Raw genomic sequence first — 56,816 nt, forward strand, 5'->3', positions numbered from 1 at the left:
AGGAGTTCCGCGAGCTGTTCATGAAGGTCGCCTCGGACTTCCTCAGCCGGGTGGACCCGCACACCCTGGACGCGCTGCCGTCGATCATGCGGCTCAAGTGGTACCTGATCCGCGAGGGCAAACTCGACGAACTCCTCGAAGTGCTGGCGTTCGAACGCAAGGGGACCGGCGGTTCGCTGCCGGTTCTCCGCCGCTTCCGCCGATATGCCCAGTACCCGTTCTTCAAGGACCCCTCGGTCGGCGTTCCCAAGCGGGTGTACCGGCTCAAGCAGGAACTGGCGCTGCGCTCCAAGGTGAAAAGCATCAGCTGGGAGGGCGACCGGCTCAAGATCACCGGCCATTCGTACGTCAGCAATCTCAATGTGCACAAGCGGCACATGTCGCTGAAGGTCATCGCGCTGCGCAACAGCAAGACCAAGCGCACCCTGGTGCTGCCCGCCCGCACCTCGCACCGGCCGGACGCCACCGCGGGCTCCGGCCAGGGCCGCTACTCCTACGACTGGTCCGGCTTCGAACTGAGCCTGGACACCAACCGGTTGAAGACCAAGGGCAAGTGGGCCGAGGGCACCTGGCGGTTCGCGATCGGCAACCTCAGCCGCGGGGTGCTCAGGCGCGGCGCGCTCAACCCGGGCGCGTTCGGCTCCGGCACCCACCCGCCGGTGCACTACGTGGACGCGCAGACCAGGATCGTGCCGATGTTCATCGGCAGCCGGCTGCGGCTGCGGGTCGAGCAGGTCAAGGCGCGGGTCACCGGCCACAAGCTGGTCGACGGCGAGATCGTGCTGCACGGCGTGCTCGGCGGCCGGTTCACCGAGGGCAGCACGCTGGGCATCCACCACCTCAAGACCCCCACCGAGCACAGCTATCCGCTGCTGCCGGGCCGGTTCGACGACGGCGGCACCCCGTTCACCGTGCGGGTGCCGGTGGCGGACATCGTGGGCGGTCGTACGGTGGTCAGCCCCGGCTCCTCGGTGAAGCCGCCGACCGCCGAGACCTGGCGCACCGACATCACCGTGCCCGGCGAGGACAAGCCCCGCCAGCTGATCGCCGACGACGGACTGGCCGCCGGCCACTACCCGCTGGCGACTGCCGCCGGCTCGGGGCTGCCCCGCGAGCTGGCGCTGCACCGCAACGCGCCGGGCTACCTGCTGTTCAGCGACCGGCTGCTGCGCCCCACGGTGGACACCCTGACCTGGGACGCGCGCGGCGAGCTGCTGCTCGAAGGCGACTGCCCGGCCGACACCGGCCAGGTGAACATACTGCTCAAGCACCGCGGCCACCACGAGGTGAAGACCTTCCCCGCGACCGTCGCCGGCGGCCGGTTCTCGGCCCGGGTCACCCCCGCCGCGGTCGACTCGCTGGCCGGCTCGCTGCCGCTGCGCCCCGGCCGGTGGAACGTGATGCTGCGCAGCGCCGCGGCCGGCGAGGAGCTGTCGCCGGTCGTGGTCGCCCCGGAGATGATCGACCGGCTACCGGAGAAGACCGAGGTACGCGGACGCGGCTACACCGCCGCCTGCTACAGCTACGACCGGCTGGCCCTGGAGGTGACCTCCGCCCTCAAGGACGACGAGCGCGGACCGTACCGGCAGCGCCAACTGCGCACCCACACCTACCCCGAGGCGATGCGGCAGCCGCTGCGCGACGCGGTACTCTACGACAGCTACACCGGCAAGCAGTTCTCCGACTCGCCGCGCGCGGTCTACGAGGAGTTCGTACGCCGCGGCGAGCCCCTGGAGCACCTGTGGGTGGTCAGGGACGAGCAGGTGGAGCTGCCCGAGGGCACCAGGGCGGTACGGATGTGGGGCCGCGAGTGGTTCGAGGCGATGGCCCGCTGCCGCTACATCGTCACCAACGCGCACCTGCCGCACTGGATCCAGCGGCGCGAGGGCCAGGTCATCGTGCAGGCGTGGCACGGCACCCCGCTGAAGAAGATCGGCCACGACATCGAGGACGTGCAGTTCGCCAACAGCAGGTACCTGGAGAACGTCGCCCAGGAGTCGCTGGCCTGGAACTTCCTGGTCTCGCCGAACCGCTTCAGCACCCCGATCCTCAAGCGGGCCTTCGCCTTCGAGGGCGAGCTGCTGGAAGCCGGCTACCCGCGCAACGACCTGCTGTACTCGCCGGACGCCGAGCGGATCGCCCGCGAGGTCAAGGAGCGGATCGGGATCGCGCCGGACAAGAAGGTCGTGCTCTACGCGCCGACCTGGCGCGACGACCAGTTCTACGGTCCCGGCCGGTACAAGCTGGACCTGCGGCTGGACCTGGCCAAGGCGCGCGAGGCGCTGGGTGACGACTGGGCGCTGATGGTCCGCCGCCACCCCAACGTGGTGGACACCGTGCCCGGCGCCGGCGAGGGCTTCGTCTGGGACGTCTCGGAGTACCCGGAGATCGCCGAACTCTTCCTGGCCGCCGACGCGTTGATCACCGACTACTCGTCACTGATGTTCGACTACGCCAACACCGGCCGGCCGATGCTCTTCTTCACCTACGACCTGGAGCACTACCGGGACCAACTGCGCGGCTTCTACTTCGACTTCGAGCAGGAGGCCCCCGGGCCGCTGATCGCGACGTCGGACGAGCTGATCGCGGCGCTCGGCGACCTGGACGCGGTCAGCAAGGGGTACCAGGACGCGTACAAGAACTTCCAGGGGCTGTTCTGCGACCTGGACGACGGGCACGCCTCGGCGCGGGTGATCGAGCGGATGCTCGAACTGGCGCGGGAGCACTGAGGGTTCGCCGGCGGGCGCTTCGAGTCTTCCGCGCTGAACGCTTCCGCCGGGTTTCGGCGGTCGTTGCGGCCGGCGGTCGTTGCGGCCGGGCTCAGCGGCCCAGCAGGCGGCGCAGCCGGCCGCCGGCGACCCGGCGGGCGCCCTGCATGCCGTCGGCGACCCGCAGGATCAGCGCGCGGCCCGCGGTGATGTGCGTCTGCACCAGCAGCACCTGGCCGGTGGGGCGTACCACCGCGCCGCGCCTGGCGTCCTGGCCGTCGGCGGCCCGCACCTCCACGGGGGTGCGCGCCTCGGTGGCCGCGTAGTGGATCTCGGCGCGGATGTGCCAGACGGCGAGCCGGCCGCCGCGGGCCAGCTCCCCGGTGTTCAGCCTGACCACGGCGGTCCAGCCGGCGCCCTCGCCGATCAGCGGGGTGCGTACGGTGATCGCCGGATCCGAGGAGCCGCGTTCGGTCAGGTTCACCCGGATCGCCACCGGGTGCAGGGTGGCCAGCCGCCCGTACAGGTCGTGCACGCGCAGGCTCAGCCGAGTGCTGGCCCCGGTCTGCACCCGGGCGTCCACGCACACCGGCAGCGCCTCGACGGCGAGTTCGTCCAGCTCCAGCGGGGCGGTCACGCCGTACGGCGGGATCAACCGCGGCGGGCGGGCGGCCAGTTCGACCAGCCGGCCGAGTCCCGCCGCGCCCGGCTCGGGGAGTTCGGCGCCCGGCGCCGTCAGCGCGCGGGCCATCCAGCGGGACGGCACGGCGGCCGAGGCGACGCCCTCGCGGTCGAAGCCGCCCACGTAGTCGCGGGTGATCCGCCACCAGTCGGTGACGTACTGGGCCGGGCGCTGCGGGAGTTCCCGGACGTACATCGGCAGGTCGTAGTCGAGGAACTTGGCCTGCGCGGCCTCCGCGAGGTCGTACTCGCCGGCGTCCCGGAGGGTGTCCACCACGCCGCGGTGCGCGGCGATCCGGTGCTTCCAGTTGGACAGGTCGGCGCGGCGCAGCGAGATCGACAGCCTGGCCGCCTGCCGGCGGACGTGCCAGACGTACACCGGCTCGTCGGTGTAGGCGATCCGGGGGGCGGCGGCGTAGACCCGGGCGGTGAAGACGAAGTCCTCGTAGTGGAACGCGCCGTCGGGGAAGGTGAGATGGCGCTCGCGCAGGAAGGCGGTGCGGTAGAGCTTGTTCACCGACAGGGTGTCCCAGAGGACCTCCGGGTGCTGCCTGATGCCGGTCAGCACGGTGCCGGGCAGCGTGGCGCCGGCGGCGGTGTCGTACAACTGCGGGGCCCAGACGGTCTCCCGGCCGCCCGGCAGTTCGCAGCGGACGGCGCGGCCGGCGGTGACGTCGGCGCGCTGCTTGGCGGCGAGCGGCAGCAGGGCGTCGACGGCGCCGGGCGGCAGGATGTCGTCGCTGTCGAGGAACATCAGGTACGGGAACGCGGCGGCGGCGAGGCCGTCGTTGCGGGGGGTGCCGCAGCCGCCGCTGTTGCCGGTGCGCCGCAGGACCCGGACGCGCGGGTCGGTGCCGGCCAGCCCGGCGAGAACCTGGGCGGTGCCGTCGGTGGAGCAGTCGTCGACGACCAGGACCTCGCCGACCTCGTCGCCCTGTTCGAGCGCGGACCGCACGGCGGCGGTCACCTGCTCGGCGTCGTTGTACGTGATCACGACGACGCTGACGCGAGCCATCGGGAACCCTCACTTCTGCTCGACCTGACATGGCGGCCAGCGACCGCCGTCCACCCCGGCAGCGCGTCACACTGATCGTCTTCGCGCTCCAGCGTAGTATTTGTCGCTTTCCCCTGCATACACGGGTGCCGCAGTTCCCCGCTCCCCTACGGGGCGCTCCCCCGCCGGGGGCGGGCGGCTAGGCGAAGGGGTCGAAGCCGCGGAACTCGTCGTCGGACTCGTCGCGTTCGGCTTGTTTGTCGCGGCGGCGGGTGACGGCCGGGCGGGGCTCGTCGAAGCGGTGGTCCTCGCCGCGTCGGCCGAGCATCTCCGCGCCCGCGGCCATCGTCGGCTCCCAGTCGAAGACGACCGCGTCGTCGTCCGCGCCGATCGCCACGCCGTCGCCGGGGTTCGCACCGGCCTTGAGGAGGGCGTCCTCGACGCCGAGGCGGTTGAGGCGGTCGGCGAGGTAGCCGACGGCCTCGTCGTTGTTGAAGTCGGTCTGGCGGACCCAGCGTTCGGGCTTCTCGCCGCGGACGCGGTAGAGGCCGTCCTCCTCCTGGGTGACGGTGAAGCCCGCGTCGTCGACCGCCTGCGGGCGGATCACCACGCGGGTGGACTCCTGCACCGGGGTCGCCGCGCGGGTCTCGGCGACGATCTTGGCCAGCGCGAAGGACAGTTCGCGCAGCCCCTCGTGCGAGACCGCGGACGCCGAGAAGACCTGGTAGCCGCGCGCCTCCAGGTCCGGCGTGATCATCTCGGCCAGCTCCCGGCCGTCGGGTACGTCGATCTTGTTGAGCACGACCAGCCGCGGCCGGTCCTCGAGGCCGCCGCCGTACGCCGCCAACTCCGCCTCGATGACGTCGAGATCGGACAGCGGGTCGCGGTCGGACTCCAGCGTCGCGGTGTCCAGTACGTGCACGAGCACCGAGCAGCGCTCCACGTGCCGCAGGAACTCAAGGCCCAGCCCGCGTCCTTCGCTGGCGCCGGGGATCAGCCCGGGCACGTCGGCGATCGTGTAGACGGTCGAACCGGCCGTCACCACACCGAGGTTGGGCACCAGCGTGGTGAACGGGTAGTCGGCGATCTTCGGCTTCGCCGCGGAGAGCACCGAGATCAGCGAGGACTTGCCCGCGCTCGGGTAGCCGACCAGCGCCACGTCGGCCACGGTCTTGAGTTCGAGCACCACGTCCCGGGCGATCCCCGGCTCGCCGAAGAGCGCGAAGCCGGGTGCCTTGCGGCGGGCCGACGCGAGCGCCGCGTTGCCGAGGCCGCCGCGGCCGCCCTGGCCGGCGACGAAGGTGGTGCCCTGGCCGACCAGGTCGGCCAGTACGTTGCCCTGCGCGTCCATCACGACCGTGCCGTCCGGCACCGGCAGCACCAGGTCGGTGCCGTCCTTGCCGGACCGGTTGCCGCCCTCGCCGGGCTTGCCGCTGGTGGCCTTGCGGTGCGGGCTGTGGTGGTAGTCGAGCAGCGTGGTGACGTCCTGGTCCACCACCAGGATGACGTCGCCGCCGCGGCCGCCGTTTCCGCCGTCGGGGCCGCCGAGCGGCTTGAACTTCTCCCGGTGCACGGAGGCGCAGCCGTGGCCCCCGTTACCCGCGGCGACATGCAGCTCGACGCGGTCCACGAAGGTGGTCATGGTTGCTTCCTCCAGATACATACGGTTGGTCCAGGTTGGCGCGTTTCACCACGTGGTGCAACACGCCGAGGGCGGGCCCGCTTCCCGTTGCCAGGAAGAGGGTCCGCCCTCGGAGATGGTGCTCTTCGTTCTACGGTCGTGCAGCGTGCCTGGGGTCAGGCGGCCGGAACGATGTTCACGACGCGGCGCCCGCGCTTCTTGCCGAACTCGACCGCGCCGGCGGACAGCGCGAACAGCGTGTCGTCCTTGCCGATGCCGACGCCGGAGCCCGGGTGGAAGTGCGTGCCGCGCTGGCGGACGATGATCTCACCGGCGTTGACGACCTGGCCGCCGAAACGCTTGACGCCCAGCATCTGGGCATTGGAGTCGCGACCGTTCCGAGTGGACGATGCGCCCTTCTTGTGTGCCATGTCTCCTCAGTCCCTTACTTCGCAGCCGCGGGAATGCCGGTGATCTTCAGCGCCGTGTACTGCTGGCGGTGACCCTGGCGGCGGCGGTAGCCGGTCTTGTTCTTGTAGCGCAGGATGTCGATCTTGACGCCCTTGTGGTGGTCCACAATCTCGGCCTCGACCTTGATCCCGGCCAGCACCCACGGGTCGCTGGTGACAGCGTCGCCGTCCACGACGAGCAGGGTCGAGAGCTCGACCGCGTCGCCCACCTTGCCGGTGGAAATCTTGTCTACCTCTACGATGTCGCCGACAGCCACCTTGTGCTGACGGCCACCGCTACGCACGATCGCGTACACGCGGAACTCACTCTCTCGCTCAGTCGGACCCCTGATGCCAGCCGTCCCGATGGAGCGCGGGGGGCCTCTCCCGGCGGACCGGGAGGAATTTGCTCAGAAGTGGGCGCAGAAACGCCGAAGGTCAAGGCTACGTGTCGGCCTCCGGCCCGGTCAAATCCACCGGGCGCTGCGCGCCCGGACCCCGAGCCCCCACCGGCCTGGGGGCATCCCCGACCGAAGGTTGGGGGCCGGGAAACAACAGCACCAGCCCCTCCTGGCCGGCGGCCACGCGCGCCACCGTCGTGGCTTGTGGCGCAGTTCCCCGCGCCCCTGGTGAAGCCCGGGCACATCGCGCCCGCGCGGCGGCAGCCGCAGGTTGGGAACGGGCCTGCGCCCCTGAAAAGACCCGTTCGGCCGGGGCGTCCGCGCGGGGGTGGATCTGCGGGCGGGGCGTTGCGGGAAAACGCCGGCGGGCGGCCCCGTCGTGGGGGCGCCCGCCGGGGTGGTGCCGGTTATTCGGCCGGGGTGGCCGTCTTCTTCGTGGCGGACTTCTTCGTGGTCGTCTTCTTGGCCGCGGCCTTCTTTGTCGCGGCCTTCTTCGCCGTCTTCTTCGCCGCTGCCTTGCGCGGGGCGCGCTTCTTCGGCTCGGGCTCGGACTCGGCGGGCTCCTCGGCGGTCGCCGGGGTCGGGACGACCACCACGGCCGCGTCGTCGCTCGCCGCGGTCGCCTTGCGGGTCGCGCGGCGGCGCGGGCGGGGTGCGGGCTCCGTCGTCACCGCGGGCTCGGCCGCGGGCGGTTCAGGCGCGGGCTCCGCCGGGGTGACCACCGTGACGGCCTCGGCCGCGGCCGGCGGGGAGCCGGCCGGGGCGCTGACCTTGCGGGTGGCCCGGCGCCGGGTGCGGGCCGGCGGCTCGGTGGAGACCTCGGGCTCGACCGGCACGGCCGGCTCGCTGACCGGGACGACCACCACGGCCGGCTCCGGCTCGTCGGCCGCCGGCGGGGCGCCCGCCGGAGCGGTCGCCTTCCGGGAGCCGCGGCGCCGGCCGCGGCCACGCGAGGAACCGGCCGCGGCCTCCGCCTCCGCGGCACTGCCGAACCACTCCTCCTCGGGATCGCCCACCGACGGCACCAGCTCGGCCTCGCCGACCTCGATCGGCTCCAGCTCCGGCAGCTCCTCCGCCGAGTCGACCTCGTGGTCGTGCTCGTGCTCGTGGCCGTCGGCGCCGTTGCCGTTCCCCGACTTGCCGCCGCGCCGCTTGCGCTTGCCGCCACCGCCGCCGGTGGTGGTCGCCTGGTCCATGTGGACGATGACGCCGCGCCCGTTGCAGTGCACGCAGGTCTCGGAGAACGACTCCAGCAGCCCCTGGCCGACCCGCTTGCGGGTCATCTGCACCAGGCCGAGCGAGGTGACCTCGGCCACCTGGTGCTTGGTGCGGTCCCGGCCCAGGCATTCGAGCAGCCGCCGCATCACCAGGTCGCGGTTGGACTCCAGCACCATGTCGATGAAGTCCACCACCACGATGCCGCCGAGGTCCCGCAGCCGCAGCTGCCGGACGATCTCCTCGGCCGCCTCCAGGTTGTTGCGGGTGACGGTCTCCTCCAGGTTGCCGCCGTGCCCGGTGAACTTGCCGGTGTTGACGTCGACCACGACCATCGCCTCGGTCTTGTCGATCACCAGTGAACCGCCGGACGGCAGCCAGACCTTGCGGTCCAGCGCCTTGAGCAGCTGCTCGTCGATCCGGTACGTCGCGAAGACGTCCGTCTCGGAGGTCCAGCGCGACAGCCGGTCGGCGAGGTCGGGAGCGACGTGCGTGACGTAGTCGTGGATGGTGCTCCACGCCTCGTCGCCGCTGACGATGACCTTCGAGAAGTCCTCGTTGAAGATGTCCCTGACCACCCGGACGGTCATGTCGGGCTCGCCGTAGAGCAGCGTCGGCGCGTTGCCGCCCTTGCTCTTGCGCTTGATGTCCTCCCACTGCGCCTGCAGCCGGTCCACGTCACGGCGCAGCTCGTCCTCGCTGGCGCCCTCCGCCGCGGTGCGCACGATCACGCCCGCGTCCTCGGGGACGATCTTCTTCAGGATCGTCTTGAGCCGGGACCGCTCGGTGTCGGGCAGCTTGCGGCTGATGCCGGTCATCGAGCCCTCGGGCACGTAGACCAGGTAGCGGCCGGGCAGCGACACCTGGCTGGTCAGCCGGGCGCCCTTGTGGCCGATCGGGTCCTTGGTGACCTGGACCAGCACCGGCTGGCCGGACTTCAGCGCCGACTCGATCCGGCGCGGGCCGCCGCCGAAGCCGAGCGCCTCGAAGTTGACCTCACCGGCGTACAGCACCGCGTTGCGGCCCTTGCCGATGTCGACGAACGCGGCCTCCATCGACGGCAGCACGTTCTGGACCTTGCCCAGGTAGACGTTGCCGACGTACGAGGTGGCCTGCTCCTTGTTGACGTAGTGCTCGACGAGGACGTCGTCCTCCAGCACGCCGATCTGGGTGCGGTCGCCGTTCTGCCTGACCACCATCACCCGCTCGACGGCCTCACGGCGGGCCAGGAACTCGGCCTCGGTGATGATCGGCACCCGGCGGCGGCCCTGCTCGCGGCCCTCGCGGCGGCGCTGCTTCTTGGCTTCAAGGCGGGTGGAGCCCTTGATGGACTGCACCTCGTCCATGCCGGTGCCCAGGTGCGAGGTGTCGGCCTTGGCGCGCGGCTCGCGCACCTTGACGACGGTGCGCTCCGGGTCGTCGGCGACCTGGCGGCCGTGCTGGCCGTCGTCACCGCCGGAGTCAGAACCGCGGCGGCGGCGACGGCGGCGCCGGCGACTGCTGCTCGAACCGCCTCCGGCGTGGTCGTCGTCGGACTGGTCCTGGTCGTGGTCCTGGTCGTGCTCGTCGTCCGAGGACTCGTCCTGCGTGTCGTCCTCGTCCTCGCCGGCCGCGGCTCCGTCGTGCTCGGCGGAGTCGCCCCGGCGACGGCGGCGGCCACCGCGGCGGCGGCGGCGCGAGGACGGGCGGTCCTCGCCGTCGCCGTCGGTGTCGGCGTAGCCCTCGTCGTCGGACTCGTCGTCCTGGCCGTGGTCGCCCTGGTCGGCGGCGGCCGCCTCGGGCTGCTCGGTGTCGTCGGCCACGGCGGCGGGCGCGTGGTCGGCGCTTCCGCCACGGCGGCGACGGCGGCGGCGCGGGCCGCCGCCCTCCTGCTCGTGGTCCTGCTCCTCGGCGACCGCCTCCTCCGCGGCGGCCGGCTCGGCCGGCGCGACGGCCGCGGCCTGGGCCGGCTCACCGGTGGCCGCCTGGAACACCGGCGGCTGGAAGACGGCCGTCGGCGGACGCGACGCGCGGCGCCGGCCGCGGGCCGGCGGTGTGGCGCTGCTGGTGCCGAGTTCGAGCGTGACCGACTGCGCCGGGATGTCGAACGCCTCGGCCAGCGCGGCGATCGCCTGGTTCGCGGCCTCTTCGAGCGTGGCGCCGTACCCGCGGATCTCGTACGCGTCGTCGACCTCGACGGCCCAGCCGTCGCCGTCCTGCACGGCCTGCCCGGTGTACGCGTTCACGGGGGCCTCGGTTTCGGTCTCCTGAGCGGCGGGTGCGGCGGGTGCGGCGGGTGCGGCCTGCTCCTGCGCCGCCTCGCCCGCAGGCGCGAGCGCGCCGGGCTTGAGCCGCCGCGAGCTGTCCCCGGCGGAGAAGGTGGCCGCGGGCGCGGCCTTCTTGCCCCGGCGGCGCGAGGTACGACCGCCGGTCTCGGCTTCGGAGGCGGGTGCGGCGGGTGCCGCTTGCGCGGCGGCGGCCGGGAAGGACGCTTCCCGGGGGTCGGCAGCCGGCGCCTCGGCCGGCGCGGCCACCTTGCGGGTGGCGCGTCGCCGCGCACGCGGCGGAGCAGCGGAGTCACTGGCGGAACCGTCCGCACCGGAGCCGGCCGCGGTGTCAGCGACGGCAGCCGGCGCGGCGGAAGCAGCCGCGTCGCCGGCGTCAGCGGAGCCGGAGGCCGCAGCCTCGTCGGGCGTGGCAGCCGGAGCCGCCACCTTGCGGGTGGCACGCCGCCGCGCACGCGGCGGAGCAGCGGAGTCGGACCCGGCAGCGTCAGCACCGGAAGCGCTGTCCGCCGAGGCGGACCCATCGGCGCCCGAACCCGACCCGGCCGCAGCGGCGGAGCCACCGGCCGACGCCGCGCTGGACGCGCTGCCTGCCGCGTCGGCCTGAGAGCCACCAGCGGCGGTGCCGGACGCGGCGCCCGAGGCCGCGGTCTCGGCAGGTGCCGCCACCTTGCGGGTGGCACGCCGCCGCGCACGCGGCGGAGCAGCGGAGTCGCCGGCGTCACCGGCGTCACCGGCGCCAGCCAGGCCGGACGCGCTGCTTACCGCGTCAGCGGAAGCCGACCCGGACGCGGCAGCGCCGGACGTGCGGCCCGCCGAGGCGGAACCGTCCGCGCCCGAGCCGGAGCCCGTGTCGGCGGCAGAGCCACCGGCGCCGGCCAGGCCGGACGCGCTGTTTACCGCGTCAGCGGCAGCCGACCCGGACGCGGCAGCGCCGGAGCCCGTGTCACCGGCAGCAGCCGGGCTGGACGTGTCAGCGGAGCCCGAGGCAGCAGCCGGAGCTGCCACCTTCCGGGTGGCGCGGCGCCGGGCGCGCGGCGGAGCGGCGGACTCGGCAGCGTCAGCCGTACCCGAGGCGGAACCGCCCGCGTCAGCGGAAGCCGACCCGGACGCGGCAGCGTCGGACGTCGAACCAGCACCGGTCCCGGACGTGCGGGCCGCCGAGGCGGACCCATCCGCACCGGAGCCAGACCCGGCGTCACCGGCAGCAGCCGGGCTGCTCGTGTCAGCGGAGCCCGAGGTAGCAGCCGGAGCCGCCACCTTGCGGGTGGCGCGCCGCCGCGCACGCGGCGGAGCAGCGGAGTCGCCGGCGTCACCGGCGCCAGCCAGGCCGGACGCGCTGTCTACCGCGTCAGCGGAAGCCGACCCGGAACGGGAGGCGCCAGCGCCGGACGTGCGGCCCGCCGAGGCGGAACCGTCCGCGGCCGAGCCGGCGTCGGGCGCCGACCCCGCGTCAGCGGCAGCCGTGACGTCGCCGGACGCGGCAGCGTCAGAAGTGGGTGTCGAGGCCGTCTCGTCGGGGGAAGCGGCAGCCGCCGCTGTCTTGCGGGTGGCACGGCGCCTGGGCCGCGCGGGGGCCGCCTCGTCAGGCGCGTCGGCGCCCGCGGGGGCGTCCGGGCTGGTCGCCGCAGGCGCTTCCGCCGACTTGCGGGTGGCGCGGCGGCGGGCCGGGGCGGCCGGGGTCTCGTCCGCGGGGGCCTCGCCGGTGGGCGGGCCTGCCGGGCGGGAGGCCGCGCGGCGGCGGCGCGGCGGGGTGGTGGCCGCTTCTGCGGGCGTGTCGCCGGCCGCGGACCTGGGCTCGTTCGGTTCTTCGGTCTGGTCGTGCATTCGGGCATTGCTCCCGTCATGCTCCCGGGCGCCGCGTCCGGTTCGGTGGCGGCGGGCCGCTTGGATCGCGGGCCGGCCTCCGGGGCGCGGGCGCCGCACGGGAGCTGTCGTGTCGCTCGGCGGCCCGCCCTTGGGGGGCCGCCGAAAGTCTCAAGTGGTCAGCGGCGCCGGACCCGGGTGGCTCCCTGGTGCGTCGGCGGACGCTTCGACGACGCGGCTACGCGGAACCGGCCGGTACCGCCGCGGCGTCGCGATCGGGCGCTAGCGGGTCCGTGACCGTGCCGGTCTCCTCGTCGAGCGGCCCCTGCGCCAGCCTGGTCACCGCTGCGGGGACCGGCGGCGCGAGGTCGGCCGTCGCATGGAGGCCGGACAGTACGTCGTCGGGCCGTACGGCAGGTGTCAGGTGCCGCACAACCAGCCGCAGTATCGCACAAGCGCGGTCCCGCGGCCTATCGACACCCTGTTCGGACGTGTCGTCGTTAGAGTGATCGTCATCTCCGGCACCCGGCGCCAGGACCTCGAACCGCGTCACCGCGGCCCGGCAGTCGAAGGTGCGGATGCCGTTCTTCGTCGAGCGCTGTACTTCCACGGACTCCGCGGCGAGGAACGCCGCGACTGCCCGCTGTGCTTCGGCCGGCTCGACACCGTCGAGCCTGAGCTGCCAGACGGACGCCTCAAGGCGCTCGACCAGCCCCGACGTGCGGGCCTCGACCGCCTCCGTGACGTCGAGCCCGGTGGGCAGCGACTCGTCGAGCAGCAGCCGCAGCTTCTCCGGGTCCCGCTGCTCGGCGAGCGCGATCTCCAGGTACTCCGCCTCGCTGCCTACGCCGGTGGGTGCGGCGTTGGCGTACGACACCTTCGGGTGCGGGGTGAACCCGGCGGAGTACGCCATCGGCACCCCGGCGCGGCGCAGCGCGCGTTCGAAGGCGCGCTGGAAGTCGCGGTGGCTGGTGAACCGAAGGCGTCCGCGCTTGGTGTACCGCAGGCGGATGCGCTGCACCGCCGGTGCGGGCGGCGGGCCTTCGGGCTGTCGCTTGCCCAGTGTCGTTCAGTCCCTAGTTGCGTGTCGTGCGTGTGGTGCGGGTCGGCTCAACGCGGGGAGTCAAGGGACTCGGCGAGTCCTTCACTCCCCCAGTACCCAAGGTTACGCCGCGTCGCGCATTGTCGGTGCCGGGGCGGCTCCGCCTGTGGATAACCCCGGCTGCCACCCTGCCGGCGTCAGCCCTCCTGCGGCGGGCGGGCGTACGGGTTCCGGACCGGCTCGGGCTTGCTCGGGCCAGGTGCGTACGGTCCTGTCGTGTACGGTCCGGGCGCCGGTGCCGCGGGTGCGTTCCCGCCGGGCGGCGCGGCGTACGGGTTCGGGACCTGCGGCTGCGCGTACGGGTTCTGGGCCGGCGGGACCTGGTGGCGGGACCAGGGGGCCTCGCCGGGCGGGTAGTCCTGCGGGGCGACGTACCCGCCGCCGGGCAGGTGGGAGGCGCGCTCGCGCGGGGCCGGGGCGCCGAAGAGCGCGGTGCGCACGCCCCGCCGGGCCTCGCGGACGGCCTGCGCGACCGGGTGCAGGATCTCCCGGCGGACCCAGCGGCCCGCCGCCCGCAGCCCGCGCAGCACCGGAGCGCCGGTCCAGCGCCACACCCAGGCGACCGGGATCGCGACCAGCACCCGGAACGTCCGGGCCACCCCGCGCCCGATCGCCCGCGACACGTACCCGGCGGCGTGCCACGCCCAGGCGACCGCCGCACCGATCGCCCGGGCGACCGGCATGACGACCCACTGCCACAGGAAGACCAGCGGCACCACGAGCAGGATCCGCAGCACCCAGCCGACGGCCCGGCCGACCGGCGCGAGCACGTACCGCCACAGCGCCACCGCCGGCCACACCAGCAGGTAGCGCACCAGGAAGACCACGGCCACGGCGACCGCGGCGAGCACCGGCGAGATCAGGTAGTGCCAGATCCACACCGCGGGCACGACGAAGAGCACCCGGCCGACCGGCGCGAGGACGTACCGCCACAACGCCGCGAGCCCCCGTCCGAGCAGGTTCAGCGGCGGCGCGAAAACGTTCCGCCAGATCCACTCCAAGGCGATGCCGATACCCCTGGCCACCGCGCACAGCGCGTCCCACAGCAGCCGCAGCGGCAGCACCACGACGAACGCGACCACCCTGACGGGCAGTCTGACGGCCGCCACCAGGCAGCCGTCCCCACCGGGAGCCCCCGCCCCCGTCCCCCGTTCATATGTCATGCCCAGAACCCTATGGCCTGATCTCGCCGTTGCGACGCCGGAGGGGTCGGACGAGCGCGCTGCACACCCGGTGTGCCAGGCCGCGGGCGACCAGGGCGAGCAGGTCGGTCCTGCGGGGCTCCAGGTAGATGACGAAGTTGTCGAACCGGTGCACTCCCGGCCGGCCCGCGACCGACGCCGCGGCGTCGCGGATCGCGACCACGTCGTCGGCGGTCATTTCGAGCGGCGCCTCGTCGGGCTGGCAGGTGGCGCCGAGGGGGTGGTCGCGGCGCGGCCGGCGGGTCATCTCGACGTGGCCGCCCAGCACATGGGTCACCCGCCGCTCGGCGGCGAAGGCGGCCAGCCGGTCGAGCGTGGCGAGGTAGGCGGCGGAGTCGAAGGCGTACAGCCGCCCGGGCAGCACGGTGTCGCCGGTGAGCAGGATCCCGGTCCGCGGGTCGTGGACGGTGATCGCCGCCTCGTGGTGGCCCGGCGAGCCGAGCACCTCGAGCACCCGGCCGCCCAGGTCGAAAGACACCGTCCCGGTCGGCCAGTCCGCGCCGAAGCCGAAGAACGACCGTACCGACTCGGCGTCCCGCGGCAGCACGGTGGTCGCGGGGCGGCCGGCGAACTGCGGGTCGGCGGCCAGGTGGTCCTGGTGCCCGTGGCTGTGCGCGACGACCAACTCGTAGTGCGCCCTGGGGTGTTCGGAGAGCCAGCCGGCGATCAGCCGGTCGACGGTGGCGCGCAGCGGGAACAGTGCCGGGTCGGCGGTGGCGCCGGTGTCGAGCAGCAGCGCCCGGTCGTCGCCGAACAGCAGGTACAGGAAAGGGGCTTCGTAGCTGAGCGACTTGCTCTGCCTCAGGATCACGGTGTGCTCGTCGTAGTGGTGCACCTGGATCGGCGGTTCTGCGGCGCGCCGCCGGCCGGGCGTTCCGTGCGCCCAGCGGGCCGGCAGCGAGCCGGGCACCGGGGCCGAGTCCGGCGCCGGTTCCGGCCGCGCCCGACCGCCGTGCCCGCTGTCAGGTGCCGGATTCTCCGTCAGCGTCATCTCTGTCCTCCGGTTCGGTGGTCGGCAGGGGCTCCGGCGCGGGTTCGGCGTCGCCGTCCGCGTCGAGGGCGGGCAGCGGCGTGGCCGCCATGAAGTACCGGACGTGGCGCTGCCCGGGCCGCAGCGGGCCGCCGGCCGTCTCGGACCTGGCGATGTACGGCTCAAGAAGGGCGCGCCACTTCTCCTCGAGTTCGGCCGCGTCCGCCGCCGACAGCGCGGCCACCGCGGAGACGACGCCGGTCTTGTGCCGCCACTCGGCCGGCTCCTCGTCCCGGCGGCCGATGTGGTCCAGGATCGCCCGGGTCTCCCGCTCGACCAGCACCCGTTCGAGCTGCCCGCCGACCAGCCGGTCGGCACCCTGGCCGGCCGACCTGATCCGCAGTGTCGGCCGCGGGTCCGGCAGCCGCCACTTCCGCTCGCGCTTGTCCCGGCCGGGGCCGGCGTCCTCGACGAACCCGTATCGGGCCAACTGGCGCAGGTGGAACGAGCAGTTTGCCTGCGGCACGCCGAGTGCCCGACCGCAGCGGGCGGCCGTCGCCGGGCCGGTGGCCACCAGCAGGTCGAGCAGGTCGAGGCGGAGCGGATGGGCCAGGGCCTTGATCGCCCCGGGGTCGCTGATCTCCATTCCCAAAGAATACTTTGGGTCTTCGAGATGTCAATGCTTTCTTTGGCTTCTGCCGGTGATGCCGATCCGGTCGGCCGGGCCCGCCCTCAGGCGGGGGCCGCCGTCAGGTGCGGCGGACGAAGGTCACGTCCGCCGGGCGAACGTCAGGTCGCGGGCGGTGTCCAGGGCTGTCGCCACCGCGCCGAGCAGGACCGCGTCCTCGCCGAGCGCGCTCGCCGCGATCTTCGGGCGCAGCGGGGTGAGGCGGCGCAGGGTGTCGCGGACGGTCTGGAGCAGCAGGTCGGCGCTGTGGCCGACGCCGCCGCCGAGTACGACGAGGTCGGGGTCCAGCACCGCGGCGACCGCCGCCACCGTGTGGGCCAGCCGCTCGCCCTCCTGGCGGACCGCGGCGACGGCCGCCGGGTCGCCCGCGCGGGCCGCCTCGAAGACGGCCTTGGCGGTCGGCGCCGGTGACACGCCCAGCGCGCGGGCGGCCCGCACCACCGCGTCGGCGGAGACGGCGTCCTCGATGGTGTCGGGCTCGGTGCGGCCGGCCCACGGCAGGAAGCCGATCTCGCCGGCCGCCCCGTTCGCGCCGGTGAACAGCCGCCCGTCGGCGACCACTCCCATGCCCAGGCCCGTGCCGATCATGACGTAGACGAACAGCCTGCTGCCCGCCCCGACGCCGAAGGAGTGCTCGCCGAGCGCGGCGAGGTTGGCGTCGTTGTGCACCGCGAGCGGTACGCCCAGTTCCTCGCGCATCCGGTCGAAGAGCCCGGCCCGGCCCCAGCCGGGCAGGTGGTGGGCGTAGCGGACCCGGCGGGCCCGCGGGTCGTAGACGCCCGGGGTGCCGACCACGGCGTGCGCGACCTCCGTGACGCCCGCGTCGGCGACCACGCCGTGCGCGGTGGAGACCACCAGGTCGGCCATCGCGGCCGAGCTGCGGGCCCGGTTGCGTACGTCGGCGCGGGCCACGATCGTGCCGTCCAGGTCGGCGAGCGCGATCCGCAGCCAGTCGCGGCCGATGTCCACACCGAGCGCGTACCCGGCGGCGGGGTCGGGGGCGTACAGGACGGCGACCCGGCCGCGTTCCGGCGCGTGCAGGCCCGCCTCCTTGACCAGTCCGGCCGCTTCGAGTGCGGCCAGCGCGCTGGAGACGGTGGGCTTGGACAGGCCGGTCTCGCGGGCGAGTTGGGCGCGGGAGGCGGGTGCGGCCCGCAGCCGTTCCAGCAGCAGCCGCTCGTTGGAGCTGCGCAGACGCTGCTGATTCCAGGGCTGCTGGGAGCCGTCGACGCTGCTGGTCATGCATGCATTCTCGCTCACGGGCAGAAGATCGGGGCAAGGTCTTGACGGCATTAGTAAGGGAACTTAACTTAAGCCCCCTGTCATGCACACCGGCGAGGGAGCCACCATGTCCGGAAGCCAGACCCCGACCGGCGGATTCGTCCGCCGGATCGGGCTGTTCCAGGCCACCGCCATCAACATGAGCCAGATGTGCGGCATCGGCCCGTTCGTCACCATCCCGCTGATGGTCGGCGCGTTCGGCGGCCCGCAGGCGATCATCGGCTTCGTCGCGGGCGCGCTGCTGGCCCTCGCCGACGGGCTGGTGTGGGCCGAACTGGGCGCCTCCATGCCGGGCTCAGGCGGCAGCTACGTCTACCTGCGGCAGGCGTTCCAGTACCGCAGCGGCCGGCTGATGCCGTTCCTGTTCGTCTGGACGGCGATGCTCTTCATCCCGCTGATCATGTCCACCGGAGTCGTCGGCTTCGTGCAGTACCTCGGCTATCTCGCGCCGCACATGGGCAAGACCACCGGCGACCTCATCGGGCTCGCGATGATCGCGCTGGTCATCGGGCTGCTGTGGCGCGGTATCGAGCACATCGCGAAGATCACCGCCGTGATGTGGGTGGTGATGATCCTGTCCGTGGTGCTGGTGATCGCCGCCGCCGCGAGCGACTTCTCCGCGCACCTGGCCTTCACCTACCCCGCGCACGCGTTCTCGCTGACCACCAGCCACTTCTGGGTCGGCTTCGCGGCCGGTCTGACCATCGGCATCTACGACTACCTCGGCTACAACACCACCGCGTACATGGGCGCCGAGATCAAGAACCCCGGGCGAGTGCTGCCCCGGTCGATCATCTACTCGATCTGCGGGATCCTGGTGATCTACCTGCTGCTGCAGATCGGCACGCTCGGCGTCATCGACTGGCACCGGATGACCGACCCGCACGACATCGCGTCCACCTCGGTGGCCTCCGCCGTGCTGGAGAAGAACTGGGGCAAGGGCGCGGCCGACACCGTCACCGTGCTGATCCTGATCACCGCGTTCGCCTCGGTCTTCACCGGGCTGCTCGGCGGGTCCAGGGTGCCGTACGACGCGGCCCGCGACCGGGTGTTCTTCCGGCCGTACGGGACGCTGCACGCCAAGCACCGCTTCCCGGTGTGGGGTCTTGCGACGATGGGCGTGGTCACCGCGATCGGCTTCCTGATCGGCCGGCACACCGACCTCCAGACGCTGATCCAGCTGCTCACCACCGTGATGGTGATCGTCCAGGCACTCGCGCAGATCCTCGCCGTGGGCGTGCTGCGCCGCCGGCAGCCCGGGCTGCGCCGCCCGTACCGGATGTGGCTCTACCCGGCGCCCGCGGTGCTCGCGCTGATCGGCTGGCTGGTGATCTACGGGTACGCCGACAAGAACTCGCCCGGACGGCACCCGATCGAATGGTCGCTGGCGTGGGTGGCGCTGGGATGCGTGGCCTTCGTGCTGTGGTCCCGGTACGAGAAGGTGTGGCCGTTCGGGCCGAGGGAGATCTCCGAGGAGTACCTGGAGGGGGCCGATCCGGACGCGGCGCCCGAGCCGGCCGCCACCGCGTAGCCGCCGGGCGGCCGCCGGGCCCGGGCCACGGGTATTGCGGTGGCACCGGGCGGCCGGGGAGCGGCAGACTGAGGTGATGCCGCAGCTCATCGCTCCAGACGTCCGCCTGCACGCCTCGTTCCTCGCCGCCATGGATGAGTTCCGGGCCGAGGGGCGGGGCGGCATGGCCGACAACTCCATGGTCGGCGAGGACATCCGACGCCATGGCGCCGACTGGGCCGAGCCGGATGTCTTCGCCGCGTATGTCGCCGCCCAGCGCGCCGACGCCGACGAGGACGCGCCCCGCAAGCCGGGCTTCGTCCCGTGCACCAACCTGTGGTGGGCGCAGGGCGACGAATACCTCGCCCGGATCGCCATCCGGCACCGGCTCACCGACTTCCTGCGCGACTACGGCGGCCACATCGGCTACGACGTCCGCGCGTCGGTCCGGCGCCGCGGCCACGCCACCGCGATGCTCCGCGCCGCGCTCCCGGTCGCCGCGCGGCTCGGCATCGCGCAGGCCCTGATCACCTGCGACACCACCAACACCGCCTCCCGCCGGGTGATCGAGAAGTGCGGCGGCGTCCACGAGGACCAGCGGGGCGGAAAGCTGCGCTTCTGGGTCCCGACCTCCCCGGCTGACGTGGCCGACCCGGCCGACCCGCCCGGCCGACCCCCCGGCTGACCCGGCCGACCCGCCCGGCCGGCCCGGGGAGACCGTTCCGCCGTGTCCTTCCCGCGCGGGCGCGGGGGCGGCCTGGGACAATCGGGCCGGCGGCCTGACCGCTGACGCCCCGACGTGGAGTCTTCGATGACCACAGCGCAAGACCTTCTGATCATTACCCTCGACATGCCGTCCGCGCGGCCGGTGGAGCGCGGTGACCTGTCGCTCGCGCTCGCGGGGGCCGAGCTGATCGATCTGCTGAACGCCGGGGTCGTCAGGCTGGCGGACGCGCGCGTGCTGCCCACCGGGCAACCGGCCGACGTGGAGGGGCTGTTGGCGCAGGCCGCGGCCTCGCTGCCGGCGGCCGCACGGCCCGGGAGCGAGCCGCACGAGTCGGTGGACGACTGGCTGTGGCGGCGCGGGCGCGGGCTGTCCGCGGTCTATCTGGACGCGCTGGAGGCCGAGGGCAAGCTCACCAGGGAGCGGCACCGGCGGCTGCTGGTCCTGCACAGCAGCCGGATGGTGCTGGTGGACTCCCCGGCGCGCAGCCGCGCGGCCAACCGCTGGGCGGCCGACGAGCCGGTGCTGATCGCCCTCGCCGCGGCCGTCGGCATGCGGATCCGGCGGATCGACGAGGTCGAGGGCATCTCGGACGACGCCGTGGCGTCCGTACTGGCCGCCGTCATCGACGCGTTGACGGAGCTGGCGGGCGAACGGCACCGGCGGGCGCGCAAGCTTGAGGATGCCGCGACGGACAACGTCCAGCGCGGGTACTGACAGGCGCGGGTACTGACAGGCGCGGCTACCGACAGCCCGGCGCCACGGACGCGGCGCCACGGCCCCAGCGTCACGGCCCCGCGCTACGCCCGCCCCGGCGCGGCCTGGCCGCCGTTGAGCAGGCTGACGCCCAGGCTGGTCGGGCTGTGCAGCACCGCGTTGCGGTTGCGGGTGGTGCTGACCAGGCCGGCCTCGCGCAGCGTCGTCGCGTGCTCGCTGGCGCTCGCCGGGGCGATGCCGACCAGCACGGCCAACTCCTTGGTGGAGCAGCCCGGATGCTCGGCGATGGTGTGCAGCACCCCGGCCCTGGTGTGGCCGACGAGCGAGGCCAGCGACCCGGCGGTGGGCGCCCGCCTCCCCTGGCCCTCGTCCCCGTCCGGCGCGGTGGCGAAGACCGGCAGCGAGCGGGCGTGGGGGTCGATTCCCGCCGGATAGGTCAGTACGGGCTGCGGCTCGGCGTCCGGGTCGATGACCGGGGCCTCCACGCCGAAGGCCGACGGGACGAGCAGCAGCCCCTGGCCGCGCAGATACAGGTCGTCGTCGTAGCCCGAGGCCATCGTGACCTCAAGTACCGGCGGGCGCCAGCGGATCCGCCCCGGGTTCACCGCGGCGAGCAGCACCTCCATGCCGCCGCCGAGCACCTGCCGCATTCGCGCGCTCCGGTCGGCCGCCGCCAGGCTCCGCACCTGCTCCCAGTGCGGTTCGAGCACCTGCCCGTACACGTGCTCAAGGCTGTCGAAGAGCGCCCGCAACAGGTCGCGGTCGTCGGGCAGTTGACGCGTCCAGGACGGCAGCGGCTGGTGCTCGGCGACGTGGGCGAGGTCCGCCCGGACCACGGACCTGGGCGTGGCACGCGCCCGGTCCAGCATCTCCCGCGGGCTGCCGATCCCGGGCGCGGCAAGGAAGCCCGGCACCACGCCGAGCGGCGGCACCAGGTCGAACATCATCCTGGCCTGCGGGCGCAGCCCCTGCCTGACCCGCCGCCGCCAGGCGTCGAACCGCACCGGGTGCTCCCGGTCGCGCAGCACCCGTACCGCGGTGCTCAACTCGAAGAGCGGCGGCGGCACTTCCGCGACCCGGGTGCGCGCCAGGTCCTGCACGGTGAAGTGAATCCGGTAGGCCATGCTCTCCCCGTCACCCGTCGCCCTCCTGCCGGGCTCCCCCGCCGATCCTCCCGGAATGCCGCTCTTCGGCCCAGATCGAATCAGGTCGAGTAATCCGCGTCAAAGGCGCAAGCTGAACGAGTGCTGACCCCCACGGGGGTGGGGTCAGCACCCCGGCCTCCGTCCTGCCGCCGCCCGGCAGCGGCTCAACCGGCCTGCGCGGGCGGGGTCCAGAGGGCGAGCCACTGCTCGGCGCCCCATTCCTCGAAGCGTTCGAGTTCGGTGAAGCCGAGCTTCGTCGCCAGGCGCATCGAGGCGTGGTTGGCGGTCTGGGTGCCGAGGAGCACCGGCTCGCCGGGGAGTTCGGCGGCGAACCAGGCCAGGGCCGCCGTGCACGCCTCGGTGCCGTAGCCGCGGCCCCACGCGTGCGGCAGGAACAGGTAGCCGAGTTCGGTGCCCGCGGCCTCCGGGTGGCGGTGGTAGCCGGGGCGCTCGGGGTCGCGGGCGTTGAGCTCGATCGTGCCGATCAGCGCCCCGTCCCGCTCGACCACGAAGAAGCCGGCCCGCCGCCCCGGCACCTCGGGCACCATGCGTTCGAGCTCCTCGCGCGAGCTGGGGCCACCGACGTAAGTACCCACCTCAGGCGAGGCGTTCAGCTCGATGACCCCCGAACGGTCCCGGGCCTCGGAAGGCCGCAGCACCAGCCGCTCGGTGGTGATCGGGGCGGGCGGCCAGGCTATGGGACGCGTATCTGTCATGCCGGGAGACCCTACCGAACCTCCCGGCAGCGGCCTCAGACCACCGTCAGCGGCAGCAGCTTCTTGCCCGTCGGGCCGATCTGGATGTCCAGGTCGAGCTGCGGGCACACCCCGCAGTCGAAGCACGGGGTCCAGCGGCAGTCGTCGACCTCGGTCTCGTCCAGGGCGTCCTGCCAGTCCTCCCACAGCCAGTCCTTGTCGAGGCCGGAGTCCAGGTGGTCCCAGGGCAGCACCTCCTCGACCGTGCGCTCGCGGGTGGTGTACCAGCCGAGGTCCAGGCCGACGGCCGGGAGGGCGGACTCGCAGGCGGTCATCCAGCGGTCGTACGAGAAGTGCTCGCGCCAGCCGTCGAACCGGCCGCCGGACTCGTACACCGCGCGGATCACCGCGCCGACCCGGCGGTCGCCGCGGGAGAGCAGGCCCTCGATGATGCCGGGCTTGCCGTCGTGGTAGCGGAAGCCGATGTTGCGGCCGTACTTCTTGTCGGCGCGGATCGCGTCCCGCAGCTTGCCGAGCCGGGCGTCGGTCTCCTCCACGCCGAGCTGCGGCGCCCACTGGAACGGGGTGTGCGGCTTGGGCACGAAGCCGCCGATGGACACCGTGCAGCGGATGTCGTTCTGGCCGGTGACCTCGCGGCCCTTGGCGATCACCTTGCGAGCCATGTCGGCGATCTGCAGGACGTCCTCGTCGGTCTCGGTCGGCAGCCCGCACATGAAGTAGAGCTTGACCTGCCGCCAGCCGTTTCCGTACGCGGTGGCGACGGTACGGATCAGGTCCTCCTCGGAGACCATCTTGTTGATGACCTTGCGGATCCGCTCCGAGCCGCCCTCGGGGGCGAAGGTCAGGCCGGACCTGCGGCCGTTGCGGGTCAGCTCGTTGGCCAGGTCGATGTTGAACGCGTCCACCCGGGTGGACGGCAGCGACAGGCCGATCTTGTCTTCCTCGTACCGGTCGGCGAGGCCCTTGGCGACGTCGGCGATCTCGCTGTGGTCGGCCGACGACAGCGACAGCAGCCCGACCTCCTCGAAGCCGGTGGCCTTCAGGCCCTTCTCGACCATCTCGCCGATGCCGGTGATCGAGCGCTCCCGCACCGGGCGGGTGATCATCCCGGCCTGGCAGAACCGGCAGCCGCGGGTGCAGCCGCGGAAGATCTCCACCGACATCCGCTCGTGCACGGTCTCGGCCAGCGGCACCAGCGGCTGCTTGGGGTAGGGCCACTCGTCCAGGTCCATCACGGTGTGCTTGGACACCCGCCACGGCACGCCGCTGCGGTTGGGCACCACCCGGGCGATCCGGCCGTCGGGCAGGTACTCCACGTCGTAGAAGCGCGGTACGTAGACCCCGCCGGTCCTGGCCAGCCGCAGCAGCACCTCGTCCCGGCCGCCGGGGCGGCCCTCGGCCTTCCAGGCGCGGATGACCTCGGTCATCTCCAGGACGGCCTGCTCGCCGTCGCCGATCACGGCCGCGTCGATGAACTCGGCGATCGGCTCGGGGTTGAAGGCGGCGTGGCCGCCGGCCAGCACGATCGGGTCGTCCAGGGTGCGGTCGGCCGCCGACAGCGGGATGCCGGCCAGGTCGAGCGCGGTCAGCATGTTGGTGTAGCCGAGCTCGGTGGAGAAGCTGAGGCCGAAGACGTCGAAGGCGCGGACCGGGCGGTGCGCGTCCACGGTGAACTGCGGCACGCCGTGCTCGCGCATCAGCGCTTCCAGGTCGGGCCAGACGCTGTAGGTGCGCTCGGCGAGCACGCCCTCGCGCTCGTTGAGCACCTCGTAGAGGATCATGACGCCCTGGTTGGGCAGCCCGACCTCGTACGCGTCCGGGTACATCAGCGCCCAGCGGACGTCGGTGCTGTCCCACTCCTTCACGGTGGAGTTCAGCTCGCCGCCCACATATTGGATGGGCTTCTGGACGTGCGGGAGAAGCGCTTCCAGACGCGGGAAGACGGACTCGACAGGCATCTCGACGACTCTCATGAGGCTGACGGGGGCGCCCCGCCCCGGTGGCCGGGGCAGGATGACCCTCAAGGGTACCCGAGCGGCCGCCGTCCACCGGCCGTCAGACCGGCTGGTCGGCCGCCGCCCACGCCTCCGGCAGCCGCGCCTCGACCCGCGCGGCCCGCTCCCGTTCGGCCCGCGCTATCGCGTCGTACGGCGCCGGGTCCTCGCCCGCGGCCACCGCCTCCGCGCGCAGCGCCGTGACGGCGGCCCGGCACATCACGCTGTCCTGGTGCTCGCCCAGCAGGTGCTGCACCGCCTTCATCCGCCCGGTCTGCGCCCGCGCCCGTACGCCCAGCACCGGTTCGGCGGCCTCGGCGGAGTAGCGGGCCCGCTTGGCGGCCTTGCGGGCCTCGTGCAGCCCGACGTCCCGGTCCTCCCCCGGCGGCAGGTCGAGCGCGGTGTCGATCCGCCGCCGCAGCCGCCGGTGGTCCCGGCCGACGACGACCGCCACGGCCGACTCGGCGTCCGCGCCGGCGCCCAGCAGGTACGGGGGCGCGGCGAGCAGCGCCTCCAGGTCGTCGAGCAGCGCGAAGTAGCGGGCGCCGTCCAGGACGGCGACGACGGCGTCGTGCGTGCCGCCGCCCTGCTCGGTGGCCTCCCGCAGCCGGGGCGGGGGCGCGGTGCCAGGGTCGAGTTCGGCCAGCCGCTGGGTGAGGCGTTCGGCCAGCACCTCGCGGTCGCGCTCGGCGCCGAGGACTTCGGCGAGCCACTTCAGCTCGGCCCCGAGCGGGTCGGTGTACGCCCGGCTCAGCTGGCGGTCGAAGCTGCGGAACGCGCTGCGGGCCCGCCGGGTGGCGACCCGCATGCGGTGGACGGCGTCCTCGTCGGCGCGGCGCACCGCGGGGTCGAGCGCCAGGATCGCGGCGAGCTGGGCGTGCAGGTAGCCGGCGGCGGTCTCGCCCGCGGTACGGGGGACGGCCGGCGGGGCCGGCGGCGGGGTGAGCCGGTCGCCCAGCGCGCGGGCCAGCTTGGACGCGGAGGCGCTGCGGTGCAGCCCGGCGGCCCCCAGCCGCTCCTCGACGGCGTCGAGCAGCGCGTCGCCGCCCGCGTGCAGCTCGACCTCGGTCTCGGTCCAGGTGGACCCGGCGGTCTCCCCCGGCGGCACCAGATCCGCCCGCACCTCGTCGTACGCGACCTCCGCCAGCGTCCGCCCCTCGGCGTCCAGCAGCAGCGTCAGCCGCCGGGTGGTGCGCAGCCGGACGACGGGGGCCAGCTCACGGCCCCGGGTGAGGGCGGCGACCTCGGCGCGGAGCGCCTTGGGCGGCCTGCCGGGGGCGCGGCCGAGGGAGGCGTGCAGCTCGGTGCGGGTGTCGGCCCGGTCGGTGGGCCGCTTGAGGTGCCAGCCGGCGTCGGTACCGCCGGTGCGGCGGCGCAGCGTGGTGCGGTGCGCGGCCAGCGCCAGTTCTGCGGTGTCGAAGTAGACCGCGTCGAGCAGCACCGGTTCGAGCCGGGTGACGGTTGCCACGGACGGCAGCCCCTCCAGGTCGAGCGGCGCGGCGGCGACGTCGGCAGCCGATTCATCGGCCTCGTACTTCCGTTCGGTCTCCGTCAGCGCACGCACCATGCTCGGACGTTAGCCGCGAGTCCACCGTGGGGCAATGCTCAGGCAACCCCGGCCGCCGTCGGAGGCCGGGGTCAGGGAGCCGGCTACGCCGACATGGGGCGCTGCATCTTCACCGACTGCAACAGCCCTATGGCCACGCAGTTCGCGAACATCGACGATCCGCCGTACGACACGAAGGGCAGTGGGATGCCCGCGACCGGCATGATGCCCAGCGTCATCCCGATGTTCTCGAAGGACTGGAACGCGAACCACGCCACGATGCCGGCCGCGACGATCGTGCCGTACAGGTCGGTCGCGTTGCGGGCGATCGAGCAGGCGCGCCACAGGATGACGCCGATCAGCACGATGATCAGCAGCGCGCCGACGAAGCCCAGCTCCTCACCGGCCACCGAGAAGACGAAGTCGGTCTGCTGCTCGGGCACGAACTGGCCGGTGGTCTGGCTGCCGTGGAACAGTCCCTTGCCGAGCAGTCCGCCGGAGCCGATCGCGATCCTGGCCTGGCTGGTGTTGTAGCCGACGCCCGCCGGGTCGAGCGCGGGGTTGGCGAAGGCCGCGAACCGGTCGATCTGGTACTTGTCGAGGATGCCGAGCTGCCAGACCAGTATCGCGCCGACGATGCCGGTGGCGATCAGGCCGAACACCCAGCGGCTGGCCGCGCCGGAGGCCAGCAGCACGCCGAGCACGATCGCGCCGAGCACCATCACCGAGCCGAGGTCCGGCATCATCATGATGATCAGCACGGGCAGTGCGGCGATGCCGAGCGACTTGAGCACCGTGCGGTGGTCGGGGTGCTCCTGGTCTCCGGCGTCCACCCGGGCGGACAGCACCAGCGCCATGCCGATGATGATCGAGACCTTCACGAACTCGGCGGGCTGGATCGAGAAGCCGCCGCCGATCACGATCCAGGCGTGCGCGCCGTTGATCGTCGAGCCGAGCGGGCTGAGCACCGCCAGGATGCCCAGGATCGACAGCACGTAGAAGAACGGCACGATGTTGCGCATCCGCCGGTGCCCTATGACGACCGCGCCGATGCCGAGGGCGGAGCCGATGCCGGCGTTCATCAGGTGCCGGATCAGGAAGTAGTACTGGTCGCCGTGGGTGAGGCTGGTGCGCCCGCGGGTCGCGGAGTACACCAGCAGCGTGCCGAGGCCGCACAGCGCGAGGGCGGCGAACAGCAGCACCCAGTCCATCCGGCGCACTATCGAGTCCCGGGCGAAGAGCTTGCCCAGGGCCGAGCGCTCGGGGGTGAAGCGCCGGATCGTATAGCCGTTGGCGGTCATGACCAGGACTTTCTGCCGTACAGCAGCTTCGATGTGTCGGTCGGGGTGAGCGCGGCCGGCGGCGGCCCCGCGGCCACGGTGGCGGCCGGCAGGCCGGGGGCGGCCGTCACGGTCTCGTACGAGGCGGACTTGACCACCGCGCCGTCGGAGGAGATCTTCGGCAGTGTGGTGACCGGCTGCGGCATCAGGCCCTTCTTCGGGTCGATCTCGCCGCTGTCCTTCTTGATGCCGTACATCGCCTCGTAGATCCGGCGGACGGCCTCACCGGAACCGCCGGAGCCGGTGCCGCCCTGGGAGATCGTCATGACGATCGTGTAGTCCTTGGTGTACGTGTCGAACCAGGACGTGGTCTGCTTGCCCGCGACCTCGGCGGTACCGGTCTTGGCGTGCAGCGGGATCTTGGTCTGCGGCCAGCCGCCGAACTTCCAGTCGGCGGTGCCCTGGGTGACGACGTTGGCCAGCGCGGTGTTCATGTAGTTCAGGTCGGCCTTGGTGTCGGGCAGCTTGCCGGTCACGACCGGCTTGATCGGCGTGACGGTCTTGCCGTCGGCGCTGACCACGGCCTTCCCTATGGCCGGCTGGTACAGGGTGCCGCCGTTGGCGATGGCCGCGTAGATCCGGGCCATCTGCACCGGGGTGACCAGCGTGTCGCCCTGGCCGATCGCGTAGTTGACGGAGTCACCGGCGCGCACGACGTAGCCGTCGGGGCAGTTCTCCTTGGCGATCTCGGTCCCCAGGTCGGTCTTCTTACTGGTCTTGGCGATCTTGCACCAGTAGTCCTTCATCTGGTCGTAGTAGTCCTGCTTCCACTTGCGGTCCGGCACCCGTCCGGTGACCTCGCCCGGCAGGTCCACCCCGGTCTTGGCGCCCAGGCCGAACTGGTGGGCGGTCTTGAAGAACCAGTCCTTGGGGTGCTTGGGGTTGGTGCCGCCGTCCTTGAGCCATTCCTTGTAGGCGATGCCGTAGAAGACGGTGTCGCAGGACACCTCGAGGGCCCGGCCGAGCGAGATCGGGCCGAAGCTCTCGTTCTCGAAGTTCTTGAACACCTGGTTGCCGATGGTCATCGACGAGGAGCAGTCGTAGCCGCCGTCCGGGGCGTAGCCGGCGTTGAGCGCCGCGGTGGTGGAGATCACCTTGAACGTGGAGCCGGGCGCGGACTGGCCCTGGGTGGCCCGGTTCAGCAGCGGGTAGTTGGACTTCTTGTCGTTCAGCTGCGCGTACGCCTTGACGGAGATGCCGCCGACCCACTCGTTCGGGTCGTAGGTGGGGGCGCTGGCCATCGCGATGATCTGGCCGGTGTGGTTGTCCATCACGACCGCGGCGCCGGAGTCCGCCTTGTAGTTCTCGTGGCTGACGGTGTCGTACGTCTTGCGGGCGGCCACCATCGCCGCGTTGAGCTCCTTCTCGGTGACCGCCTGCACCCGGGAGTCGATGCTGGTGACCAGGTTGCTGCCGGGCTCCTCCGGGGTGTCGCCGGCCTTGCCGATCACCCGGCCGAGGTTGTCCACCTCGTAGCGGGTCACGCCGGCCTTGCCGCGCAGCTCGGAGTCGTAGGTGTTCTCCAGGCCCGACCGGCCGATCTGGTCCGAGCGCAGCAGCGGGTTCTTGGTCTTCTCCGAGGCGGTCAGCTCGTCGTCGGTGACCGGCGACAGGTAGCCGAGCACCTGCGCGGTGTTGGCCTGGGACGGCGCCGGGTAGCGGCGTACGGCGGTGGGCTCGGCGGTGATGCCGGGGAAGTCCTCGCGGCGCTCCATGATCTGCAGCGCCTGCTGGGTGGTGGCGGAGTCGGAGACCGGGATCGGCTGGTAGGGAGAACCGTTCCAGCAGGGCTGCGGCGTCTTGGCGTCGCACAGCCGGACCTTGTCCTGCACGTCCTTGGGCTTCATCCCGAGCACGCCGGCCAGCCTGGCCAGTACGGCCTGCCCGTCGTCGGCCTGCTTCAGCAGATCGGTGCGGTTGGCGGAGACCACCAGCCGGGTCTCGTTGTCGGCCAGCGGCACCCCGCGGTCGTCGAGGATCGAGCCGCGCACGGCGGGGGTGACGACCTGCTGGATGTGGTTGTTGGCGGCCTTCTGGTCGTACTCCTGGCCGTTGCGGATCTGCAGGAACCACAGCCGGCCGCCCAGGGTGATCAGCAGCGACAGGACCAGGACCTGCAGGACCACCAGCCGGATGGTGACCCGAGGGGTCCTGCCGGTCTCCGGGATGTTGCTCACCGCTGCCCCCTGGGCATCGAGTTCAGCTTCGCCACCTTGCCGCCGCTACGGCCGAACATCCCGCCGCGCGCCGCGGTGCCGCGGCTGCGCATCCCGCCGCGGATGCCGAGCCGGCCGCCGAGGCCGCCGCGGCTGCCGCCGAGCCCGCCGCCCCGGCTGCCGCCGCTGCTGCGGGTGCCGCCGAAGCCGCCGGCCGGGTCCTCGGTCATCGGATCGCGGTCGAACCGTCTGGCCAGCGCCATCACCAGTGGCACCAGGAACGGGGCGAGCAGCAGGTCGTACAGGGTGGCGGTGAGGACCAGCTTGGCCAGGCCCACATGGGCGCCCGCGGTGTCGCCGACCAGCGAGCCGACGGCCGCGTAGAGCACGGTGGTGCCGACGGCCGCGCCGATCACGACCAGCATCGGCCCGGCCGCGGTGCGCAGTTGGCCGCTCTCCGGCTTGAACAGCCCGGCCACGTAGCCGATCACGCACAGCACCAGGGCGTACCGGCCCACCGCGTGGTCGGCCGGCGGCGCGAGGTCGGCGAGCAGGCCGGCGAAGAAGCCGATCAGGCAGCCGGACACATGGCCGTAGGTGAGGGCCAGGCCGAGCACGGTGAGCAGCAGCACGTCCGGCACCGCACCCGGCAGGTGCAGCCGGGCCAGCACGCTGACCTGGGCGACCATCGCGACGACGACGAGGACGGTGGGGAGCACAATCCGGTTCAGACGCATGGGTCAGCCCCTGCCGCTGGTGTTCTTGGCGTTCGGGTCGGTCGTGCCCGCCGGCAGGCCGGCGCCGGTGGTGTTCGGGTTCGGCGTGCCGCCTGGGTTGGGTGTGCCGCCTGGATTCGGTGTGCCGTTCGGGTTGGGCGTGCCGCCCGGGTTCGGCTTGCCGGTGGTGGCCGGTTTGGCCGGCGGCTTGGCGGCCGGCGGGGTCGGCCTGGCGGGCAGCACGCTGTCCCGCGGGTCGGTGCGGGGCGCGACCACGACGACGCCGACCACGTCGAGCCGGGTGAAGCCGACGTAGGGCTGCACCTGGATGGTCTTGGTCAGGTTGCCGCCCGACGGGTCGATGCCGACGATCTTGCCGACCGGGACGCCCGGTACGAACGGCTTGCCGGCCTGCGAGCCGAAGGTGACCAGCCGGTCGCCCTTGTGCACGTCGGCCTTGCCGTTGAGCAGCTGCACCCGCATCGGCCGGTCGCCCTGGCCGGTGGCGAAGCCCAGCTCCATGGAGCCCTCAAGCCGGGTGCCGACGGTGAAGTCCGGGTCGTTGGCGAGCAGCACGGTGGACGTGGAGGGGCCGACGGTGGTGACCCGGCCGACCAGCCCGTCACCGTTGAGCACCGTCATGTCGCGGGCGATGCCGTCATGGCTGCCGGCGTCGATGGTGACCGTCCAGGAGAAGCCCTGGGCCGCTCCTATGGCGATCACCTGGGCGCCCTTGATCGTGTACTGCCCGGCGCCGGCGGTCTTCAGCAGCTTGTCCAGCTCCTGCGCCTTGTTGCGGGTGATGTCCTTGCTGCCGAGCTGCTGCTTGAGCGCCTCGTTCTCGCGTTGCAGGCGGTCGATGGTGCTGCTGCGGCCGCCCGAGTCGCGGACGGCCTGTATGGCGTTGCCCACCGGATCGACGGCGCCGGACACGCCCCGCTCGATCGGGCCGAACACGGACTGGGCCGCCTGCCGTGGCCGGTCCAGCGGTGAGTCCTCACCGCCCCGGATGTCCACGGTGATCAGCGCGAACGCGATCACCACCAGCAGCACCAGCAGAAGCCGGCTCTCCTTTGTGTCCCTCACGGGCGCCAGTCCGTGCCTTCCTCATCGGACCCGCCGCCGCTACGGGCCGCGGCCGGGTCGAAGCTGGTGTGCCGGGTGCCCGCCGCTGTCCGGGCGGAGCCCCCACGCGCACGGACGGTACGGAACCGGAGTGTTACGGGTGCGTCATCTGCGGCCACGCGGGGTGGCGTCGAGCACCTGCTGCAGCGCCTCGAACTCCTCCACGCACTTGCCCGCGCCGAGCGCGACGCAGTCGAGCGGCGCCTCGGCGATGTGGATCGGCATGCCGGTCTCGTGCCGCAGCCGCTCGTCCAGGCCGCGCAGCAGCGCGCCGCCGCCGGCCAGCACGATGCCGCGGTCCATGATGTCGCCGGACAGCTCCGGCGGGCACTTGTCCAGCGTGGTCTTCACCGCGTCGACGATCGCGTTGACCGGCTCCTCGATGGCCCTGCGGACCTCGGCCGCGGAGATGACCACGGTCTTGGGGAGCCCGCTGACCAGGTCGCGGCCGCGGATCTCGGTGTGCTCGTCCTTCTCCGGCTTCGGGTCGAAGGCGGAGCCGATGGTGAGCTTGATCTGCTCCGAGGTGCGCTCACCGAGGAGCAGGCTGTACTCCTTCTTGATGTGCTGGATGATCGCGTTGTCCAGCTCGTCGCCGGCCACCCGGATGGACTGGGCGGTGACGATGCCGCCGAGGCTGATCACCGCGACCTCGGTGGTGCCGCCGCCGATGTCCACCACCATGTTGCCGGTGGCCTCGTGCACCGGCAGGCCGGCGCCGATCGCGGCCGCCATCGGCTCCTCGATGATGTGCACGGTCCGCGCGCCGGCCTGGGTGGCCGCCTCGATGACGGCACGGCGCTCCACTCCTGTGATGCCGGAGGGCACGCAGACCACGACCCGCGGGCGGACCATGTAGCGCCGCTTGTGGATCTTCAGGATGAAGTAGCGCAGCATGCGCTCGGTGATCTCGAAGTCGGCGATCACGCCGTCCTTCAGCGGCCGCACGGCGACGATGTTGCCGGGGGTGCGGCCGATCATCTTCTTGGCCTCGGAGCCGACGGCCAGGATGCCGCCGGTGTTGGTGTTGACGGCCACGACCGACGGCTCGTTCAGAACGATCCCGCGACCCCTGACGTACACCAGCGTGTTGGCGGTCCCGAGATCGACAGCCATGTCACGGCCGATGAACGACATGTTGTTCGCCATGTGGATACGTCAGGCCTTCCCGAGCTTGAGCGGAGATTCCATCGTAGTCGCGCCGGACGGGGCGCGTGGCCGGGGTTCCGACGTCATTGTCATCAGAACACACAGCAGACCTCAGTAATGGTGACGCCGTGTCGGGGTGATTGGTTCCCGATCGACGACGGCATATGCCGTGAAGTGCCGGGAATCCCCCGGCCGCCTTTCTGGCACGGCGTCAGCCGCCGGTGCCCGGCCGTGAAGCAGCAGGCCGGAGGCGTCGTACGAACTTCCGCCCGATTAGGCCAGACCGGGGAAGAAGATCTTGATCTCGCGTTCCGCGGATTCCTCGGAGTCCGACGCGTGAATGAGATTCTCCCGGACAATCGTCCCGAAGTCCCCCCGAATGGAGCCCGGTGCGGCGGCGATCGGATCGGTCGGTCCGGCGAGTGCCCGTACGCCCTCGATGACGCGTTCGCCGGACACCACCAGGGCCACCGCGGGGCCGGACGACATGAAGTCCATCAGCGGCGGGTAGAACGGCTTGCCGACGTGCTCGGCGTAGTGCTGCTCCAGGGTGCCGCGGTCCAGCGCGCGCAGTTCGAGCGCGGTGATCGACCAGCCCGCCTTGCGTTCGATCCGTCCGATGATCTCGCCGACCAGACCGCGGCCGACCGCGTCGGGCTTGAGAAGGACAAGGGTGCGCTGGGACACGGTTTCGGCTCCTGCTGTCTGCGGTACGGGGGTGCGGCTGCGAACGTTCGGCGGGTATGACGAGCGGATATGACGAGGAGCCTACAAGGCGACCGGCGGGCGGTTCAGGCCGCCTGCGCGCCGTCCTGCTGCGCGCGCTCGTGCTGGGCCCTGATCACGTCCACCTTCCGACCGTAGTGGATCGACGCCCACCACAGGGCGGCGAAGACCGCCCCGAGGAAGAACATCCCGCCGACCACAAGACCGCTGACGATCAGCCCGATCTGCAGCGCCCAGCCGACCGCCAGCGCGCCCGGCCTGGTCAGCACCCCGCACAGCAGCACGCACAGCAGCATCGCGCCGCCGCACACCGACCACACCGTGGCCTGGGACAGGCCCGGGTGCTTCATCGCGACGAGGCCGGCGAAGCCGATCACGAAGAACTCGCCGATCAGCGTGCTCGAACACAGCGTCCGCATGGCTGTCGCCCCTTCACTTCCCGCCCAGCAGCAGCCGGGCCTCTCCCACGGTGATGACCGAGCCGGTCACCAGCACCCCGGCGCCGGAGTAGGCGCCCTCGTCGTCGGCCAGCGCGATCGCCGCCTCCAGGGCGTCGTCCAGCCGCGGCTCGACCTGCACCCGGTCCTCGCCGAACACCTCGACGGCCAGCGCCGCCAGCTCGTCCACGTCCATCGCCCGGTGGGTGGAGTTGCGGGTGACCACCACCTCCGCGAGCACCGGCTCGAACGCCTCAAGCAGCCCGCGCACGTCCTTGTCGCCGCTCGGCCCGACCACGCCCACCAGATGGGTGAAGTCGAAGGCCTCGCCGACCGCCGCAGCGGCGGCCCGGGCGCCGGCCGGGTTGTGCGCCGCGTCCAGCACCACCGTCGGGCTGCGCCGGACGATCTCCAGCCGGCCAGGCGAGGTGACGGCGGCGAACGCCGTGCGCACGGTGTCGATGTCGAGCGTGCGCTCGTGGGTGCTGCCGATGCCGAAGAACGCCTCGACGGCGGCCAGCGCGAGCACCGCGTTGTGCGCCTGGTGCTCGCCGTGCAGCGGCAGGAAGACCTGGTCGTACTCGCCGCCGAGGCCGCGCAGCGTCAGCAGCTGGCCGCCGACGGCGACCTCCCGGCGCAGCACGCCGAACTCAAGGCCCTCGCGGGCCACCGTCGCGTCCACCTCGACGGACCGCGCGAGCAGCACCTGCGCCGCGTCGGCGGGCTGCGCGGCCAGCACGGCGGTGGCGTCCTTCTTGATGATGCCGGCCTTCTCGCCGGCGATCTCGCCGGTGGTGCCGCCGAGCCGGTCGGTGTGGTCGAGCGCGACCGGGGTGACCACGGCCACCTGCCCGTCCACCACGTTCGTCGCGTCCCAGCTGCCGCCCATGCCGACCTCGACCACGGCGACGTCGACCGGTGCGTCGGCGAAGGCCGCGTAGGCCATCGCGGTGATCACCTCGAAGAACGACATCCGGTGCGGCTGCGAGCCGTCGACCATCCCCACGTACGGCTGGAGGTCGTGGTAGGTCTCGATGAACCGCTCGGCGCTCACCGGGGCGCCGTCCAGGCTGATCCGCTCGGTGACGGACTGCACGTGCGGGCTGGTGTAGCGGCCGGTGCGCAGGTCGAAGGCGAGCAGCAGCCGCTCGATCATCCGGGCGGTGCTGGTCTTGCCGTTGGTGCCGGTGATGTGGATCGCGGGGTAGCTGCGCTGCGGTTCGCCGAGGATGTCCATCAGCGCCGTCATCCGGTCCAGGGACGGCTCCAGCCTGGTCTCCGGCCAGCGGCCGAGCAGCTCCTCCTCCACCGCGTGCAGCGCCCGGTCGAGCTCGGGGTCGGCGGGGCGGCGCGGCACGTCGTCCTCGCCGGCGACGCCGGGGACCGGGGTGCGCAGCGTGCGGCTGCCGGCCTCGATCAGCGCGTAGTCGGCCTCGCGCTGCGGGTCGGTGCCGAAGTCGTCGGAGTCGGCCAGCGGGTCGCCGGAATCGGCCGCCTGCTCGCGGTCGTCGCCGTCGTCGCCGTACGGGTCGAAGGCGTCGTCGCCGGTGCTGCCGCCGTGCTGGGGGTGGTCGCTCACGCGGCCCAGTCTACGGAGCCGGGGCGGCGGGTACGGCCACGGGCCCGGCCGCGGGGTGCGGTACGGGCCCGTGGGGGGCGTGCGGTGGTGCGCCGGCGGGCGTCGGGTGCTCCCGCTCAGGCCGCCGGGCCGGACGGGTCGGGCGGGTCGGACGGCAGCTGGCCGATCTGCGCGCCGATCCGGGCGATGTCGGCCTCGGCCGCCGCCAGCCGAGTGCGGATCTTGGCCACCACCGGTTCCGGTGCCTTGGCGAGGAACGCCTCGTTGCCGAGCTTGCCCTCCGCCTGCGCCTTCTCCTTCTCGGCGGCGCCCAGGTCCTTGGTGAGCCGCTTGCGCTCGGCCGCCACGTCGATCGTGCCCGACAGGTCGAGCGCGACCGTCGCGCCGGCCACCGGCAGCGTCGCCGTGGCGTGGAAGCCGTCACCCTCGGGCTGCAACCGCAGCAGCTGCCGGATCGCGGCCTCGTGCGGCGCGAGCCCGGTTCCGTCCAGCGCCAGCCGGGCGGGCACCTTCTGGCCGGGCTGCAGGCCCTGGTCGGAGCGGAACCTGCGGACCTCGGTGACCACCCGCTGGACGGCGGCGATCTCCGCCTCGGCCGCCGGGTCCCGGAAGCCTGAATCCTGCGGCCAGTCCGCGATCACCACGGACTCGGCGCCGGTGAGCGTGGTCCACAGGGTCTCGGTGACGAACGGGATCACCGGGTGCAGCAGCCGCAGCGTGACGTCAAGCACCTCGCCGAGCACCCTGCCCGAGACGGTGGCCGCCTCGCCGCCGGCCTGGAAGGTGGTCTTGGACAGCTCGACGTACCAGTCGAAGACCTCGTCCCACGCGAAGTGGAACAGCACGTCGGACAGCTTGGCGAACTGGTAGTCCTCGTAGAGCGCGTCCACCTCGGCGACGGTCGCGTTCAGCCGCGACAGAATCCACCGGTCGGCGGCCGACAGCCGGTCGGCGGCGGGCAGTTCACCGCGCACGGTGGCGCCGTTCATCAGCGCGAAGCGGGTGGCGTTCCACACCTTGTTGGCGAAGTTGCGCGAGCCCTGGACCCAGCCCTCGCCGATCGGCACGTCGGCCCCGGGGTTGGCGCCCCGGGCCAGGGTGAAGCGGACGGCGTCCGAGCCGTAGCGGTCCATCCAGTGGAGCGGATCGACGGAGTTGGGGTTGGACTTGGACATCTTCTTGCCGAACTCGTCCCGGACCAGGCCGGTGAGCACGATGGTGTGGAACGGCGGCACTCCGTCCATCGCGTACAGGCCGAACATCATCATCCGGGCGACCCAGAAGAAGATGATGTCGTGGCCGGTGAGCAGCACGTCGGTCGGATAGAACTTCGCCAGGTCCTGGGTCTGCTCCGGCCAGCCGAGGGTGGAGAACGGCCACAGGCCGGAGGAGAACCAGGTGTCGAGGACGTCGGAATCCTGCGTCCAGCCCTCGCCGGGCGGCTGCTCGTCAGGACCGAGGCAGACGGTCTCGCCGTTCGGCCCGTACCAGACCGGGATCCGGTGGCCCCACCACAACTGGCGTGAGATGCACCAGTCGTGCATGTTGTCGACCCAGTCGAAGTAGCGCTTCGACATCTCCTGCGGGTGGATGGCGACCCGGCCGTCGCGCACCGCGTCGCCGGCGGCCTGGGACAGCGGCTCGACCTTGACCCACCACTGGAGCGACAGCCGCGGCTCGACGGTGGTCCGGCAGCGCGAGCAGTGGCCCACCGAGTGGGTGTACGGGCGCTTCTCGGCCACGATCCGGCCCTGCTCGCGCAGGCTGCCGACGATCGCCGAGCGCGCCTCGAACCGGTCGAGACCCTGGAACGGGCCGGGCACCGTGATGATCGCCCGCTCGTCCATGATCGTCAGCGACTCCAGGCCGTGCCGCTGGCCGATCGCGAAGTCGTTCGGGTCGTGCGCGGGCGTCACCTTGACGGCGCCGGTGCCGAACTCCGGGTCGACGTGCTCGTCCGCGACGACCGGGATCGTCCGGTCGGTGAGCGGCAGCCTGATCCGCTTGCCGACCAGGTGCGCGTACCGCTCGTCGTCGGGGTGGACGGCCACGGCGGTGTCACCGAGCATCGTCTCGACCCGGGTGGTGGCGACGACCACGGTCTCGTCGCCCTCGCCGTACCGGATGGACACCAACTCGCCGTCGTCGTCCTGGTATTCCACCTCGATGTCGGAGATGGCGGTCAGGCAGCGCGGACACCAGTTGATGATCCGCTCGGCGCGGTAGATCAGCTCGTCGTCGTAGAGCTTCTTGAAGATGGTCTGGACGGCGCGGGACAGCCCGTCGTCCATGGTGAAGCGCTCCCGCGACCAGGCCACGCCGTCACCGAGCCGGCGCATCTGGCCGAGGATCCGGCCGCCGTACTCGTCCTTCCACTTCCAGACCCGCTCGACGAACGCCTCACGGCCGATGTCCTGCCGGGACTTGCCCTCGTTCGCGAGCTGGCTCTCGACCCGGTTCTGGGTGGCGATGCCGGCGTGGTCCATGCCGGGCAGCCACAGCGACTCGTGGCCCTGCATCCGCTTGCGGCGGGTCAGCGCGTCCATCAGCGTGTGCTGGAAGGCGTGCCCCAGGTGCAGGCTGCCGGTGACGTTCGGCGGCGGGATGACGATCGTGTACGGCGGCTTGTCGCTCTTCGCGTCCGCCTCGAAATACCCGCGCTCTACCCAGCGCTCGTACAGCGTCCCCTCTACGTCGGCCGGCACGTACTGGGTCGGCAGTTCGGGGGTGCTGTCCGGCCCGCGATCGGGGCTGCGCTGAGTGTTGTCGGTCACGGGGTGAATTCTACGGTCAGGGACCGTGCCGTTACGAATCAGTTGCTCCCCCGCTGTCGGAGGTGGGCATGCCATCGGCGAGGATGGCCTGACTCGTTCACGGAGGGGGACACACCCATGAGTTACAACCAGCCGCCGCCGAACCCCTACGGACAGGATCCGCAGCAGGGGGGCGGCGGCTACGGCCAGCCGCAGCAGCCCGGTTACCCGCAGCAGCCGCCGCAGCAGGGCGGGTACGGCCAGCCGCAGCCCGGGTACGGGCAGCAGCAGCCCCAGCAGGGTGGCTACGGGCAGCCGCAGGGGCAGCCCGGGTACGGCTACCCGCAGGGCCCTGGCCAGCAGCAGGCGCCGTACGGGCAGGTGCCGCAGCAGCCGGGCTACGGCTACGGCCAGCCGCCGATGCCGCCGCAGGGCGGCGGGAACGGCAAGCGGATCGCGATCATCGTCGGCGCGGTGGTCGTGGTGGCCGCTATCGTCGGCGGCGTCGTCGTCGCGACCAAGGGCGGCGGTGGGGACGACAAGCACTACAAGCTCACCACGCCGGCCGTCGTGGCCACCGACTACAAGAAGAGCAGCGACGACACCTCAGGTGACGGCTTCGACTCCGAGGACATGACCATCCTCTCCAAGGAGGGCGTCACCGCCCCCGTGAAGGTGGTCGGCGCGTACGTGGACGGCTCCGAGGAGACCGGCAAGGTCCTGGAGCTCAGCGGGGTGTGGGGCCGGGTGCCCGACCCGCAGAAGGTCGTGGACGCCATGTTCGCCGCGCTGCCCGGCCGGATGGCCAAGGACGACGACTCCAGCGGCAAGAACGAGCTGGTGGGCAAGCCGGAGAAGGTCACGCCGGCCGGGCTCGACGGCGACGGCGTCGTCATGGAGTGCCAGAACTCCAAGTACAGCGACACCGATTCCGGCAAGTCGTTCACCTCGCCGGTGTGCCTGTGGGCCGACCACAGCTCGGTGGCGTCGGTGACCGCGCTGGACCTGACCAAGGCGGCGATCGGCGGTCAGAACCTCACGATGGACGAGGCCGCCACGCTGGCCGCGCAGGTCCGCAAGGACTCGCTGGTGGAGATCCCGAAGGTGTCGAAGTGAGCGGAACCGCTGCGGCCCGCGACTGAGGCGACTGCCAGCGCACGTACGTCAAAGGGGGCGCCCGGGAAATCCCGGGCGCCCCCTCGGCAGTTCTGGCCGGGCTGTGCGGCGCTGCGCTACGCGCTCTTCTGCTCGCCCTTGCCGACGATCCGCGGTTCGCGCGGCACGAGCGTCGGATTGACGTTGGAGTGCACGACGTCGGCGGTGATCACGACCCGGGCCACGTCCTTGCGGGACGGCACCTCGTACATCACCGACTGGAGGACCTCCTCCATGATGGCCCGCAGGCCGCGCGCCCCGGTCTGCCGCAGGATCGCCTGGTCGGCGATGGCCTCAAGCGCCGCCCGCTCGAACTCCAGCTCCACGCCGTCGAGTTCGAAGAGCTTCTGGTACTGCTTCACCAGCGCGTTGCGCGGCTCGACCAGGATCTGGAGCAGCGCCTCGCGGTCGAGGTTGTGCACGTTGGTGATGACCGGCAGCCGGCCGATGAACTCGGGGATCATGCCGAACTTCACCAGATCCTCGGGCATGATCTCGGAGAACTGGTCGGCCATGTTCAGCTCCCGCTTGGAGCGGATCGTGGCGCCGAAGCCGATGCCCTTGGCGCCCGCCCTGGCCTCGATGATCTTCTCCAGGCCGGCGAACGCGCCACCGACGATGAACAGCACGTTGGTGGTGTCGATCTGGATGAACTCCTGGTGCGGGTGCTTTCGCCCGCCCTGCGGCGGCACCGAGGCGGTGGTGCCCTCCAGGATCTTCAGCAGCGCCTGCTGGACGCCCTCGCCCGACACGTCCCGGGTGATCGACGGGTTCTCGCTCTTGCGGGCGACCTTGTCGATCTCGTCGATGTAGATGATCCCGGTCTCGGCCTTCTTGACGTCGTAGTCGGCCGCCTGGATCAGCTTGAGCAGGATGTTCTCGACGTCCTCACCGACGTAGCCGGCCTCGGTCAGCGCGGTGGCGTCCGCGATGGCGAACGGCACGTTGAGCATCCGGGCCAGGGTCTGCGCCAGCAGCGTCTTGCCGGAGCCGGTCGGGCCGAGCAGCAGGATGTTGGACTTGGCGAGCTCGATCGCGTCGTCATGCCCGGGGCGGCCGCTCTCACCCGCCTGCACCCGCTTGTAGTGGTTGTACACCGCGACGGAGAGCGCCTTCTTGGCCGGGGTCTGCCCGACCACGTAGCTCTCCAGGAACTCGTAGATCTCCCGCGGCTTGGGGAGATCCTCCCAGCGCACCTCGGAGGACTCGGCGAGCTCCTCCTCGATGATCTCGTTGCAGAGGTCGATGCACTCGTCGCAGATGTACACACCAGGACCTGCGATGAGCTTCTTCACCTGCTTCTGGCTCTTCCCGCAGAAAGAGCACTTCAGCAGGTCTCCGCCGTCACCGATGCGTGCCACGAGGTGTTTCCCCTTCGCCTGGGATCCGCCGACTTCAACGGAGCCTGGTGCTTCTCTCATCGACGGTACCTTGCCGCGACCCCCGTGTGGGCCCCCCTTGGACGGACTGGATGGCCGAGTCCAAGGAGGGCCAGGTGGGAGACGGCGGGGCTGCGCCCGTCAGGACCCGTCGGTTCAGACGCTCACGGACGTCTTGCGGGTGGACACGATCTGGTCGACCAGGCCGTAGGCCAGCGACTCCTCGGCGGTCAGGATCTTGTCCCGCTCGATGTCGTCGCGGATCTGCTCGATCGGCGTGGTGGAGTGCTTGGCGAGCATCTCCTCCAGCTGCTGGCGCATCCGGATGATCTCGTTGGCCGCGATCTCCAGGTCGGAGACCTGGCCGCGGCCGGTCTCGCTGTACGGCTGGTGGATCAGCACCCGGGCGTTCGGCAGCGCCATCCGCTTGCCGGGGCTGCCGGCCGCCAGCAGCACCGCGGCGGCCGAGGCCGCCTGGCCCATGCAGACCGTCTGGATGTCGGGCTTCACGAACTGCATGGTGTCGTAGATCGCCGTCAGCGCGGTGAAGGAGCCGCCGGGGCTGTTGATGTACACCGAGATGTCCCGGTCGGGGTCCATCGACTCCAGGCACAGCAGCTGCGCCATGATGTCGTTGGCCGAGGTGTCGTCGATCTGCACGCCGAGGAAGATCACCCGCTCCTCGAACAGCTTCGAGTACGGGTTGTACGTACGAGTGCCCTGCGAGGTGCGCTCGATGAATTCCGGCACGTAGTAGCGGGCCTCCGCGCCGAACACGCCGGGCCGCCCGGCCGCGGTGCGCTCGGCCTCGGTGCGCTCGTACAGGCCGCTGCCGGGGAAGTTCATGGGGTTCACGTCCACCGTCCTGGTGAGGGAAGAGCTTCGCTTCGAGGAATCTGCAAGGAGGGGCGGTCGCGGCCGCTGGGCGCTCAGGAGGCGCCGGTGCCACCGCCACCGGGGACGTGCGCGGCGGACAGCATGACGTCGTCGATCAGCCCGTACTCCTGGGCTTCCTCGGCGGAGAACCAGCGGTCGCGGTCGGAGTCCTTGGTGATCTGCTCGAAGGACTGCCCGGAGTGCTGGGCGATCAGCTCCGCCATCCGGCGCTTGGTGTGCAGGAGCTGCTCGGCCTGGATCTTGATGTCGGTGGCGGAGCCGCCGAGGCCGGCGGAGGGCTGGTGCATGAGGATGCGGGTGTTCGGCAGCGCGAACCGCTTGCCGGGGGTGCCCGCGGTGAGCAGGAACTGACCCATCGACGCGGCCATGCCCATCGCGATCGTGACCACGTCGTTCTTGATGAACTGCATGGTGTCGTAGATCGCCATGCCCGCGGTCACCGAGCCGCCGGGGCTGTTGACGTAGAGGAAGATGTCCTTGTCGGGCTCCGCGGCGAGCAGCAGCAGCTGTGCGGTGATCTTGTTTGCGATGTCGTCGTCCACGGCCTGGCCGAGGAAGATGATCCGCTCGCCGAGCAGCCGGTTGTAGACCTGGTCGCCGAGGCCACCGAGGGTCGGCTCGCCGGCGGCGGAAGGCATCGGAGTAGTCACGTATTCCACCTGCTCGTTGTCGGACGGCAGCCTCGCCGTCACTGGGTCTTCGCCGGGCCGGGGGCGGCCCCTGCTGGCACCGCGCCCCCGCCCTCCTACTTACGGACCCTAACGCGCAGGTGGGGCCCGGCAATCCCGTACGGGGAACTGTTCGCTGTCGGCGCAGGGTCGCTCCCGCTGAGCGGTGCCGGGTCGCTCGCGCTCGACGGTGCCGGGTTGTACCCCGCGCCCCGGTTTCGGACCCTTCCTGGTGGTCCCTCGTGGCTGGCGAGCCACTTGCGCCCCGGCCAGGAAGCGCCCCGTCAGGGGCGCGGGGCTGCTGTCGATATGCGGCTGCCGCCGCGTGGGCGCGAGCACGGACCCCGCCAGGGGCGCGGGGCTGTTGTCGATATGCGGCTGCCGCCGCGTGGGCGCGAGCACGGGCCCCGTCAGGGGCGCGGGGCTGCTGTCGATATGCGGCTGCCGCCGCGTGGGCGCGAGCACGGGCCCCGTCAGGGGCGCGGGGCTGCTGTCGATATGCGGCTGCCGCCGCGTGGGCGCGAGCACGGGCCCCGTCAGGGGCGCGGGGCTGCTGTCGATATGCGGCTGCCGCCGCGTGGGCGCGAGCACGGGCCCCGTCAAGGGCGCGGAGAACTGCGCGGCCAGCCACGACGGAGGCGCGGGTGGCCACCGGCCCGAAGGGGCTGGTGCTGTTGTTTCCCGCCCTCCCCCAACCTTCGGCCGGGGGTGCCCCCAGGCCGTCGGTGGCTGAGCGCGCAGTTCCCCGCGCCCCTACGGGGGCGCATCCTCGCCGGGGCGAAGCCCGGGGAGCCCGGGCCGGGGCCCGGGGGGTCAGGCCTTGGCGTCGGCCTCGACGGCGGCGTCGGACTCCTCGGCCTCAGCCTCGTCCTCGGCACCCTCGCCGGAGGCGTCCTCGTCCTCCTCGTCCTCGAGGTCGACGACCTCACCGTTGGTGTCGGTGACCTTCGCCGCCTCGACCACGACGGCAAGTGCCTTGCCCCGCGCGACCTCGCCCACGAGCATCGGCACCTGGCCGCCCTCGACCACCGCCTGGGCGAACTGGTCCGGGGTCATCCCCGAGGTCGCCGCACGCCGCATGAGGTGCTCGGTGAGCTCCTCCTGGTTGACCGACAGCTTCTCCTTGTTGACGAGCTCGTCAAGGATGAACTGGGTCTTGATGCCCTTGACCGCCTGGGTCTCCAGCTCCGCGTCGTACTCCTCGCGGCTCTTGCCCTCGCGCTCCAGGTACGTGTCCCAGTCCAGGCCCATCTGCGGGAACTGGTGGTGCTCCAGGTTGTGCGTCCTGGTCTGGATCTCGTCCTTGAGCAGCTTCTCCGGGATCGGCACCTCGGTGAGCTCGATCAGCGCGTCGAGCACCTTCTCCTGGGCGTCGGTCGCCTGGTCGTACTGCCGCATCCGGGAGAGCCGGCCGCGGCTGTCCTCGCGCAGCTCGTCCAGCGTGTCGAACTCGCTGGCGAGGGTGGCGAAGTCGTCGTCCAGGGCGGGCAGTTCGCGGGCCTGGACGTCGGTGACGGTGACCTTGACGTCGGCGTCGCTGCCGGCCGCCGAGCCGCCCTTGAGGGAGGAGGTGAAGGTGGCGCTGCCGCCGGCCTCCAGGCCGATGACGGCCTCGTCGATGCCGTCGAGCAGCTGGCCGGAGCCGATGGTGTAGCTGACGGCCGACGCGACGCCGTCCTCCAGCACGTTGCCGTCGACCGAGGCCTCCAGGTCCACCACCACGACATCGCCCTCGGCCGCGGCGCGCTCGACCGTGGTGGTCGAGGCGAACCGCTCGCGCAGCTCCTCCAGCGACTTCTCGACGTCCTCGTCCGACACCTCGACGGCGTCCACGGTGACCTCGATGCCGGAGTAGTCCGGGATCTCGATGGTCGGGCGGATGTCCACCTCGGCGGTGAACTTCAGTTCGTCGCCGTCGTTGAACTCGGTGATGTCCACGTCGGGCTGCCCGAGCACATTGAGCTCACCCTCGCTGACCGCCTCCGTGTAGAACTTCGGCAGCGCGTCGTTGATGGCCTCTTCGAGGACCGCGCCACGGCCGAACCGCTGGTCGATGACGCGCGCAGGGATCTTGCCCTTGCGGAAGCCCGGCACCGAGACCTGCTGGTTGATCTTCTTGTACGCCGCGTCGAGGCTGGGCTTGAGCTCCTCGAAGGGCACCTCGACAGTGAGTCGAACCCGAGTGGGGTTCAGAGTCTCGACGGCGCTCTTCACGGTTGGGTCTCCTTGGGGGCTTTACGTTGATGGGGGCCACTCGCTGTACACGGCCTTGCCGTGTGCCTTGGGTCGCCGGCGGCCCATCCTACCGGTACCACAAACGTCCCGGACCGGGTCGTCCCGCGACCCGGTCCCTGGCTCCGCCCTCCGCCCCGGACGCCCGGGAACCGCTGGTCGGGGTGGCCGGATTCGAACCGACGGCCTTCCGCTCCCAAAGCGGACGCGCTACCAAGCTGCGCCACACCCCGCTGGTGCGACACGTAGAGTACATGCCCTGGTACGCGCGGGCAGCCGTTATTCCCCCGCGACCGCCACCGGTTCGACCGGCTACTATGCGATGTGCCAGAATCACAGGCGCTGCGGGCGTAGCTCAATGGTAGAGCCCTAGTCTTCCAAACTAGCTACGCGGGTTCGATTCCCGTCGCCCGCTCCAGACCGAAACGGCCCAGGTCGCGGACGAAATCCGCAGCCCGGGCCGTTGCCGTTCCCGATCTTGGTTCAGTCCTCCGTGCCCGCCACGTGCCCGTTTCGGCCGGGACCGCGCTTGAGCGCCTTCACGATCATGGCGTCGATGCCGTCGGCGATCTCCCGTTCACGCTCCTGGCTCCCGTGCTGGTAAATCAGCGCGGCCCGGCTCGAACCGTGGCCGAGCCGGATCATCAGCTCACGCGTGCTGGCGTCTGTACGGGAGGCGAGGGTGTTCCCGGTGTGCCGAAGATCATGGAAGTGCAGTCCCTTGATCCGAGCCCCGGCGCACGCCCGGTGCCACAACCGGTTGAAGTGGTTACGGCGCGGGGTCGCCCCCTTCGGGCCGACGAAGACCCGACCCTGAGCGCCCCGCTCGGCGTACAGCTCCAGGTGCGTCCCGAGCACCGGCACGAGGGAGGCCGGCACGGCCACCGTGCGCTTGCCCGCCTCGCTCTTGGGTGCCTTGACGACACGGCGCCCGTCGTTCAGCTCCGAGACGGCGCGGCGGACCCGGATCAGGCCCCCGTCAAGGTCGATGTCCTGCCGGTGCAGGCCCACCAGCTCACCCCAGCGCAGCCCGCAGAACGCCGCCAGGAGCACCAGGGCCCGGTATCGCGGCTGCACCGCGTCGGCCAGCGCGAACACCTCCGGGATGGTCGCCGTCGGCCGTTCGGGGGTGTGGACCGTGCCGCCGTTCTTGATCCGGCAGGGGTTCCGGCGGATCAGGTCGTCCTCTACCGCCGTCCCCATAATCGTCCGCATGAGTGCGTACGCCTTGGCCACGGTCGGCGCACCCGTACCAGCGTCCAGCCGGGCACTGCGCCAGGACCGGACGGCGGCCGGCGTGATGTCCGCGAGCATCAGCCGGCCGAAGGTCGGCACCAGGTGCACGCGGAGCAGGACCCCGTACAGCTCGGCCGTGCTCGGCGCGAGCGGCCGTTCCTTGACCCAGGCGGTTGCGTACGCCTCGAAGGCCACCCGCCCGGCGTCCGGGTCCCGCCAGTCCCCCTGCCGAAGCTCCGCTTGCCGCTCAGCGAGCCAGTCGTCAGCGTCTCGCTTGGTGGCGAAGGTCTCGGGCGCAGGTCGGTCGATGCCGTCCGGACCCAGGTAGCGCGCCTGGAAGCGGCCCGAGGGCAGCTTGCGGACGCGCCCGAACGTACGACGCTTCGCCATCACGCCACCCGCCTGAGGAGCTGAGCGCGACGAGGCTGCACTGTGTTGGCCAGCACGTAGGCGTCAAGCACGCTCTCCGGGATGCGCACGTGCCGTCCGACCTTGACGTACGTGATGCGCCGTTCCTCGATCAGCCGCCGGGGGAAGCGCACTCCGGTGCCGAGCTGTTCGGCGGCTTGTTCGACGGTCAGTAGTCGGTCCATGGTCACCACTCCCCCTCGTCTTCGGTGATCTCGTGGCGTGCTTGGCGTGCGGTGTCGCGGTTTTGGGTGATGTCGCGGTGGATCTGGGCGGCGAGCCAGGACTCGCCGGGGGTGTGGCCATGGCCGGCGTAGGTCCAGTGCGCGATGACGAGGGTGGACGCGTCCGGGTCGGCGTCGAGGTCGAGCAGGCCGAGGTCCCGGCGTTCCTGGTCGGCGCGGTAGTCGGCGCGTGCCTGGCGGAGCGCTCCGAGGGTCGTGGAGTAGCGGCGGGCTTTGGTGGAGAAGTGGCCCCGGAAGCCGAGCATGTGTGCCCAGGCCCACAGCCGCCGGTCGGGGTACAGGGCGTCGAGGTCCCAGCAGGCTTGGATGAGCCGGCGGGTGTGGGCGGGCAGGTCGGGCCACTTGTCCAGTTCGGCGAGTTCGCCGATGCGGCGGTCTACGGTGCCGGTGGTCTCGGCGGCTTTGGTGGCGTACTTGGCGACGTAGGAGGCGACGGCCTGTTCGGTGAGGTCTTCGCCGTGTCCGAAGGCTCCGATGGGCTGGACGTCGAGTTGTGTGCCCCAGCGCAGGGCGCGGGCGGGTTGGTCGCCGGCGGCGGGCACGTGGACCACGGCGCGGGCAGCGGCAGCACGTAGCGCGTCGGCGAGGAGGCCGGCGGTCGCCCAGGACGGGGGCGTCGTGTCGGGCCCGTCGGGTCCGTCGAAGCGGATCACGGCGTGGAAGTGGATCGCGCCTCGCTTCTGGTACTCGGCGACCTTCCCGTAGGAGACGCGGAGGTGTTCGCGCAGTTCGCGTTGGGTGATGCCGACCCGGGCGGCCAGCTCACGGGGCAGGTAGATGGTGACGTAGCGCCACAGGTGGGAGGCGTGGTTGTTCCACAGCACCGCGCCGGCGTAGTCGTACGTGTCCGGGTCGAGCGGCGTGCCCAACTCGGCGGCCCCGTCGGGGTGGGCGACTCCGCAGCGGCAGCGGCCGGCGGCGGGGCGGTTGTGGACGGGGCCGAAGCTCGGGGCGGTGAGGGTGGCGAAGACCCGGGGGTGGTCGGTGACCGTGGCGGGGACGCCTTTGCCGCCGGCGAGACCGGACAGGATGAGCTGGTAGGTGTCACCGGCGTAGGTCCAGGCGCAGGCCGGGCAGCGCGAGGCACGGCGGTTGCCGCAGGCGAGCCGGAGCCGTCCGCCCGGCTCGCCGGTGGTGGCGTAGGAGTACAGGACCTGGCCCGTAGTCCGGTCGAGGGTGGTGGTCGAGCCGACCAGGTGGATCGGGTCGGAGCAGCCGCCGGTGCGGCGTACCTGGTCGTTCCAGCGGTCGAAGCCCGGTTGCCCGGCCACCCGCAGGAAGTCCTGCCAGGCGACCGGGTCCAGACCCGCCGGAAGGGTGGCGGTTGCTACCACGTGATCACCTCCTGTCGGGCGGTGAGGAACGCGCGGCCGAGCCAGTGCGTGAAGGCTGGCGGGATGGCTTCGGTGAGTTCGTGGCGCACGTCGGTCCAGGTGATGCCCATGGCGTGCTGCATCTCGGCAACGGTTGCCTTGCCTCCGCCGGAGCCGTACGCGGCGACGTACGGGCCGTCGTTGTAGACGCCGTGCCGGTAGCCGCGCACGTAGCCGCGATGGCGGGGGTGCGCGGGTTGGGTGGTGGACCAACCGCCGAGTTCGAGGCCGCGATGGCGCAGCACGCCGAGGCCGAACATCTCGCCGCACAGGGTCAGGTCGCGGCGTACCGGGGCGCGGCCGTTGGGCTGTTCGATCACGTACGGCAGCCCCGTGGCGTCCAGCAGAACCCGCAGTTCGGGGATGAGCTGCGGGTGATCCCGGCCCCAGTCGCGGGAGGCGTTGGTGCCGACCGTCAGGGTGCAGCCGGCCTGACAGGGCGGAGAGGTGTGGATCAGGGTGTAGCGGCCGATCTCGCCGGTGGCGGTCAGGCGCGCGAGGTGTTCCAGCGCGTCGGCCTGGACGAACCGGAAGGGGTAGCGGGGACGAGGGGCGATGTCCACGCCGTCCACGGCGAAGCCGGCGCGGTGGTATCCCGTAGCGGCCCCGCCGGCGCAGCAGAACAGATCCAGCACCCGGAGGACACCGGAAGCCACGGCGGTCACCGGCCGGTGGTGGTCAGGGTGCGGCGGGTGGGGGCGGTGCCGGTGCCACGGCAGGCCGGGCAGTTGGCGTTGATCGTGGTGCGGGTGCCGTCAGGGTTGCGGGTGCCGGTGGTGATCGCGGCGGTGGCGAAGCCGTCGCAGTGGCCGCAGATGTGTCCCGGGGCGTGGTGGTGCTGGGGCATGATGGGTGTCCCTTTCGGGTCCGTTGGATCAGGAAGTGGTGAGGCGCCCGGGGCGGAGGAAACTTGGCGGTTGATACCGCCCCGGGAGCCGGTCAGCGCTTGCGCGCGAGGTTGAGCGAGACGCCGACGCCGCCCACGGTGGGGACCGCTGCGGCGGCAGCGGCGGCCATGGTCTGGAAGGCGTAGGCCAGGACGACGATCACCAGGGCCGTGCCGGCGGTGATCGTGAGCGTGAGCAGGATGCGGCCGGCGACCGAGGGCTGCGGGGCCTGGATCACGACGACGTCGCCGGGGTGGATGCCGGGCGGGATGAGGTTGGCCGGGCGGTGGTTCGCCCGCAGTTGTTCGTCGGGGTAGCGCACGAGGTCACCTCCGTCGGGTGGTGCAGGTGTGGGTACGGGCGGCGAGTTCGGCGGCTGAGCGGCTGGTGTAGTCGTTGGACCAGCCGCACCGGGTGGCGGTGCAGGTGGCGACGCTGGCGTTGCGTCCGTGGCGGTCGCGGTGGTCGCCGACCTGGACGGGGCCGATGCGGGCCACGTTGGTGAAGCGCTCGAAGCGGGCCATGGCGGTGTCTCCTTTCGGGTCAGGTGAGTTGGGCGGCGATGGCGTCGGCCACGGCCGGCGGTACGCCCAGGCGGGTACGGAGGGTGCCGGTGTCGATCCGGTGGCCGGTCGCGGCCTGGTGGGCATCGGCGACCTTCCGGGCGTGCACGACGAGCGCGGCGGGCACCGCGGGCGCGGCGGCCGGGGCGGGAGGCAACTCCGGAGCACCAGCAGGAGCCGGGGCCGGGGCGGCGGGTGTGCGGTCGAGGGTGACCGGGGATGCCGGATCGGCCGGCGTGGCGGGCAGCGGCTCGGTGGTCGCCGGGGCGGGCACTGCGGTGGGTGGGGTGTGGGCGAGGAGGGTGCCGCCGAGGAAGGCCAGGGCGGGCCAGCCGGCGACCAGGACGCGCAGGGTTGCGGGTACGTGGTGCAGGTCGAGGAGTCCGGCGGTGGCCACGTTCGCGCCGACGGACGCGGTCAGGGCGATGACGAACCAGGTCCAGGCGGCGCGGGCCGGGCGGTCGGTGGCGCGAAGGGTGCGCATGCGGCGCCAGGCGGCGACCAGGAGCAGGTCAACGCTGATCGGGTAGGCCCAGGCTTTCCAGCCGGCTTGCCCGGCAGCGTCGGCGATGTCGTGCAGGTGCGCGAAGGACAGCGAACCGGCGATCACCGCCTGAATCAGGATCGGGTCCAGTCGCAGGGTGCGGGCCATCGGGGTTCACCTCCTTTCGGGGATCGGGAGCCCGGGGCCGGGCGGTCACGGGCGGGACGTTCGGGTCAGGCTTCGCCGGTGCCGAAGCAGGCCAGGCACATGCCGTCCTGCTGGCCGACGGGGCGGTGTCGGCGGCCGACGCGGACGGTTACCGCGACGGTTCCGGTGCCCTTGCACGCCGAGCACGGCGCATCGGCCGGCGGTGCCGTAGCCGAGGCGTTGGCCAGGGACAAGAGCACGTCGGCGTGGCAGGGAGCATTCGGCGGGCACCAGCAGGCCAGGTCACGGCCAGCCAGCTCACGGCGGGCTTCGTCAGCGAGCTGGGTGTTCTGGTCGAGATGCGAGCGGTACAGCGACACGGCCGTCTCAGCGCCGTGTTCGGCCACGGTGAAGGGGTTGCCCCACTTCGAAGGCCGGGCGACCACCACGGCACCCTCAGGCTTGCGCCACCCCTTCGCGCGGGAGAGCCGGATACGAGCGGCCATCACGAGCCTCCTTCCAGGACGGTCGGGCATGGGGCGGGTAGGGACGTGGCGCGGGGGGTGGTCGCGCCGACCGGTGAAACGGGGAGGGAATCAGGCGGTGGCGGGCACCGGCTTGCCCGGGGTGCCGGGGGTGGGGATCGCGGGCAGTACGGGCCGGAAGTCGGCGAGCGCGGCCACATCCGGGGTCAGGTCGGCGTACCGGTTGCAGGCGGCGACCGCGTCGCGCAGCGAGGTGTGCGGGGTACGGACGCGGGCCCAGCCGCCGGAGGTGTCGGCCGCCACGGCGGTGCCCGGCTGGTCAGGGGCGATCGTCAGCACCGAGCCCAGTGCCTCAGGGGCGATGTCGCCGAAGGCCATCTTCGCGGAGGCTTCATCGTTGACCCGGTGGCAGACCCGGCCGGTCAACTGTGCGCGGAGCATGGTCGCGCCGTCGCCCAGCTCGGAGCCGAAGCGCTGGCCGCACACTTCGAGGTAGATGCCGGCCGACCGGGCGAGCTGCCCGAGCCGGATCAGTGCGGTGATGATGCGCTCGCGGCGCTTCTTCGCCGATGAGCCCGCCACGAGCAGCAGCTCGGCGACCTCGTCGACCAGGACCACGATCGGCACCGGCCGATCCGCTTCGGGCAGGCCCCAGATGTCGGAGGTGATCTCCGCGTCCGGGGTGTCGGAGCTGATGCGCTGCGCGGTCCGGATGAGCTGGAACCGTTCGATCATCTCCGCCCCCAGGGCATCCAGGAGATCGGCGGCAGCGTCGGGGTTGTCGGCCAGCGCGGTCAACCGGCGGGCCAGCGGGGACAGTTCCACGCCCTGCTTGCAGTCGATCCCCACCAGCGCGACCCGCTGACGCGCCAACTCCTTGACCAGCCCGCGCTGATACACCGACTTCCCCGAGTCCGTCGCGCCCAGCACCAGACTGTGCGGGACCTTGCGGAAGTCCCGGTAGTGCACCGTGCCGTCCTCGCGCATCGCGACGGGAACCCGCAGCGTGGTGCGCTCGGTCCGGGCCGGCAGGCGCACCCGGTCCAGCACGTCGTAGCCGGTCATCGACAGCTCCAACAGGCCCGAGCGGATCTCCTTGACCGACACCTGATGCAGGCGCCAGGAGTGCCGCAGCCGGTCAGCGGCGGTGATCACGTCGAACGCGTCCTGCCCCGGCCGGAGCCGGATACGGGCCACCAGGCCCGTGCGGGTCACCCGCAGGCGCAGCAGCTTGGGCGGACGGTTGGCCGGCATCTCCCGCCGCAACGCACGGGCGACCGCGATACGGGCCCGCGACGGGGGAACGCTCAGCCCGCACGCGTCCATCACCGAGGCGTAGGACCAGGTGACCCGGATCCGGGCCAGCGTGCCACCGACGACCATCCAGTACAGCGACGGACGCACCCGGCGCAGGATCAGCACCGCGGCGATCCCCCCGCCGGTGAGCACCAGAACCGTCACCACGACGATCAGCCCCGGCCGTTGGACGCGGCGACCGGCACCAGCGACATCACCGCGACCGCACGGAAGCTGATCCCGTGCCGCTTCTGGCCGTTGAACTCGTTCTCCCAGTCCCGCGCCCGCAGCCCCGTCACCGCCACCGGCGTTCCCGGCGTCAGCGTCGCGTCGATACCGGTGTCCGGGATCGTCACCTGGAACAGGTCGCCCTGCCCCTCGTCCGAGACCAGCAGACCCACCGTCATCAACGGCGCCTTCGTCTCCCGGTCGATCGCGATCTCACCGGTCTGCTTGCTGACCAGCTTCTGGACGGGCGGAGTGGCCACGAACACCGTGGCCGTCGAAAGGTCGATCTTGAACGATGCCATGCGTAACTCCCATGCAGGGCGGGGAAGGCAGGATCCCCGCGTGCGATCAGCTTGTATATCCAAGCTGCACTCTCAAGGTAGAGCCGACAACTTGGATATGCAAGTGTGGAGTTGAAAAAAGAGGACCCGAAGGCCCTCTCTGGCAACGCAGTTGATCAGGGAACGTCGATCACGTACCGGAAGACGTGACGATCGCACGGCACCCGCGAATCGAGCACTTCCACCGTCTGACCAGCGGAAGTGTGCGCGGTCCGGAAGACTCGGGCCAGCGGTACGCCCGGCGGGATCTTGAGCGAGTCGATCTCCACGGGACTCGGCATGCGAATCTCAAGATCTTCTACGAACTGAGTGATCCGCTGGCGGATTGGCCCCTCAGGATCCTCGATCAGCCGGCTGACACCGCCGCGGATCCGACGGGGTTCGGCGACCGCCGTGCCGTCGAAGAGCGCTGCCGGGTAGTAGCCGTCAACGAGCTGCATCGGCTCGCCGTTCACGAAGAACGCCCGGCGACGGACGATGACTTGGGTCCCCTCGGCAACGTCGAGCCGACTCGCCACCTCAGCCGGCGCGGGCACGGTTTCCACAGAGAGGATCCGCTGTTCCGGGCGCAGGCCCTGAGCGGCGGCTTCCGCGTTGAAGTTGCTCACGCCGGTGGCCCGACGTTCCCGGAAGTTCGCACCGGTGGTGAGCATCTGCACATTGGGGCGCGGTCGGACGAAAACCCCTCGGCCTTGCTCGCTGATGAGCAGACCTTCGGCCTTGAGCAGCGCGAGCGCCTTGCGGACGGTCACACGGGTCGTGTCGTACTGATCTTTGAGTTCGTTCTCCGACTTGAGCTTTTCGCCGGCGTGGAGGGTGCCGGACAGGATGCGCACACGCAGTTCGTCGGCAATCTTCCTGTACGGAGGAAGATCTTTGTCGGTCATCAGGGTCACCTCAGCTTGGCTATGCAAGCTAGCTTACGCAGTCCCACCGACAACCGTCACCCGTCGAACGCCCACCCACTCCAGCTATCGGCGTGGATCGCGACCACCGGCCCGCTCGGTGGCGTCTCGTCGTACTGGTGGTACTTGGACTGGAGCAGTTCCAGGGCCTTGAGCCGGCCGTCGCCGTCCTCCCAGATCTCCGCATGGCCGTCAACGCGAACCCACCAGAGCGCTGCCCAGTCGTCGGCGTAGTGATCCGTGATGATGGTGACTTTGGGATTCTCGGCGATGTTCCGCAACCGCCGCAGGTTGGTCGAGCGCTTCGGCTTGTGATCGATCGCGAAGTAGATCGTGTCCCCGTCTACGGCGAAGGTGACGGGAACGATGTGCGGAACCCCGGCGGCATCAGCCGTCGCCAATCGCGCGATCGGGGAGCCGGCGAAGCGCTGGCGGGCATCAGTCGCGGGAAGGTCCATGCAGGGAACGTACCCAGCCGACCGAGACCATGCGGTGTTAGGCGCGGACCCAGTTGCGCCGATCGCGGGCCACCGCGTACACGGCGTCAACCTGGTCGGGCCGCAGCACGCCAGCCAGCGGGGCGAAGGAAGCGAGATCGCGTTCACCCAGAGCGCGTACGTCGTGGAGCGTCGGCGCCACCTTGATACTGGCCGGCTTGACGAAGACGAGAAGCGGCTCCACCTCGACCGGAAAGCCGCAACCACGTTCCAGGACGCTGGCGGCACGGACCGCCTCGGCGCGGCTCTTACGAACGTAGGGTCGTCCAGGACCATGGTTGATCGTCACGGAGTCGTCACCCACCCAGATGGCCATGTTCGGGTGGTTCTTCGTGTTGATCGTGAAGACCCCGCCGGGGCCGATGAGTAAGTGGTCGATGTCGTTCGTGGGCGAGAGCGGTATGGAGTGCAGCGTGCGCCACCCGCGGCGGTTCAGCCGTGCGAGCTCCCGGGCCACAACACGTTCACCGACCAGGCCGGCGCGCCAGGAGTCAGCCTCAGTGCGTCGCCGGAAGAGCCAGGCGAGCGAGCGGGCGAAAGGCCCGAGCGAGACTTCCTCCAACTTGCGGCGCAGCCCGGCACCGGGCTCATTGAGGGCCAGGTCGTACGAAGGGGGAGGGGAGGTCTGCGAGACGTTCGGCACCTGAGCAGAGGGTATTTGGGACGGGACAGCGGGGCGGGTGAGGTAGGGAGTCAGGGCCTCTAAGATTGCGTCGCGCAGGCCGTCCGCCAGGACCTCAAGGTGGCCCGTCTTCCGGTCGAACCATGCCACGGCGGTGCCGTCCGGCTGGTTCACGTAGAGCCGATCCTTGCCGTTGCGCTTCCACGCCGACACCCGCAGTTCGCCCATGCTCCGCCCCCAGCAGCCGCGTTCCGTCCCACCATCGGAGCAGCCGCCCGACACGCGCACAAGGTCGCCTTCCCGGCCATGGCCCCGGGCTTGTTACAAGATTCCCTACCTCATCAAGGCTCCCGGCTCCGCTACCGCTCCGCCGGGCGCGCGTCCGGCGTCCGGCCGCGCCGCCGCTCCTGTCTCCGCCCCGCTCCGGCTCGGCCGCGCCGCGCGCGCCCGCGATGGGCTGGCCGGCGGCATGAGGTGATACCGCACAGCCGAGGTCACGACGATGCCTCCGGCGGGGGCGCTCCGGCTCCGAGATGGACCAGGACCGGCCGGCGACCGCGCGAGCATCGTGGGAGAGGTGCGGGAGCTCCCATCCCGCCAGCCATCGACCCGGGCGAGCCGAGCAGTCGCGGCCCAGGGCGTCAAGGTCGTTCGTACAGTGGCGCGCTCCACCTTGACGCCCTGAACCACGCCCGCTCCACAGGAGTGCGGGCCGACGGCAGACGGGATGGGAGAGGAGGAGCGCGAAGTGGCTGCCCCGCATGACATGGGTCCATCACCCCATTTCGGACGCTCAAGTGGCAGAAGATCGCTCGCTGTCCCAACCTGGGTTTATGGCGACACCACACACGGGCAGCTCAGATCCCTCACTTACGGTGATCACACAGCCTGTGATTGATCTTCGCCGATCTGATCCGGGCATAGCAAGGGACGAGCTGATCCTACGATTCCGTATGCAACGCGATCAGGTCGTCCTGAACGCGCTGGGCTTCTGGCACGAGTACAGCGCCATCTTGAACCTCATGGGTCGATACGAAGCTGGCGCGCTGGTTCTCAGTGCCTTCGCTCTGCGTGATGGATGGACCCCCGAGGACATCACAAGCTACGACCGTTCACCTCGTCCTTATTCGCAGGCGCAGGGTGCAATGCTGCTTGATCGCGGACTGGAGCTGTGGCCCACATCGACGACAACCCCGGACGGTGAACCGGACCCCAGAAACGAGGTCCACTATGACGTGGTGGTCACTACAGACTCGACTCTTGTGCCGGATGAGGTTCTAACCGGGACCAAGGAGGAGAAGAAAAGAGGGCGCGCACGGCTACGTTCTGTTTTCGATCCGATACTCGATCTGTGGGAAACATGACCCCCTTCACCGCAGTCGATGCTGTGAAGTAGCTCTACCATCGGAGTAGAAGCGAGGGAGTGAGACATGTCAGACGCCACCATCCCGGTACTGGTCGCCAACCTTGATGGTTACGTGTCCAGCCAGGGTGTCACTTTCGTTCATGACCATGCCCTCGATGGCGATGAGGATCTTGCAGTCGGCAAGCTGGTTCTGATCAGCGACGGATGCGGCCACAACGCCGAGGCACATGTCATCCAGCGCGATGAGAAACTTGGTTACTGGTACCTGCAGTTCGTAGAGCGCTGACACCAGCGGAGGTCCGTGCCCGCCACGTGCCCGTCTGAGGGGCACGCCAGGGGGAACCACGGTAAACAGCGGGCCCGACGCCCCGGAAGCGCCGTACGGGGCCGTACGAGGTCAGCAGGGGGCCGCCGCACTCGTCTTCCAAACTAGCTACGCGGGTTCGATTCCCGTCGCCCGCTCCACTTCTCTCGTCCCCCTTTGCCGGGCTCCTCAGTCCACCGGGATGCCCTGGGGGGACTTGATTCGCTTCATGATCATTTGGGAGTTGACGTCGCTCACTCCTGGTAGGGCGATCAGTTTGTCGGTCCAGAAGCGTTCGTAGGCGTCGGAGTCTGTCACCGCGATGCGGAGCAGGCAGCCGGGGGCGCCGTAGAGGCGGTAGGCCTCTACCACGTCGGGGGTGGACTGGACCTCGGCCTCGAAAGCCGCCACCGAGGCGCGGTCGCGGTGGACCTCTACCGAGGCGAAGACCTCGAAGCCGCGGCCGACCGCGGCCGGGTCGACCACTGCACGGTAGGTCTGGATCACGCCGTCGTCCTCCAGCTGGCGCACCCGGCGCAGGCAGGGCGAGGGGGTCAGGCCGACGCGCTGGGCGAGCTCCTGGTTGGTCAGCCGGCCGTCGTTCTGCAACTCGCGCAAGATTCGTCTGTCGATGGCGTCCATGGCAGCAGTATGTAGCAGGTTCTGGCGGGATACCGGTTGGTATTCGCAATCCTATAGCGGGTCTACGCGCGTATTATTCTACTGGCGGCGCACGCGCGCTCGCGTCACTGCTTCAACGCTCGGACTCCTGGAGGCGAAGGCATCGTGCGTCACGTCGTGGTCATCAGCACCGGAGGCACCATCGCCAGTCGCTGGCAGGGCGACGGCTACGCGGCGGAGGCCGCCGGCCAGGAGGTGCTGGCCGCCGGGGCCGTGCCGCAGGGCGTCCAGGTGCGGGTCGTGGACCTGTTCACCGTCAACAGCTCGCGGGTGACCACCGACCACCAGCTGCGGCTGCTGTTCGCCGTCCAGGACGCGCTGGCCGACCCCGCGGTGGACGGCGTCGTGGTCACCCACGGCACCGACACCCTGGAGGAGTCGGCGTACTTCATCGACCTCTTCCACAGCGACCGCCGCCCGGTGGTCTTCACCGGCGCGCAGAAGCCGCTCGACTCCGACGACGGCGACGCCGCCGGCAACCTCTACGACGCGCTGCTGACCGCCGTCACCGGCCGGGACATCGGCGCCGTGATCGTCTTCGCCGGCCAGGTCTTCGCCGCCCGCGGCACCGTCAAGAAGCACACCGTCGACGCGCACGCCTTCGGCGACCCGGACGGACTGCCGCTCGGCCGGGTCGAGTTCGGCCGGGTCACCTGGGGCCGGCGGCGGCCCCGTCCGGCCGCGCTGCCGCTGCCTCCGCGC

The 56,816-nt window shown here is 71.5% G+C and carries 49 protein-coding genes, 2 tRNA genes and 1 pseudogene (2 of these 52 running past the window's edge); 9 read left to right on the forward strand and 43 right to left on the reverse strand.

The genetic code is table 11. From position 1 onward, the window contains the following. Positions 1-2,729: the 3' portion of a bifunctional glycosyltransferase/CDP-glycerol:glycerophosphate glycerophosphotransferase gene (locus ACQPW6_RS10545; protein WP_433889311.1), read on the forward strand. The gene continues 838 nt to the left of window position 1, outside the view; the window shows 2,729 of its 3,567 coding nt (coding positions 839-3,567); its start codon lies off the left edge, out of view; the stop codon is at positions 2,727-2,729. A gap of 91 nt (positions 2,730-2,820) precedes the next feature. Here the strand turns inward: ACQPW6_RS10545 and ACQPW6_RS10550 are convergent, their stop codons facing one another. The 10 genes from ACQPW6_RS10550 to ACQPW6_RS10595 form a co-directional block, all read right to left on the reverse strand. Continuing rightward, positions 2,821-4,404, reverse strand: a complete 1,584-nt coding sequence (locus tag ACQPW6_RS10550) for a glycosyltransferase family 2 protein (protein ID WP_433889312.1) — start codon at positions 4,402-4,404, stop codon at positions 2,821-2,823. Between the two features lie 178 nt (positions 4,405-4,582). Then, a complete protein-coding gene (gene obgE, locus ACQPW6_RS10555; protein WP_433889313.1) occupies positions 4,583-6,025 on the reverse strand; it encodes a GTPase ObgE in 1,443 nt (480 codons plus the stop codon). A gap of 155 nt (positions 6,026-6,180) precedes the next feature. Continuing rightward, a complete protein-coding gene (rpmA, locus tag ACQPW6_RS10560; RefSeq protein WP_433889314.1) occupies positions 6,181-6,435 on the reverse strand; it encodes a 50S ribosomal protein L27 in 255 nt (84 codons plus the stop codon). Between the two features lie 14 nt (positions 6,436-6,449). Further along, a complete protein-coding gene (gene rplU / locus ACQPW6_RS10565) occupies positions 6,450-6,770 on the reverse strand; it encodes a 50S ribosomal protein L21 (protein ID WP_433889315.1) in 321 nt (106 codons plus the stop codon). A gap of 491 nt (positions 6,771-7,261) precedes the next feature. Beyond that, the gene (locus ACQPW6_RS10570; protein WP_433894489.1) at positions 7,262-11,215 is read right to left on the reverse strand and encodes an Rne/Rng family ribonuclease; all 3,954 of its coding nucleotides are present in this window, start codon (positions 11,213-11,215) and stop codon (positions 7,262-7,264) included. Between the two features lie 1,162 nt (positions 11,216-12,377). Continuing rightward, positions 12,378-13,160: a TIGR03936 family radical SAM-associated protein gene (locus ACQPW6_RS10575; protein ID WP_433889316.1), complete on the reverse strand. Its 783-nt coding sequence runs from the start codon at positions 13,158-13,160 to the stop codon at positions 12,378-12,380. 218 nt (positions 13,161-13,378) lie between these two features. Further along, entirely contained in the window at positions 13,379-14,404 is a 1,026-nt protein-coding gene (locus ACQPW6_RS10580) for a hypothetical protein (RefSeq protein ID WP_433889317.1), read from the reverse strand. Between the two features lie 10 nt (positions 14,405-14,414). After that, positions 14,415-15,434, reverse strand: coding sequence for an MBL fold metallo-hydrolase (locus tag ACQPW6_RS10585; protein ID WP_433889318.1), 1,020 nt, complete (start codon positions 15,432-15,434; stop codon positions 14,415-14,417). Beyond that, the gene (locus tag ACQPW6_RS10590) at positions 15,406-16,059 is read right to left on the reverse strand and encodes an ArsR/SmtB family transcription factor (protein ID WP_433889319.1); all 654 of its coding nucleotides are present in this window, start codon (positions 16,057-16,059) and stop codon (positions 15,406-15,408) included. The genes ACQPW6_RS10585 and ACQPW6_RS10590 overlap by 29 nt, the downstream gene beginning before the upstream one ends. 123 nt (positions 16,060-16,182) lie before the next feature. Continuing rightward, positions 16,183-17,343 (reverse strand): ROK family protein, encoded by a 1,161-nt coding sequence (locus ACQPW6_RS10595; protein WP_433889320.1) that lies wholly within the window; start codon positions 17,341-17,343, stop codon positions 16,183-16,185. A gap of 106 nt (positions 17,344-17,449) precedes the next feature. Between ACQPW6_RS10595 and ACQPW6_RS10600 the strand changes: the two genes are divergently transcribed. The 3 genes from ACQPW6_RS10600 to ACQPW6_RS10610 all read left to right on the forward strand — a co-directional run bounded on the left by ACQPW6_RS10600 (position 17,450) and on the right by ACQPW6_RS10610 (position 20,333). Next, positions 17,450-18,913, forward strand: coding sequence for an APC family permease (locus ACQPW6_RS10600; protein ID WP_433889321.1), 1,464 nt, complete (start codon positions 17,450-17,452; stop codon positions 18,911-18,913). 76 nt (positions 18,914-18,989) lie between these two features. Then, on the forward strand, positions 18,990-19,577 hold the full coding sequence (locus tag ACQPW6_RS10605; RefSeq protein ID WP_433889322.1) for a GNAT family N-acetyltransferase: 588 nt from the start codon (positions 18,990-18,992) through the stop codon (positions 19,575-19,577). Between the two features lie 126 nt (positions 19,578-19,703). Continuing rightward, positions 19,704-20,333, forward strand: a complete 630-nt coding sequence (locus ACQPW6_RS10610; RefSeq protein WP_433889323.1) for a GOLPH3/VPS74 family protein — start codon at positions 19,704-19,706, stop codon at positions 20,331-20,333. 83 nt (positions 20,334-20,416) lie between these two features. On the opposite strand, the gene ACQPW6_RS10615 is transcribed toward ACQPW6_RS10610, so the two are convergent. From ACQPW6_RS10615 to ACQPW6_RS10675, 13 genes are all read right to left on the reverse strand, one after another. After that, on the reverse strand, positions 20,417-21,457 hold the full coding sequence (locus ACQPW6_RS10615) for a MarR family transcriptional regulator (protein ID WP_433889324.1): 1,041 nt from the start codon (positions 21,455-21,457) through the stop codon (positions 20,417-20,419). A 185-nt stretch (positions 21,458-21,642) separates the two neighbouring features. Next, the gene (locus tag ACQPW6_RS10620; RefSeq protein WP_433889325.1) at positions 21,643-22,194 is read right to left on the reverse strand and encodes a GNAT family N-acetyltransferase; all 552 of its coding nucleotides are present in this window, start codon (positions 22,192-22,194) and stop codon (positions 21,643-21,645) included. 35 nt (positions 22,195-22,229) lie between these two features. Further along, positions 22,230-24,152, reverse strand: a complete 1,923-nt coding sequence (locus ACQPW6_RS10625; protein WP_433889326.1) for a TIGR03960 family B12-binding radical SAM protein — start codon at positions 24,150-24,152, stop codon at positions 22,230-22,232. 97 nt (positions 24,153-24,249) lie between these two features. Continuing rightward, on the reverse strand, positions 24,250-25,755 hold the full coding sequence (locus tag ACQPW6_RS10630) for a CHAD domain-containing protein (RefSeq protein ID WP_433889327.1): 1,506 nt from the start codon (positions 25,753-25,755) through the stop codon (positions 24,250-24,252). 83 nt (positions 25,756-25,838) lie between these two features. Next, entirely contained in the window at positions 25,839-27,035 is a 1,197-nt protein-coding gene (gene rodA / locus ACQPW6_RS10635) for a rod shape-determining protein RodA (protein WP_433889328.1), read from the reverse strand. Next, entirely contained in the window at positions 27,032-29,251 is a 2,220-nt protein-coding gene (gene mrdA, locus ACQPW6_RS10640) for a penicillin-binding protein 2 (protein ID WP_433889329.1), read from the reverse strand. The genes rodA and mrdA overlap by 4 nt, the downstream gene beginning before the upstream one ends. Next, on the reverse strand, positions 29,248-29,967 hold the full coding sequence (gene mreD, locus ACQPW6_RS10645) for a rod shape-determining protein MreD (protein WP_433889330.1): 720 nt from the start codon (positions 29,965-29,967) through the stop codon (positions 29,248-29,250). The genes mrdA and mreD overlap by 4 nt, the downstream gene beginning before the upstream one ends. A gap of 3 nt (positions 29,968-29,970) precedes the next feature. After that, positions 29,971-31,032, reverse strand: a complete 1,062-nt coding sequence (mreC, locus tag ACQPW6_RS10650; RefSeq protein WP_433889331.1) for a rod shape-determining protein MreC — start codon at positions 31,030-31,032, stop codon at positions 29,971-29,973. A gap of 144 nt (positions 31,033-31,176) precedes the next feature. Next, on the reverse strand, positions 31,177-32,208 hold the full coding sequence (locus tag ACQPW6_RS10655) for a rod shape-determining protein (RefSeq protein ID WP_433894490.1): 1,032 nt from the start codon (positions 32,206-32,208) through the stop codon (positions 31,177-31,179). Positions 32,209-32,493: 285 nt separating this feature from the next. After that, positions 32,494-32,907 (reverse strand): nucleoside-diphosphate kinase, encoded by a 414-nt coding sequence (gene ndk, locus ACQPW6_RS10660; RefSeq protein ID WP_433889332.1) that lies wholly within the window; start codon positions 32,905-32,907, stop codon positions 32,494-32,496. A gap of 104 nt (positions 32,908-33,011) precedes the next feature. Next, the gene (locus tag ACQPW6_RS10665; RefSeq protein WP_433889333.1) at positions 33,012-33,365 is read right to left on the reverse strand and encodes a DUF4233 domain-containing protein; all 354 of its coding nucleotides are present in this window, start codon (positions 33,363-33,365) and stop codon (positions 33,012-33,014) included. Positions 33,366-33,378: 13 nt separating this feature from the next. After that, the gene (gene folC / locus ACQPW6_RS10670; RefSeq protein ID WP_433894491.1) at positions 33,379-34,857 is read right to left on the reverse strand and encodes a bifunctional tetrahydrofolate synthase/dihydrofolate synthase; all 1,479 of its coding nucleotides are present in this window, start codon (positions 34,855-34,857) and stop codon (positions 33,379-33,381) included. Positions 34,858-35,078: 221 nt separating this feature from the next. Further along, on the reverse strand, positions 35,079-37,736 hold the full coding sequence (locus tag ACQPW6_RS10675) for a valine--tRNA ligase (protein WP_433889334.1): 2,658 nt from the start codon (positions 37,734-37,736) through the stop codon (positions 35,079-35,081). A gap of 117 nt (positions 37,737-37,853) precedes the next feature. Here ACQPW6_RS10675 and ACQPW6_RS10680 point away from each other — a divergent pair, with 117 nt between their 5' ends. Beyond that, on the forward strand, positions 37,854-38,831 hold the full coding sequence (locus ACQPW6_RS10680; RefSeq protein ID WP_433889335.1) for a hypothetical protein: 978 nt from the start codon (positions 37,854-37,856) through the stop codon (positions 38,829-38,831). A gap of 116 nt (positions 38,832-38,947) precedes the next feature. Here ACQPW6_RS10680 and clpX read toward each other — a convergent pair whose 3' ends face one another. The 5 genes from clpX to ACQPW6_RS10705 form a co-directional block, all read right to left on the reverse strand. Next, positions 38,948-40,231 (reverse strand): ATP-dependent Clp protease ATP-binding subunit ClpX, encoded by a 1,284-nt coding sequence (gene clpX, locus ACQPW6_RS10685; RefSeq protein ID WP_433889336.1) that lies wholly within the window; start codon positions 40,229-40,231, stop codon positions 38,948-38,950. Between the two features lie 174 nt (positions 40,232-40,405). Next, complete coding sequence (locus ACQPW6_RS10690; protein WP_433894492.1) at positions 40,406-41,095, reverse strand: ATP-dependent Clp protease proteolytic subunit; 690 nt, start codon at positions 41,093-41,095, stop codon at positions 40,406-40,408. 83 nt (positions 41,096-41,178) lie between these two features. Then, complete coding sequence (locus ACQPW6_RS10695) at positions 41,179-41,784, reverse strand: ATP-dependent Clp protease proteolytic subunit (protein ID WP_433894493.1); 606 nt, start codon at positions 41,782-41,784, stop codon at positions 41,179-41,181. 843 nt (positions 41,785-42,627) lie between these two features. Then, the gene (gene tig / locus ACQPW6_RS10700; protein WP_433889337.1) at positions 42,628-44,028 is read right to left on the reverse strand and encodes a trigger factor; all 1,401 of its coding nucleotides are present in this window, start codon (positions 44,026-44,028) and stop codon (positions 42,628-42,630) included. Between the two features lie 174 nt (positions 44,029-44,202). Next, positions 44,203-44,279 (reverse strand) — tRNA-Pro (locus tag ACQPW6_RS10705). A 111-nt stretch (positions 44,280-44,390) separates the two neighbouring features. Between ACQPW6_RS10705 and ACQPW6_RS10710 the strand changes: the two genes are divergently transcribed. Next, positions 44,391-44,464 (forward strand) — tRNA-Gly (locus ACQPW6_RS10710). Positions 44,465-44,529: 65 nt separating this feature from the next. Here the strand turns inward: ACQPW6_RS10710 and ACQPW6_RS10715 are convergent. From ACQPW6_RS10715 to ACQPW6_RS10780, 14 genes and pseudogenes are all read right to left on the reverse strand, one after another. Beyond that, entirely contained in the window at positions 44,530-45,672 is a 1,143-nt protein-coding gene (locus tag ACQPW6_RS10715) for a tyrosine-type recombinase/integrase (RefSeq protein WP_433889338.1), read from the reverse strand. Further along, positions 45,672-45,875, reverse strand: a complete 204-nt coding sequence (locus tag ACQPW6_RS10720) for an excisionase family DNA-binding protein (protein ID WP_433889339.1) — start codon at positions 45,873-45,875, stop codon at positions 45,672-45,674. Before ACQPW6_RS10720 ends, ACQPW6_RS10715 begins: the two co-directional genes overlap by 1 nt. Positions 45,876-45,877: 2 nt before the next feature. Next, positions 45,878-47,269 carry a replication initiator protein RepSA gene (gene repSA / locus ACQPW6_RS10725; RefSeq protein WP_433889340.1) on the reverse strand — a complete coding sequence of 464 codons (1,392 nt, stop codon included), beginning with the start codon at positions 47,267-47,269 and terminating at the stop codon, positions 45,878-45,880. Beyond that, entirely contained in the window at positions 47,263-47,973 is a 711-nt protein-coding gene (locus tag ACQPW6_RS10730) for a DNA methylase (protein ID WP_433889341.1), read from the reverse strand. The genes repSA and ACQPW6_RS10730 overlap by 7 nt, the downstream gene beginning before the upstream one ends. Then, on the reverse strand, positions 47,970-48,155 hold the full coding sequence (locus ACQPW6_RS10735; protein WP_433889342.1) for a hypothetical protein: 186 nt from the start codon (positions 48,153-48,155) through the stop codon (positions 47,970-47,972). Before ACQPW6_RS10735 ends, ACQPW6_RS10730 begins: the two co-directional genes overlap by 4 nt. A gap of 92 nt (positions 48,156-48,247) precedes the next feature. Continuing rightward, complete coding sequence (locus ACQPW6_RS10740; protein WP_433889343.1) at positions 48,248-48,517, reverse strand: hypothetical protein; 270 nt, start codon at positions 48,515-48,517, stop codon at positions 48,248-48,250. Positions 48,518-48,521: 4 nt separating this feature from the next. Beyond that, positions 48,522-48,719: a mobile element transfer protein gene (locus tag ACQPW6_RS10745; protein WP_433889344.1), complete on the reverse strand. Its 198-nt coding sequence runs from the start codon at positions 48,717-48,719 to the stop codon at positions 48,522-48,524. 19 nt (positions 48,720-48,738) lie between these two features. Then, positions 48,739-49,410, reverse strand: coding sequence for a DUF2637 domain-containing protein (locus ACQPW6_RS10750; protein ID WP_433889345.1), 672 nt, complete (start codon positions 49,408-49,410; stop codon positions 48,739-48,741). Positions 49,411-49,652: 242 nt separating this feature from the next. Then, positions 49,653-49,925: pseudogene (locus ACQPW6_RS10755) on the reverse strand (DUF4326 domain-containing protein); the annotation flags it as partial. A gap of 60 nt (positions 49,926-49,985) precedes the next feature. Beyond that, on the reverse strand, positions 49,986-51,347 hold the full coding sequence (locus ACQPW6_RS10760) for an FtsK/SpoIIIE domain-containing protein (RefSeq protein WP_433894494.1): 1,362 nt from the start codon (positions 51,345-51,347) through the stop codon (positions 49,986-49,988). Next, positions 51,344-51,700 carry a hypothetical protein gene (locus ACQPW6_RS10765; RefSeq protein WP_433889346.1) on the reverse strand — a complete coding sequence of 119 codons (357 nt, stop codon included), beginning with the start codon at positions 51,698-51,700 and terminating at the stop codon, positions 51,344-51,346. Before ACQPW6_RS10765 ends, ACQPW6_RS10760 begins: the two co-directional genes overlap by 4 nt. Before the next feature lie 155 nt (positions 51,701-51,855). Next, positions 51,856-52,626, reverse strand: a complete 771-nt coding sequence (locus ACQPW6_RS10770; RefSeq protein ID WP_433889347.1) for a GntR family transcriptional regulator — start codon at positions 52,624-52,626, stop codon at positions 51,856-51,858. Between the two features lie 56 nt (positions 52,627-52,682). Beyond that, the gene (locus ACQPW6_RS10775; protein ID WP_433889348.1) at positions 52,683-53,102 is read right to left on the reverse strand and encodes a TIGR03668 family PPOX class F420-dependent oxidoreductase; all 420 of its coding nucleotides are present in this window, start codon (positions 53,100-53,102) and stop codon (positions 52,683-52,685) included. 37 nt (positions 53,103-53,139) lie between these two features. Then, positions 53,140-53,991 carry a nuclease-related domain-containing protein gene (locus tag ACQPW6_RS10780; protein WP_433889349.1) on the reverse strand — a complete coding sequence of 284 codons (852 nt, stop codon included), beginning with the start codon at positions 53,989-53,991 and terminating at the stop codon, positions 53,140-53,142. A 725-nt stretch (positions 53,992-54,716) separates the two neighbouring features. Between ACQPW6_RS10780 and ACQPW6_RS10785 the strand changes: the two genes are divergently transcribed. Both ACQPW6_RS10785 and ACQPW6_RS10790 read left to right on the forward strand, forming a co-directional pair. Next, a complete protein-coding gene (locus ACQPW6_RS10785; protein ID WP_433889350.1) occupies positions 54,717-55,127 on the forward strand; it encodes a hypothetical protein in 411 nt (136 codons plus the stop codon). A gap of 66 nt (positions 55,128-55,193) precedes the next feature. Next, positions 55,194-55,415 (forward strand): hypothetical protein, encoded by a 222-nt coding sequence (locus tag ACQPW6_RS10790; protein ID WP_433889351.1) that lies wholly within the window; start codon positions 55,194-55,196, stop codon positions 55,413-55,415. 207 nt (positions 55,416-55,622) lie between these two features. Here the strand turns inward: ACQPW6_RS10790 and ACQPW6_RS10795 are convergent, their stop codons facing one another. Then, positions 55,623-56,075 carry an Lrp/AsnC family transcriptional regulator gene (locus ACQPW6_RS10795; protein WP_433889352.1) on the reverse strand — a complete coding sequence of 151 codons (453 nt, stop codon included), beginning with the start codon at positions 56,073-56,075 and terminating at the stop codon, positions 55,623-55,625. A gap of 144 nt (positions 56,076-56,219) precedes the next feature. On the opposite strand from ACQPW6_RS10795, the gene ACQPW6_RS10800 reads away from it, so the two are divergent. Beyond that, positions 56,220-56,816: the 5' portion of an asparaginase gene (locus ACQPW6_RS10800; protein WP_433889353.1), read on the forward strand. It continues 531 nt past the right edge of the window; the window shows 597 of its 1,128 coding nt (coding positions 1-597); its start codon is at positions 56,220-56,222; its stop codon lies off the right edge, out of view.

The sequence above is a fragment of the Streptomyces sp. CA-111067 genome (genome assembly GCF_050956065.1).
Lineage (GTDB): Bacteria > Actinomycetota > Actinomycetes > Streptomycetales > Streptomycetaceae > Actinacidiphila.

Excerpts from the sequence above, each read along its gene's own strand:
- ACQPW6_RS10770 (WP_433889347.1), bottom strand. The coding sequence starts at position 52,626 with ATGACCGACAAAGATCTTCCTCCGTACAGGAAGATTGCCGACGAACTG.
- ACQPW6_RS10580 (WP_433889317.1), bottom strand. The coding sequence starts at position 14,404 with ATGACATATGAACGGGGGACGGGGGCGGGGGCTCCCGGTGGGGACGGC.
- ACQPW6_RS10630 (WP_433889327.1), bottom strand. The coding sequence starts at position 25,755 with ATGGTGCGTGCGCTGACGGAGACCGAACGGAAGTACGAGGCCGATGAA.
- ACQPW6_RS10775 (WP_433889348.1), bottom strand. The coding sequence starts at position 53,102 with ATGGACCTTCCCGCGACTGATGCCCGCCAGCGCTTCGCCGGCTCCCCG.
- ACQPW6_RS10750 (WP_433889345.1), bottom strand. The coding sequence starts at position 49,410 with ATGGCCCGCACCCTGCGACTGGACCCGATCCTGATTCAGGCGGTGATC.
- ACQPW6_RS10625 (WP_433889326.1), bottom strand. The coding sequence starts at position 24,152 with ATGCCTGTCGAGTCCGTCTTCCCGCGTCTGGAAGCGCTTCTCCCGCAC.
- ACQPW6_RS10600 (WP_433889321.1), top strand. The coding sequence starts at position 17,450 with ATGTCCGGAAGCCAGACCCCGACCGGCGGATTCGTCCGCCGGATCGGG.
- ACQPW6_RS10585 (WP_433889318.1), bottom strand. The coding sequence starts at position 15,434 with ATGACGCTGACGGAGAATCCGGCACCTGACAGCGGGCACGGCGGTCGG.
- ACQPW6_RS10680 (WP_433889335.1), top strand. The coding sequence starts at position 37,854 with ATGAGTTACAACCAGCCGCCGCCGAACCCCTACGGACAGGATCCGCAG.
- ACQPW6_RS10790 (WP_433889351.1), top strand. The coding sequence starts at position 55,194 with ATGTCAGACGCCACCATCCCGGTACTGGTCGCCAACCTTGATGGTTAC.
- ACQPW6_RS10655 (WP_433894490.1), bottom strand. The coding sequence starts at position 32,208 with ATGTCGTTCATCGGCCGTGACATGGCTGTCGATCTCGGGACCGCCAAC.
- ACQPW6_RS10720 (WP_433889339.1), bottom strand. The coding sequence starts at position 45,875 with ATGGACCGACTACTGACCGTCGAACAAGCCGCCGAACAGCTCGGCACC.
- ACQPW6_RS10795 (WP_433889352.1), bottom strand. The coding sequence starts at position 56,075 with ATGGACGCCATCGACAGACGAATCTTGCGCGAGTTGCAGAACGACGGC.
- ACQPW6_RS10550 (WP_433889312.1), bottom strand. The coding sequence starts at position 4,404 with ATGGCTCGCGTCAGCGTCGTCGTGATCACGTACAACGACGCCGAGCAG.
- ACQPW6_RS10695 (WP_433894493.1), bottom strand. The coding sequence starts at position 41,784 with ATGCCTTCCGCCGCCGGCGAGCCGACCCTCGGTGGCCTCGGCGACCAG.
- ACQPW6_RS10715 (WP_433889338.1), bottom strand. The coding sequence starts at position 45,672 with ATGGCGAAGCGTCGTACGTTCGGGCGCGTCCGCAAGCTGCCCTCGGGC.
- ACQPW6_RS10605 (WP_433889322.1), top strand. The coding sequence starts at position 18,990 with ATGCCGCAGCTCATCGCTCCAGACGTCCGCCTGCACGCCTCGTTCCTC.
- ACQPW6_RS10610 (WP_433889323.1), top strand. The coding sequence starts at position 19,704 with ATGACCACAGCGCAAGACCTTCTGATCATTACCCTCGACATGCCGTCC.
- ACQPW6_RS10735 (WP_433889342.1), bottom strand. The coding sequence starts at position 48,155 with ATGCCCCAGCACCACCACGCCCCGGGACACATCTGCGGCCACTGCGAC.
- obgE (WP_433889313.1), bottom strand. The coding sequence starts at position 6,025 with ATGACCACCTTCGTGGACCGCGTCGAGCTGCATGTCGCCGCGGGTAAC.
- ACQPW6_RS10590 (WP_433889319.1), bottom strand. The coding sequence starts at position 16,059 with ATGGAGATCAGCGACCCCGGGGCGATCAAGGCCCTGGCCCATCCGCTC.
- rpmA (WP_433889314.1), bottom strand. The coding sequence starts at position 6,435 with ATGGCACACAAGAAGGGCGCATCGTCCACTCGGAACGGTCGCGACTCC.
- ACQPW6_RS10620 (WP_433889325.1), bottom strand. The coding sequence starts at position 22,194 with ATGACAGATACGCGTCCCATAGCCTGGCCGCCCGCCCCGATCACCACC.
- rodA (WP_433889328.1), bottom strand. The coding sequence starts at position 27,035 with ATGACCGCCAACGGCTATACGATCCGGCGCTTCACCCCCGAGCGCTCG.
- ACQPW6_RS10785 (WP_433889350.1), top strand. The coding sequence starts at position 54,717 with ATGCAACGCGATCAGGTCGTCCTGAACGCGCTGGGCTTCTGGCACGAG.
- ACQPW6_RS10615 (WP_433889324.1), bottom strand. The coding sequence starts at position 21,457 with ATGGCCTACCGGATTCACTTCACCGTGCAGGACCTGGCGCGCACCCGG.
- ACQPW6_RS10745 (WP_433889344.1), bottom strand. The coding sequence starts at position 48,719 with ATGGCCCGCTTCGAGCGCTTCACCAACGTGGCCCGCATCGGCCCCGTC.
- ACQPW6_RS10780 (WP_433889349.1), bottom strand. The coding sequence starts at position 53,991 with ATGGGCGAACTGCGGGTGTCGGCGTGGAAGCGCAACGGCAAGGATCGG.
- ACQPW6_RS10765 (WP_433889346.1), bottom strand. The coding sequence starts at position 51,700 with ATGGCATCGTTCAAGATCGACCTTTCGACGGCCACGGTGTTCGTGGCC.
- ACQPW6_RS10595 (WP_433889320.1), bottom strand. The coding sequence starts at position 17,343 with ATGACCAGCAGCGTCGACGGCTCCCAGCAGCCCTGGAATCAGCAGCGT.
- mreD (WP_433889330.1), bottom strand. The coding sequence starts at position 29,967 with ATGCGTCTGAACCGGATTGTGCTCCCCACCGTCCTCGTCGTCGTCGCG.
- ACQPW6_RS10690 (WP_433894492.1), bottom strand. The coding sequence starts at position 41,095 with ATGAACTTCCCCGGCAGCGGCCTGTACGAGCGCACCGAGGCCGAGCGC.
- ACQPW6_RS10665 (WP_433889333.1), bottom strand. The coding sequence starts at position 33,365 with ATGCGGACGCTGTGTTCGAGCACGCTGATCGGCGAGTTCTTCGTGATC.